The 56,556-nt window shown below is 65.5% G+C and carries 50 protein-coding genes, 1 tRNA gene and 1 pseudogene (2 of these 52 running past the window's edge); 24 read left to right on the top strand and 28 right to left on the bottom strand.

Annotation, left to right across the window (positions count from 1 at the left end; translation table 11 throughout):
- On the bottom strand, positions 1–62 hold the start of the coding sequence (locus tag AC066S_RS30420; protein WP_478271371.1) for a DMT family transporter. It extends 799 nt beyond the left edge of the window; the window shows 62 of its 861 coding nt (coding positions 1–62); its start codon is at positions 60–62; its stop codon lies beyond the left edge, outside the window.
- 162 nt (positions 63–224) lie between these two features.
- Here AC066S_RS30420 and AC066S_RS30415 point away from each other — a divergent pair.
- A pseudogene (locus AC066S_RS30415) lies at positions 225–1,590 on the top strand (aminotransferase-like domain-containing protein).
- Between the two features lie 293 nt (positions 1,591–1,883).
- Here the strand turns inward: AC066S_RS30415 and AC066S_RS30410 are convergent.
- From AC066S_RS30410 to AC066S_RS30395, 4 genes are all read right to left on the bottom strand, one after another.
- On the bottom strand, positions 1,884–2,489 hold the full coding sequence (locus tag AC066S_RS30410; RefSeq protein ID WP_478271370.1) for a GDYXXLXY domain-containing protein: 606 nt from the start codon (positions 2,487–2,489) through the stop codon (positions 1,884–1,886).
- The gene (locus AC066S_RS30405) at positions 2,486–3,760 is read right to left on the bottom strand and encodes a DUF2157 domain-containing protein (RefSeq protein WP_478271369.1); all 1,275 of its coding nucleotides are present in this window, start codon (positions 3,758–3,760) and stop codon (positions 2,486–2,488) included. The genes AC066S_RS30410 and AC066S_RS30405 overlap by 4 nt, the downstream gene beginning before the upstream one ends.
- A gap of 156 nt (positions 3,761–3,916) precedes the next feature.
- Positions 3,917–4,897, bottom strand: a complete 981-nt coding sequence (locus AC066S_RS30400; protein ID WP_478271368.1) for a Bug family tripartite tricarboxylate transporter substrate binding protein — start codon at positions 4,895–4,897, stop codon at positions 3,917–3,919.
- A 62-nt stretch (positions 4,898–4,959) separates the two neighbouring features.
- Positions 4,960–6,600, bottom strand: a complete 1,641-nt coding sequence (locus AC066S_RS30395; protein ID WP_478271367.1) for an FAD-dependent oxidoreductase — start codon at positions 6,598–6,600, stop codon at positions 4,960–4,962.
- Positions 6,601–6,714: 114 nt separating this feature from the next.
- Between AC066S_RS30395 and AC066S_RS30390 the strand changes: the two genes are divergently transcribed.
- Positions 6,715–7,614 (top strand): LysR family transcriptional regulator, encoded by a 900-nt coding sequence (locus AC066S_RS30390; protein ID WP_478271366.1) that lies wholly within the window; start codon positions 6,715–6,717, stop codon positions 7,612–7,614.
- A 56-nt stretch (positions 7,615–7,670) separates the two neighbouring features.
- Here AC066S_RS30390 and AC066S_RS30385 read toward each other — a convergent pair.
- Positions 7,671–7,760, bottom strand: a tRNA-Ser gene (locus tag AC066S_RS30385).
- A gap of 135 nt (positions 7,761–7,895) precedes the next feature.
- Here AC066S_RS30385 and AC066S_RS30380 point away from each other — a divergent pair.
- Positions 7,896–8,759 (top strand): alpha/beta fold hydrolase, encoded by an 864-nt coding sequence (locus AC066S_RS30380; protein ID WP_478271365.1) that lies wholly within the window; start codon positions 7,896–7,898, stop codon positions 8,757–8,759.
- A 299-nt stretch (positions 8,760–9,058) separates the two neighbouring features.
- Here AC066S_RS30380 and AC066S_RS30375 read toward each other — a convergent pair whose 3' ends face one another.
- Positions 9,059–10,183, bottom strand: a complete 1,125-nt coding sequence (locus AC066S_RS30375) for an ROK family protein (RefSeq protein ID WP_478271364.1) — start codon at positions 10,181–10,183, stop codon at positions 9,059–9,061.
- 330 nt (positions 10,184–10,513) lie between these two features.
- On the opposite strand from AC066S_RS30375, the gene rplU reads away from it, so the two are divergent.
- The 3 genes from rplU (at position 10,514) to AC066S_RS30360 (ending at position 12,014) form a co-directional block, all read left to right on the top strand.
- Positions 10,514–10,900 (top strand): 50S ribosomal protein L21, encoded by a 387-nt coding sequence (rplU, locus tag AC066S_RS30370; protein ID WP_126261262.1) that lies wholly within the window; start codon positions 10,514–10,516, stop codon positions 10,898–10,900.
- 102 nt (positions 10,901–11,002) lie between these two features.
- Positions 11,003–11,272, top strand: a complete 270-nt coding sequence (gene rpmA, locus AC066S_RS30365) for a 50S ribosomal protein L27 (protein ID WP_024338898.1) — start codon at positions 11,003–11,005, stop codon at positions 11,270–11,272.
- A 148-nt stretch (positions 11,273–11,420) separates the two neighbouring features.
- The gene (locus AC066S_RS30360; protein ID WP_478271363.1) at positions 11,421–12,014 is read left to right on the top strand and encodes a GNAT family N-acetyltransferase; all 594 of its coding nucleotides are present in this window, start codon (positions 11,421–11,423) and stop codon (positions 12,012–12,014) included.
- A 184-nt stretch (positions 12,015–12,198) separates the two neighbouring features.
- Here AC066S_RS30360 and AC066S_RS30355 read toward each other — a convergent pair whose 3' ends face one another.
- Positions 12,199–13,113, bottom strand: coding sequence for a DMT family transporter (locus AC066S_RS30355; protein ID WP_478271362.1), 915 nt, complete (start codon positions 13,111–13,113; stop codon positions 12,199–12,201).
- 264 nt (positions 13,114–13,377) lie between these two features.
- Between AC066S_RS30355 and AC066S_RS30350 the strand changes: the two genes are divergently transcribed.
- The 3 genes from AC066S_RS30350 to AC066S_RS30340 all read left to right on the top strand — a co-directional run bounded on the left by AC066S_RS30350 (position 13,378) and on the right by AC066S_RS30340 (position 16,838).
- Entirely contained in the window at positions 13,378–13,860 is a 483-nt protein-coding gene (locus AC066S_RS30350; protein ID WP_478271361.1) for a MaoC family dehydratase, read from the top strand.
- An 84-nt stretch (positions 13,861–13,944) separates the two neighbouring features.
- Complete coding sequence (gene obgE, locus AC066S_RS30345) at positions 13,945–14,985, top strand: GTPase ObgE (RefSeq protein ID WP_126261268.1); 1,041 nt, start codon at positions 13,945–13,947, stop codon at positions 14,983–14,985.
- A gap of 218 nt (positions 14,986–15,203) precedes the next feature.
- A complete protein-coding gene (locus AC066S_RS30340) occupies positions 15,204–16,838 on the top strand; it encodes an alkaline phosphatase family protein (RefSeq protein WP_478271360.1) in 1,635 nt (544 codons plus the stop codon).
- Positions 16,839–17,016: 178 nt separating this feature from the next.
- Here AC066S_RS30340 and AC066S_RS30335 read toward each other — a convergent pair whose 3' ends face one another.
- Both AC066S_RS30335 and AC066S_RS30330 read right to left on the bottom strand, forming a co-directional pair.
- Positions 17,017–17,520, bottom strand: coding sequence for a hypothetical protein (locus tag AC066S_RS30335; protein ID WP_478271359.1), 504 nt, complete (start codon positions 17,518–17,520; stop codon positions 17,017–17,019).
- Between the two features lie 16 nt (positions 17,521–17,536).
- Complete coding sequence (locus tag AC066S_RS30330; protein WP_167767789.1) at positions 17,537–18,502, bottom strand: Bug family tripartite tricarboxylate transporter substrate binding protein; 966 nt, start codon at positions 18,500–18,502, stop codon at positions 17,537–17,539.
- 191 nt (positions 18,503–18,693) lie between these two features.
- Between AC066S_RS30330 and proB the strand changes: the two genes are divergently transcribed.
- From proB to AC066S_RS30280, 10 genes are all read left to right on the top strand, one after another.
- Positions 18,694–19,815, top strand: coding sequence for a glutamate 5-kinase (proB, locus tag AC066S_RS30325; RefSeq protein WP_126261272.1), 1,122 nt, complete (start codon positions 18,694–18,696; stop codon positions 19,813–19,815).
- Positions 19,816–19,997: 182 nt separating this feature from the next.
- Positions 19,998–21,293 (top strand): glutamate-5-semialdehyde dehydrogenase, encoded by a 1,296-nt coding sequence (locus AC066S_RS30320; protein ID WP_478271358.1) that lies wholly within the window; start codon positions 19,998–20,000, stop codon positions 21,291–21,293.
- Between the two features lie 19 nt (positions 21,294–21,312).
- Positions 21,313–21,957 carry a nicotinate-nucleotide adenylyltransferase gene (locus tag AC066S_RS30315; protein ID WP_167772365.1) on the top strand — a complete coding sequence of 215 codons (645 nt, stop codon included), beginning with the start codon at positions 21,313–21,315 and terminating at the stop codon, positions 21,955–21,957.
- A 222-nt stretch (positions 21,958–22,179) separates the two neighbouring features.
- Entirely contained in the window at positions 22,180–22,536 is a 357-nt protein-coding gene (rsfS, locus tag AC066S_RS30310; protein WP_024338888.1) for a ribosome silencing factor, read from the top strand.
- A 95-nt stretch (positions 22,537–22,631) separates the two neighbouring features.
- On the top strand, positions 22,632–23,114 hold the full coding sequence (gene rlmH, locus AC066S_RS30305) for a 23S rRNA (pseudouridine(1915)-N(3))-methyltransferase RlmH (protein WP_126261274.1): 483 nt from the start codon (positions 22,632–22,634) through the stop codon (positions 23,112–23,114).
- Positions 23,115–23,147: 33 nt separating this feature from the next.
- Complete coding sequence (locus tag AC066S_RS30300; protein ID WP_126261275.1) at positions 23,148–24,509, top strand: murein hydrolase activator EnvC family protein; 1,362 nt, start codon at positions 23,148–23,150, stop codon at positions 24,507–24,509.
- Positions 24,506–25,867 (top strand): S41 family peptidase, encoded by a 1,362-nt coding sequence (locus AC066S_RS30295; protein ID WP_126261276.1) that lies wholly within the window; start codon positions 24,506–24,508, stop codon positions 25,865–25,867. Before AC066S_RS30300 ends, AC066S_RS30295 begins: the two co-directional genes overlap by 4 nt.
- Before the next feature lie 153 nt (positions 25,868–26,020).
- Complete coding sequence (locus tag AC066S_RS30290; RefSeq protein WP_478271357.1) at positions 26,021–27,244, top strand: divergent polysaccharide deacetylase family protein; 1,224 nt, start codon at positions 26,021–26,023, stop codon at positions 27,242–27,244.
- Positions 27,245–27,322: 78 nt separating this feature from the next.
- A complete protein-coding gene (locus tag AC066S_RS30285) occupies positions 27,323–27,829 on the top strand; it encodes an RNA pyrophosphohydrolase (RefSeq protein WP_135171539.1) in 507 nt (168 codons plus the stop codon).
- Positions 27,830–28,028: 199 nt separating this feature from the next.
- Entirely contained in the window at positions 28,029–28,529 is a 501-nt protein-coding gene (locus AC066S_RS30280) for an RNA pyrophosphohydrolase (RefSeq protein WP_126261279.1), read from the top strand.
- A 195-nt stretch (positions 28,530–28,724) separates the two neighbouring features.
- Here the strand turns inward: AC066S_RS30280 and AC066S_RS30275 are convergent, their stop codons facing one another.
- The 5 genes from AC066S_RS30275 to AC066S_RS30255 all read right to left on the bottom strand — a co-directional run bounded on the left by AC066S_RS30275 (position 28,725) and on the right by AC066S_RS30255 (position 33,890).
- Positions 28,725–29,132: a F0F1 ATP synthase subunit epsilon gene (locus AC066S_RS30275; RefSeq protein WP_478271356.1), complete on the bottom strand. Its 408-nt coding sequence runs from the start codon at positions 29,130–29,132 to the stop codon at positions 28,725–28,727.
- A gap of 104 nt (positions 29,133–29,236) precedes the next feature.
- The gene (gene atpD, locus AC066S_RS30270) at positions 29,237–30,670 is read right to left on the bottom strand and encodes a F0F1 ATP synthase subunit beta (protein ID WP_025032831.1); all 1,434 of its coding nucleotides are present in this window, start codon (positions 30,668–30,670) and stop codon (positions 29,237–29,239) included.
- An 81-nt stretch (positions 30,671–30,751) separates the two neighbouring features.
- A complete protein-coding gene (locus AC066S_RS30265) occupies positions 30,752–31,624 on the bottom strand; it encodes a F0F1 ATP synthase subunit gamma (protein WP_135171538.1) in 873 nt (290 codons plus the stop codon).
- Between the two features lie 176 nt (positions 31,625–31,800).
- Positions 31,801–33,330 carry a F0F1 ATP synthase subunit alpha gene (atpA, locus tag AC066S_RS30260; RefSeq protein ID WP_126261282.1) on the bottom strand — a complete coding sequence of 510 codons (1,530 nt, stop codon included), beginning with the start codon at positions 33,328–33,330 and terminating at the stop codon, positions 31,801–31,803.
- Positions 33,330–33,890 carry a F0F1 ATP synthase subunit delta gene (locus tag AC066S_RS30255; protein WP_126261283.1) on the bottom strand — a complete coding sequence of 187 codons (561 nt, stop codon included), beginning with the start codon at positions 33,888–33,890 and terminating at the stop codon, positions 33,330–33,332. Before AC066S_RS30255 ends, atpA begins: the two co-directional genes overlap by 1 nt.
- A gap of 682 nt (positions 33,891–34,572) precedes the next feature.
- On the opposite strand from AC066S_RS30255, the gene AC066S_RS30250 reads away from it, so the two are divergent.
- Entirely contained in the window at positions 34,573–35,070 is a 498-nt protein-coding gene (locus tag AC066S_RS30250; protein WP_478271355.1) for a septal ring lytic transglycosylase RlpA family protein, read from the top strand.
- A 231-nt stretch (positions 35,071–35,301) separates the two neighbouring features.
- On the opposite strand, the gene AC066S_RS30245 is transcribed toward AC066S_RS30250, so the two are convergent.
- A complete protein-coding gene (locus tag AC066S_RS30245) occupies positions 35,302–37,512 on the bottom strand; it encodes a primosomal protein N' (RefSeq protein WP_478271354.1) in 2,211 nt (736 codons plus the stop codon).
- Positions 37,513–37,633: 121 nt separating this feature from the next.
- Between AC066S_RS30245 and AC066S_RS30240 the strand changes: the two genes are divergently transcribed.
- The gene (locus tag AC066S_RS30240; RefSeq protein WP_126261286.1) at positions 37,634–38,599 is read left to right on the top strand and encodes a tyrosine recombinase XerC; all 966 of its coding nucleotides are present in this window, start codon (positions 37,634–37,636) and stop codon (positions 38,597–38,599) included.
- 249 nt (positions 38,600–38,848) lie between these two features.
- Complete coding sequence (locus tag AC066S_RS30235) at positions 38,849–39,436, top strand: DUF4337 domain-containing protein (protein ID WP_126261287.1); 588 nt, start codon at positions 38,849–38,851, stop codon at positions 39,434–39,436.
- 136 nt (positions 39,437–39,572) lie between these two features.
- Here the strand turns inward: AC066S_RS30235 and AC066S_RS30230 are convergent, their stop codons facing one another.
- The 12 genes from AC066S_RS30230 to AC066S_RS30175 form a co-directional block, all read right to left on the bottom strand.
- Positions 39,573–40,103 carry a hypothetical protein gene (locus tag AC066S_RS30230; RefSeq protein ID WP_126261289.1) on the bottom strand — a complete coding sequence of 177 codons (531 nt, stop codon included), beginning with the start codon at positions 40,101–40,103 and terminating at the stop codon, positions 39,573–39,575.
- Positions 40,104–40,137: 34 nt separating this feature from the next.
- Entirely contained in the window at positions 40,138–41,538 is a 1,401-nt protein-coding gene (gene lpdA, locus AC066S_RS30225; protein ID WP_478271353.1) for a dihydrolipoyl dehydrogenase, read from the bottom strand.
- A gap of 57 nt (positions 41,539–41,595) precedes the next feature.
- Positions 41,596–42,357, bottom strand: coding sequence for an SDR family oxidoreductase (locus AC066S_RS30220; RefSeq protein WP_478271352.1), 762 nt, complete (start codon positions 42,355–42,357; stop codon positions 41,596–41,598).
- A 52-nt stretch (positions 42,358–42,409) separates the two neighbouring features.
- On the bottom strand, positions 42,410–43,645 hold the full coding sequence (gene odhB, locus AC066S_RS30215) for a 2-oxoglutarate dehydrogenase complex dihydrolipoyllysine-residue succinyltransferase (protein WP_478271351.1): 1,236 nt from the start codon (positions 43,643–43,645) through the stop codon (positions 42,410–42,412).
- Between the two features lie 160 nt (positions 43,646–43,805).
- Entirely contained in the window at positions 43,806–46,775 is a 2,970-nt protein-coding gene (locus AC066S_RS30210; protein ID WP_126261292.1) for a 2-oxoglutarate dehydrogenase E1 component, read from the bottom strand.
- A gap of 137 nt (positions 46,776–46,912) precedes the next feature.
- Positions 46,913–47,797, bottom strand: a complete 885-nt coding sequence (gene sucD, locus AC066S_RS30205; protein WP_126261293.1) for a succinate--CoA ligase subunit alpha — start codon at positions 47,795–47,797, stop codon at positions 46,913–46,915.
- Between the two features lie 33 nt (positions 47,798–47,830).
- Positions 47,831–48,310, bottom strand: coding sequence for a DUF1579 family protein (locus tag AC066S_RS30200; RefSeq protein WP_478271350.1), 480 nt, complete (start codon positions 48,308–48,310; stop codon positions 47,831–47,833).
- 4 nt (positions 48,311–48,314) lie between these two features.
- On the bottom strand, positions 48,315–49,511 hold the full coding sequence (sucC, locus tag AC066S_RS30195) for an ADP-forming succinate--CoA ligase subunit beta (protein ID WP_478271349.1): 1,197 nt from the start codon (positions 49,509–49,511) through the stop codon (positions 48,315–48,317).
- A gap of 204 nt (positions 49,512–49,715) precedes the next feature.
- Positions 49,716–50,684 (bottom strand): malate dehydrogenase, encoded by a 969-nt coding sequence (gene mdh, locus AC066S_RS30190; RefSeq protein WP_028133274.1) that lies wholly within the window; start codon positions 50,682–50,684, stop codon positions 49,716–49,718.
- Between the two features lie 251 nt (positions 50,685–50,935).
- Positions 50,936–52,120 carry a cell division protein ZapE gene (zapE, locus tag AC066S_RS30185; protein ID WP_478271348.1) on the bottom strand — a complete coding sequence of 395 codons (1,185 nt, stop codon included), beginning with the start codon at positions 52,118–52,120 and terminating at the stop codon, positions 50,936–50,938.
- A gap of 207 nt (positions 52,121–52,327) precedes the next feature.
- On the bottom strand, positions 52,328–52,864 hold the full coding sequence (gene thpR, locus AC066S_RS30180; protein WP_126261297.1) for an RNA 2',3'-cyclic phosphodiesterase: 537 nt from the start codon (positions 52,862–52,864) through the stop codon (positions 52,328–52,330).
- Positions 52,865–53,035: 171 nt separating this feature from the next.
- Positions 53,036–53,671: an arylesterase gene (locus tag AC066S_RS30175; RefSeq protein ID WP_478271347.1), complete on the bottom strand. Its 636-nt coding sequence runs from the start codon at positions 53,669–53,671 to the stop codon at positions 53,036–53,038.
- A gap of 55 nt (positions 53,672–53,726) precedes the next feature.
- On the opposite strand from AC066S_RS30175, the gene AC066S_RS30170 reads away from it, so the two are divergent.
- Positions 53,727–54,449: an ABC transporter ATP-binding protein gene (locus tag AC066S_RS30170; RefSeq protein ID WP_126261299.1), complete on the top strand. Its 723-nt coding sequence runs from the start codon at positions 53,727–53,729 to the stop codon at positions 54,447–54,449.
- On the top strand, positions 54,446–56,556 hold the 5' portion of the coding sequence (locus tag AC066S_RS30165) for an ABC transporter permease (RefSeq protein ID WP_478271346.1). Its footprint extends 460 nt past the window's final position; the window shows 2,111 of its 2,571 coding nt (coding positions 1–2,111); it begins with the start codon at positions 54,446–54,448; its stop codon lies off the right edge, out of view. Before AC066S_RS30170 ends, AC066S_RS30165 begins: the two co-directional genes overlap by 4 nt.

Raw genomic sequence — 56,556 nt, 5'->3', positions numbered from 1 at the left:
GAGCCGCTGAAGATGACGACGCCGAGAAGTCCGTTGCCCCAGGCGCTGCCCGCAGATTGCATGTCCGTCCCATTCTCTGGAGGCGCGACTCTCGGCCTTCGGCGGTGGCGGGACCAGTGACAATCCAGTACAATCTCGCAGAACTGTGTGGGTATGGAAGGTCATACACTTTGGCCAGCGAGGCGCAAACCAGAGGCCGCAGCGGCACGCGGACCATCGACGTGATGAGCGCGATCCGGGCCAAGGTCGCGGGCCGCGCGCTCGGTGCCGGCGACCGCCTGCCCTCGATCCGCAGCCTCGCCGCGGCGATGGACGTCTCGCCCTCCACGGTGGTGGAAGCTTATGACCGCCTCGCAGCCGAGGGCCTGATCCGCGCCCGCCGCGGCTCGGGCTTCTATGTCGCGCCGACGATGATGCCGCCGCTTGCGCTGGCCGAAGCCGGGCCGCGGCGCGACCGGGAGGTCGATCCGTTCTGGGTCTCCAGGCAATCGCTCGACGCCGACGCCGCCGTGTCAAAGCCCGGCTGCGGCTGGCTGCCGCCGGGCTGGATGCCCGAGGCCGGCTTGCGCCGCGCCGTCCGTGCGCTGGCGCGGACCGAAACGCATCTGCTCACGGATTATGGCAGCACGCGCGGCGGACCTGTGCTGCGCCGGCTGCTGCTCGCACGCCTTGCCGAGGATGCGGTTCCCGCCTCCGTCGATCAGCTCATGCTGACGGGCTCGGGCACGCAAAGCGCCGATCTCGTCTGCCGCTTCCTGCTCCGTCCCGGCGACACCGTGCTGGTCGACGATCCCTGCTACTTCAATTTTCGCGCGCTGCTGCGGGCGCATCAGGCCAGGATCGTCGGCGTGCCCTATACATTGGCGGGCCCCGACGTCGCGCGCTTCGAAGAGATCCTCGGCACCGAGCGTCCCAGGCTCTACATCACCAATTCGGCCCTGCACAACCCGACCGGTGCGACGCTGTCGCTTCAGACGGCGCACCGGCTGCTGACGGCGGCCGCCGCGCACGACCTCACCATCATCGAGGACGACATTTTCGGCGACCTCGAGCCGGAGCGCTCGCCGCGGCTTGCCGCGCTCGACGGGCTCAATCGCGTGATCCGCATCGGCAGCTTCTCCAAGACGCTGTCGGCCTCGGTACGCTGCGGCTACATCGCCGCGCGGGCCGACTGGATCGAGCATCTCGTCGACCTCCAGGTCGCAACCAGCTTTGGCGGCCCGAGCCCGGTCGCGACCGAGATCATCGCCAACGTGCTGGCCGGCGGCGGCTATCGCAAGCACATGGACGAGCTCCGGCAAAAGCTCGCGAGCGCCCGCCGGAATGTCGCGCGAAAGCTTGGGGCAATCGGCATCGAACCCTGGCTGATGCCGCGTGGCGGATTCTTCCTGTGGTGCCGCCTTGCGGGCGGCCAGGACGCCGCCCAAGGTCGCGCGCGCGGCGCTCGAGGACAATTTGGTGCTGGCGCCCGGCAACGTGTTCAGCGTGTCGCAGACCGCCTCGCACTTCATGCGCTTCAACGTGGCGCAGATGAACGATCCCCTTGTGTGGGACGTGCTGCGGCGGGCGCTGAAGGCAGCCGCGAAATGACGGGGCCTAAAGCATGATGTGGGATGAAGCTCGATTGCCGCGATGACGGAGGTGCACTCCCTCTCCCGCTTGCGGGAGGGCAATCGCATATGAGGGCACCGACAGTACCCACAGCGTCATGGCCGGGCTTGTCCCGGCCATCCGCCTTTCCACGCAGCAAAAAGAACGTGGATGCCCGGGACAAGCCCGGGCATGACGACTTCTGCTGAATGTTCAAACGCGATTGCCCTCTCCCGCATGCGGGAGAGGTGAACGTCCCTGCGGCAATCGGTTCAACCGTAAGCCACGGCGCTCTAATACAGCGGCTCCTCGTACACCGGTGCGCCGTCGAGCAGCAGCCGCTTGATGGCGGCGCGGCCTGAGGGCAGCACGGCGGCGACGATACGCAGCTTCTGCTGGTTGCGGGCCTGCTCGAGCTTGCCGCCCTCGCCTTCCGGCACGAAATAGCTTTCGAGACCGTATTTGATCGTCAGCTTGTCGCAGAAGGCGCGGAGGTTCGATCCGCAGGAATAGCTGACGCGGCCGCGGATCAGCACCTCGCGCGCGCTGACCGGCACCGGCTCGGCATGCGCGGAAACGGCCGTGTAAAGGCCCTCGGCATTGGGCGCGAGCTTGACGAACACGATCGGATTGCGGGCGTCAGCCGGCTTGCCGGCGAGCGCGCCGGCCGGCACTTCCGAGATGTCGTAGCGGAGCACGACATAGTCGCCGCGCAGGAGATCGCGCGGATCGACCGGCTGCGTCTGCAAGGTCACCTCGACCCCTTCGCGCAGGATCTGCACGCGGTCGGCGACCATCAGCATCAGCAGCAGGCATTGCACCAGGACGGCGACACCGAACAGCACGGCTTTCGGGATACGCTGCCAGAGCGCCGAGACGGACGTGATCAGCTGGCTCATCGTGCACTCCTCGGCAGCGCGCGGTTGAGCGCCGTTGCGAACGCGACGGCGACGACACCGGCCGCCGCCAGGAACGCCGAGCGGGCGAGCAGCGAGCCCTTCACCGCCCAGGTGATGCCGGCAATCACGCCGGCGATGCCGAGCCAGCCGGCGACGATGCGCGGACGGACGTCATCGAGCACGCCGGAGACGACGAGGCACAGCATGGCGCAAAGCAGCGCGGCATAAGCCAGCCACGGCTCGCCGGCCGGGGCGACCGGCCAGACCGGCGCGGCGAGCAGCACCAGCCCGATCGCGCAGGCGGCAAGGATTTCACCTTTGCGCTTGGTGAGCGTGGCGGAGACGAGGGCGAGGATCACTCCCGATGCTCCGCACAGGATCGCCCACAGCGGCTGGCCGGACGCTACGCGCGTCGCCCGCAAGTGAATGATGTCGTCGACCGTCGTCACCTCCAGGAAAGCGACAGCGGCCAGCGCGAACGCACCGTAGATCGACAGCACGCTGCCAAGCCGCTGCGCCCGCGGCGAGGACATCGCGGCGATCGCGAGCCCGGCGCCGAACAGCAGGGCAGCGCCGTTGGCGAGCACGAAGGACGGCTGGGCGCCGTCGAGCTCGAAGCGCAGCGAGGTCGCGATCCACCACGGCAGCACCGCGAGCGCGACGAGATGGGCCGCGACGCGGGAATTCCACGCAAAGGCAAGGCTTGTTGCGAGCAGCCAGACCGGCACGAACGAAAGATGCAGGACGTCTGGCGAATCGTAGCTCCGCATGCAGGTCCAGATGCTGGCGGCGACAAGGCCGACCGTGAGCGCCCCGCGCGAGCCGGTCAGCAGCGCGGCGGCGAAGGCACCGATCGACCACAGCAGCATGCCGCCGGCAAAATCCTCGCCGAGATGATACATCTGGCCGACCAGGGCGATGCCCGCGCCGAAGATGATGGCGCCGATGCTGGCGCAGAGATCGGCAAGAACGTCGCGGCCCTTTGCGGCGAACCAGGCGCCGAGGGCACCTGTTACGACCATGCCCGCGATGAGGATCGCAAACCGCAGCAGCCGTGCGATCTCGGTCCAGTGCGCGGCGACGAAGGCCAGGAACGCGGCCGCGATCAACAGGCCGCCGACGATGCCGACGACAACGGCGATGTTGATGCCCGCAGGCAGCGGCGGCAGCGCAGTGCGGATGGCAGCGGCCGACGCCGGCGCAATCACGCCCTCGGCCTCCCATCGCGCCAGATCGGCTTCGAGGCGGTCGCGGTAGGTCTTGTCGAACATTGGGGTGTGGTTACCTCGGTCCCGCCGGAGGGCGGGGTAGTGCTGGGTCGAATCCCGCCGGTGGCAGGTTCAATCTATCATCGTCCCGGCTGTGGGGTAACGAGTTGTCGGTTGCCGTGCAGCGCCTCCGCTCACGAGGCTGCGGTCGCATGACGACTAGTTCGCCTTGATACCGGCCTCGCTGATGAGCTTGCCCCATTTCGCGCTTTCGTCCTGAATGAACCGGGCGAACTGTTCGGGCGACATCGGCGCAGGCTCCGCGCCGAGCGTCCTGATCTTCTCGGCCACCGACGGGTCCTTCAGCGCCTTCGTGAAGGCCTCGTTCAGCCGGCCGATGATATCGGCAGGCGTGCCGGCGGGAGCAACGAGCCCGAACCAACCAACAGATTCGAAGCCCGCAATGCCGCTCTCCGCGAGGGTCGGCACATCGGGCAAGGACGAAAGGCGGCGCGCTGAGGAAACACCGATCGCGTTAAGCTTGCGCTCCAGGATCAATTGCCGCGATGCCGGGATATCGAGCACCGCGAACGGAATATGGCCCGCAAGAACGTCGACCGTCGCCGGTGCGGTGCCGCGATAAGGGACCAGCTCCATCGCGATTCCGGTCCTGTGCGTGAACAGTGCGGCTGTCAAATGCATCGCAGTCGAATTGCCGCCATGTCCAATCGACAGTGCGCCCGGCTTGGCCTTGGCCAGCGCGACCATTTCGGCCATGTTGTGCGCGGGAATATTGGCGGCGGCGACGAGCACGAAAGGGATTTCGGCGAGCAGGGTGATGGGCGCGAGATCTTTCAGCTCGAACGGCATCGACGAATTAAGATACGGGTTGACCGTCAGCGCACCCGCCGGCGCCACGCCGAGCGTGTAGCCGTCCGGCTTTGCCTGCGCGACCGCGGCCATGCCGATGTTGCCCCCTGCCCCGGCGCGGTTCTCGATCACCAGTCCCTGCTTGAGCTCGGCGGCGACCAAAGGTTCGAGCGCGCGGATGACGGTGTCGGCGCTGCCGCCGGGCGGAAAGGTCACGATGATCTTGATCAATTGCTCCGGATAGGCTGCCTCCACGGCCCCCAGCGGTAGCCCGACGAAAGTCGCGGCCGTCAGCACGGCCAGGATGCGGCGCCTTGCAATGCGAAACACGTTCTCCTCCTCGATGCGTTTTGTGCGCCACCTGGCGTTGTCGTCAGGCAGCTTAATATTCTTTACGCTGCCGCGCCGGTGAGTCGCGCCAACAAGCCCAGCGCATCTTCGGGCGCCGCCTGCCCACGCCAGGCGATGTGCTGGTCGGGCCGCACCAGCACCAGCTTTTCGGCATAAGCCCCGTTTGCCTCATCCGGCGCGACGTCGACCAACGCCAACGGCATTCCACGTGTCTCCGCTGCGGATCTCAGCGCTGCCACTCCGATCGCCGGGTCGAACCGCAACAAGGTGTAGCCGATCCCGAAGGCGTCGTAGAGCGATCGTCCGTCGCGCAGGAACAGATGCGGCGCGCGGGCGCCCGGCACGGTGGAAGGCGTGAAGCTTCCCATCGTGTAGGCCGGAGGCGTCTCGCCGTCATAGGCGATGATCGGCGAGGCATCGTAGTAGTAGCCAAAATTCAATCCCGCGCAGCAATATTGCTGGACGTTGAGATCGTAGGCCGCCCTTGCCAGCGCGGCGCGTGCTGCTTGGCCGCGGGGCGTGTCGTCCTCGATCTCCGCCGAGACGCCGCCGCGCTGCGCCATCATCTTCATTGCGTGGTCCATCGCAAAGCGCGACACCTGCTCGGTGATGGGCTGCCGCTCCGCTTCATAAGCATCGAGGATCGATGCCGGCGCCCAGCCGTTCAGATGCGCCGCCAATTGCCAGCAGAGGTCGACGGCGTCGGCGATGCCCGCATTCATGCCATAGCCCGCATAGGGCATCCATAGATGCGCGGCGTCGCCGCAGATGAAGACCCTGCGATCGCGGAAGCGATCGGCCACCAGGCGCCGCCCGACCCAGTCCTCCTTGCTGAGCACACGATATTCGAAGCGCTCGTCAACGCCGAGGATGGCGCGAATGGACCAGTCGCGATCCACCGAGTCGAATTCGGGCTCGTCGGGCTTGAGGTGGTTGTGGATCAGCCAGCGATCGTGACCGTCGATGGCAACGGTGGTGCCGGAGCGCCGCGGGTTGAGCGAAAGCACCATCCAGGCTGGCTTGTGCGCGCCCATCAGCTCCTTGAGCTGCGGCGCCTCGATAAAGGTCGATTGCACGCGCTGGATCACGGGCGTGCCGGACAGGCTGGCGCCGATCGATTTGCGAACCAGCGAGCGGCTGCCATCGCACCCGATCACGAAGCTGGCGTCGATGCGCAGCAAGCTTCCGCTGTCGAGGTCGCGCGCCAGCGCGACCACGTGATCGTCATGCTGCTCGATCGACACGACTTCCGTGCGCGCGAGAATGGTGATGCGCGGCTGCGCGGCGGCATGGTCGAACAGGATCGGCTCGAGATAGACCTGGTTGATCCGGTGCGGCGGCTCGGGCGTCGGCCACCAGGTATCGGGGCCGCCGGTCGCGCTGTAGCGTCGCGCGCGCGAGGGAATATCGATGCGGCAGAGCTCGATGCCGGTCGCTGTGGTCCGATAGGAGCAGTCGTTGGGAAAGTCCGCCGGGAGTCCCGCCTCGCGCAGCCTGGCGGCGACGCCGAGCCTTCGGAAGATCTCCATCGAGCGCGCCGAGACGTGGTTGCATTTGACGCTAGGTGGATCGCCGGCATGGCGGATCTCGGCGATCACGACGTCGATCCCGCGCGAAGCCAGATCCATGGCCGCGGTCAAACCCACGGGCCCGCCGCCCACGACCAGCACCTGTGTCCTCATGCTCGTTTCATCCCCTAGGCAGCCGCGGATTCGTCATCCACGCAGCATGCATTTTATTGCAGGATCGTTTATGAGGTAAGACAGAAAGAACTCATCAATTCATGAGTTTTGGCTATGAATGTCACCTTGCGGCAGCTACGGACCTTCACCGGCGTGTACCGCACGCGCAGCATCACGCGGGCGGCGCGCGAGCTCGGCATCACGCAATCGGCGGCGAGCCTATTGATCCAACAGCTCGAGAGCCAGCTCGGCGTTAAACTGTTCGACCGCTCGACGCGGTCGGTGCAACCGACGCTGGCCGCCCATGAAGCATTTCTCGCCGCCGAACGGATGCTGAGCGATGCGCTGAGCCTGTCGCGGCGCATGCGCGACCTCGCGCATGCGCGCGCCGGTCGCGTCGCGTTCGTCGCCTCAGCCGGCGCCGCATCGGCGCTGCTGCCCCTGGTGCTCGCGAGATTCCGCACGACCCATCCCGACATCGAGATCGACATGCGCGATGTCGCTGCCGACGATCTCGTGCCGCGCCTGATCGCAACCGACGCGGAATTCGCAATCGGCAGCGTGGAAGGCGAGGTCGCGGAGATGACGATCGAGACGCTGACGCGCGGGCGCTTGAGCGCAATCGGCCGCCGCACCACCGAATTCGCCTCGCGGCGTTCGCTCACATGGGACGAGCTGGCGCAGCTGCCTACGATCGCAATGCGGCGCGAGACACGGATCCGGATGCAGATTGATCAGGCGCTGGGCGCGCAGGGCAAGCGCCTCTCGCCAACCTATGAAGTGATGCTGATCAACACCGCGCTCGCCATGACGGCCCAAGGCCTGGGCCTCGCCATCCTACCCGCGACGATGCTGCCGGCCGACCAGTTTCCGACCCTGATCGCAAAGCCGCTGGTGCGCCCGGCCATTACTCGACCGGTGTCCCTGCTGCAGCGGCAGGGCCGAACGCTGTCGCCGGCGGCGCAGGCGTTCGTGGCGACGGCGCGAGCGGTGCTCACGGAGCGATCGGGGTGAGTTTCGCCGATATCAGGCTGATCCTGACGGGATCTTGTTCGGCACAGTCTGATCAATGGCGGAGAGGGAGGGATTCGAACCCCCGATAGGCTTGCACCTATGCCGCATTTCGAGTGCGGTGCATTCAACCACTCTGCCACCTCTCCTGAAGGCGCCATATAGAGGCAGGGCCCCTGTGGTTGGGGGCGTTAATAGGCGAGGACGGCGGGCCAGACAAGGCGCGAAAGGGGAAAATCCGCTGCCTCTTTTCGCCCCTCGCCCCGGCCTCGGGAGGAACTGCAATGGAGCACCTGACGATCCCGGCCAATGGCGCCGATTTCCACCTGGTTCGCGCTGGAAGGGGCAAACCGCTGCTTTTGCTGCATGGTTGGCCGGAATTCTGGCTGACCTGGGCGCCGGTGATGGCGCGCCTCGCCGACCGCTTCAGCCTGATCGCGCCGGACCTGCGCGGCTTCGGCGACAGCGACAAGCCTGACGGACCTTACGGGCCGGACGGCCATGCCGCCGACATGCTGGCGCTGATGGACGCCCTCGGCATCGAGCGATTCGGCGTGGTCGGCCATGACGTCGGCGGCGCCGTGATGCAGCCCTTGGCCCGGCAGGCGCCTCAGCGGCTCGCCGGGCTGTTCTTGTTCGATTTCGTCTATCCCGGGATCGGGCCGCGCATGGCGGCGCCCGATCGGCTCAATCACATCTGGTACCAGTCCTTCCACCAGATGGAGATGGCGCCGGCGCTCATCGGTGCGAGCCGGGAGAGCTGCCGGCTCTATATCAGCCATTTCCTGAAGGGCTGGGCGCACCGGAAAGACGCTTTCGACGACGTGCTCGACGCCTTCGCCGACAATTTCTTTAGAGACGGCAACCTCGCCGGCGGCTTTGCGCATTACCGGGCCTCGCATGCCGGACGGGTCGCGATGATGAAGGGCGAAGCGCCCAAGCTGCCGCCGATCGCGGTGCCGACCTGCGTGCGCTGGGCCGAGCACGATCCGCTGTTTCCCTATGCGTGGACCGACCGGCTTGGGGAGACGTTCAGCGCGCTCGATCTCAAGATGTTTCCCGGCGTCGGCCACTTCCCGCATCGGGAGGATCCGGATCGCGCCGCCGCGGAGATCGCGGGGTTCTTTCGGCGGGTGGGGTGGAGTTGAGGTCTGTCCGAGCGGGCACTCGATCAGCACCGTTTGCTGGGCTACCCCTCTCCCTGGCCCTCCCCCGCAAGGGGGGAGGGAACGCATCTTTCGTGGAGCGGGAGTCTTGGCTCAAATCATCATGCTTCGAAAAACGGGGTGGGACCGCCAGACGCGGTAAACACTGGCGGTCCCGGTGCCGCTCATTGAAATTCTGGCCAGGAAGGGCGGCTTCGCCGGCCAGGCGAGGCGACGATTCGACCCTAGCGTGCGGCGGCAGGTGCGCAACGCAATCCGGTCCTTAACCTAACCGGTCAAGGTTACTCCTTGTCCGCCTTGCTCTTTTTCTTCCCATTCTCCGTGGAATCCCGGTCCTTGCCGTTCTCCTTGCGGCGGTTGGTGAAGCGGGCATTGCCGAGGCCGGTGCCGATGGTGAGCACGCCCCAGCGCTCGATGTCCTGCATGAACGGCACCTCGGAGAGGCCCTGCACCACGCCGTCATTGTGCATCAGGATCGCGGTGTCGTGCTCGCCGATCTGCGGGATGCCCTCGAGCAGGCTCGCCGGCAGGTTGAACTTGCTGCTCTCCCAATTGCCGGGAAGATTCTGCGCGCCCTTCTCGATCGAGCCGTCGGCGTTGATCACCCCGGGGCAGGCGATGCCGATGAAAGGCGCGAGCTTGAAGCCGTCGGTCTCGGCTGCGGTGATCAGCCCCTTCAGCATCTTGGTCAGCCGCTTCACCGCGCCCTCGCGCGTCGGCTCGTCATCGGCATGACGCCACAGCTCGGATTTCACGACCCTCGCCTTCGACAGGTCCTTGGCCTTTTTCCAAGCCGTTTCCACCAGGCCGCAGCGGATGTTGGTGCCGCCGATGTCGACGGCGAGGATGCTGTCATGGGCCTCGAAGATCCACGACGGCGCCAGATGCAGCGCGCCGACCAGGCCGGCTTCGTCGGGGTGATGGCGGATCGGCATCATGTCGATCTTGAAGTCCTCGGATTTGAGGATGATCTCGGCGCGGGCGATCGCGAGCTCGCCGAGCCGGGAATCGCGGAAGCCGCCGCCGACCACGATGCGCTCGGTCTTGGCCCAGGCCTTGGTCTTGAGGAAACGGCGGGTGACGTAAGCGAGCTCCTGGGCGAAATCCTCGATCGCGCTGTGCACCAGCGCGGAGGCCTCGGTGTCGTCGCCGACCAGAATGGCGTCCAGCGTCTTCTTGCTGATCTCGTCCGAGGGCTCCTTGCCGAACGGGTCCTCCCCGGTCTTGCGCAGCGGCTTGCGCCAGCGGTCGAGGATGTCGCGGAACGCGCCCTTGCTGGCGCGGTCGCCGAGGAAGCCGTCCTCGTCTTTCATCTCGATGTTGAAGCTGTCGATGTCCACCGACGGCAGCCGCTCGGCGCCGTGATGGGCGATGCCCGTCGTCTTGACCAGTTCGTCCGTTGCCATGGGAGCCCTTGCCCGCTTACCTGTTCCGGCCGGGACAACGGCGGGGGAACCGGTTTGTTGCAAAGCCGATCGAGATTCGGCTGAAGGCCGGCAGCACGGCCAAATCCTTCAAATCCGGGCGCTTTTCGCCCGCTTTTCCTTGACTCCTGGCATTTGGCGGCTATAAGACCCACAGCCGGCGCGGGGCGTTTCTCGCGCCGCTTGTTTTTGCGTGGGTTTTCAAGGGGATAAGCCCCACCCGCACAAAACGCAGATAAACCCGTAGCGACTGACAAAAAGCCGGCCCGGACAATCCGTCGCGAGGCCGGGATTGAACACGGAGAAAGAACGATGTTCGCAGTCATCAAAACCGGCGGCAAGCAATACCGCGTCGTGCCGGATGATGTTCTCGAAGTAGGCAAGATCGAAGGTGAAGTCGGCTCGATCGTGCAGTTGAATGAAGTTCTGGTGGTCGGCGGCGACACGCCGGTGCTGGGCGTTCCGACGGTCGCAGGCGCGTCCGTTGCGGTCGAGGTGCTCGACCACAAGCGCGGCCCCAAGGTCATCGCGTTCAAGAAGCGCCGCCGCAAGAACTCGCGCCGCAAGCGCGGCTATCGCGACGAGATCACGGTTCTCCGCGTCAGCGAGATCCTGACCGACGGCGCCAAGCCCACCAAGGGCCCGCGTCCGAAGAAGGAAAAGGTCGCGAAGGAGCCGGCAGCGGAAGCCGCCGAATAAATAAAATCGATCACGCCAGTTCACGAATTGATGCGTGAGAGATTTTGAAATGATTCCGTCAAGGAATTGACCTAGACATACGCAGGATTTCGGAGACGAGCCATGGCTCACAAAAAAGCAGGCGGTTCATCGCGTAACGGACGCGATTCCAAGGGCAAGCGCCTCGGTATCAAGGCGTTCGGCGGGGAGGTTGTCACTCCCGGCAACATCATTGCGCGTCAGCGCGGCACCACCTGGCACCCCGGCCTTAATGTCGGCATGGGCACGGACCATACTCTGTTCGCCAAGATCGAGGGTCGTGTTGCGTTCCAGGCCAAAGCCAACGGCCGCACCTTCGTATCGGTACTCCCGATCGCAGAGGCTGCTGAATAGACGGTGGATCAAATGGAGTCCGCCGGTCCCGACTGAACCGGCGGAGTCCAGATCATCGCGATCGAAGGCTCCAGGGGAGGCGGGAAACCGGCCTCCCCTTTTCTTTTGACTTGCTCACTTTGACTTAGTGACTTTCACGGAGCCGGACATGTTGCAGGATTTCTCGAGCGTGACCTTGGCTGAGGCGAGACCCAGCGTCGTCGCCACCGAGCGGCTGACCTTGCGGCGGCCGACGCTGGCCGACGTCAGGACCATCGCCCGGCTCGCCAACGACCGCCGCGTCGCGGAAAACACCCGCCGCCTGCCGCATCCCTATTCGCAGGACGACGCCGTCGAGTTCATCCGCGCCACCGCCGCGCTCGGCAGCGAGACCGTGTTCCTGATCGAGCACGATACCGTGCCGGTCGGCATGGTCGGCATCGACTGCTCCACATCAGGCAATGCCGAGCTCGGCTATTGGCTCGGCGTCGAGCATTGGGGCCAGGGCTTTGCCACCGAGGCGGCGCGCGGCGCGATCGACTTCTTCTTCGAGGAGTTCGAGGACGAGCATCTCCATGCCGGCGCCCGCGTCACCAACCCCGCCTCGCGCAACGTGCTGGAGAAGTGCGGCTTCCAGTGGAGCGGCGTGCAGCTGCATCGATTCCTGGCGCTGGGCTCCTCGACGCCGGTCGATTGCTTCCGCCTGTCGCGCGGCGTGTGGGCCTCGCTGAAGAGCTGGAGCAGCGCAAGACGGGCGAGGTAGGGCAAAGGCAAGAGCTGCTTACCCTCCCCTGGAGGGGGAGGGTCGATGCGCATGCAGCGAAGCGGAATGCGCAGCGGGGTGGGGTGACAGTCTCTCCGCACGAAACACGACCCGAGTTGAGAGATCACCCCACCCCGCTCGCGCTTCGCGCGCGCGACCCTCCCCCTCCAGGGGAGGGTAAGCCTCACGCCGGCGGGTTCACGTCGGCGCTCTCGCGCCCCAGATCCCGCTCGCGCAGATAGATGTAGAACCCGGCGCCGATGATGATCGCCGCGCCGACGAGCGTGGCCATCGACGGCACGTCGCCGAACACGACGAAGCCGAAGATCACCGCCCACACGATCATCGAATATTGGTACGGCACCACGACGCTGGCCGGCGCCAGCTTGAGCGAGCGGTTGACGCAGAACAGCGCGGTGACCGAAATGACGCCGGCCAGCGCGAAAAATACGAGGCTGCCAGGTGTCGGCGGCACCCAGTTGAAGGCCGACAGCACGGCGCCCAGCGAGAACGTGCCGACGAATTGCGAGGACGCCATCACGATGTCGGGCGTCTTGCGCAGGCTGCGCGTGATCAGCATCAGGGTCGCAAACGACAGGCTGCCGCCGAGCGCGATCAGCGCCGGCAGGCTGACGGTCTGGGCCGACGGCCGCAGCGCGATCAGGACGCCGCTGAATCCGATCAGGATCGCGGTCCAGCGCCGCCAGCCGACCTTCTCCCCTAGGAAGATTGCCGACATCGCGGTGACGAAGATGGGGCCGGCGAGATAATAGGTGATGACGTCGGCGAGCGGCAGATAGACGGTCGCGAGGAAGAAGGCGGCGACCTCCAGCGTCGACAGCACGACGCGGAACAGCTGCAGGCCCGGCCGCTCCAGACGCAGGAACTGGTGACGCTGCTTCCAGATCAGCGGCGACAGCAACAGCAGCGCCGCGCAGGCGCGCAGGAACAAGAGCTGCCCCACCGAATAAGTCCCGACCAGGAACTTGCCCATGGCGTCGCCGAACGAGAACATGAAGATCGACAGCACCATGAGCGCAATGCCGGCAAGGCGCGCCGAACGGTCGTCATAGGCGGAGAGATTCTTGAAGAGGGGCATTGCAACGAGTTTCGAATGTGGGACTCGTCATTGCGAGCGCAGCGAAGCAATCCAGACTGTCTCAGCGGCGGCAGTCTGGATTGCTTCGTCGCTTCGCTCCTCGCAATGACGGGGAGAGAGCGTCAGGAATCGGCCGATAGGGTCGCTTGCGGTCGTTTTAATGACGTGGCCGCGCCGGACAAGCCCGCCACGCCGAATTGAACGGATTGTCGCACTCTTCGCGCCGCGGTAGCGATAAGCCGATCCCTAGCAGAGAGCACTGGCATGGCCGATTTCGATCCCTCGCAGCATCGCATGATCCCCACGCAACGCTGGTTTGAGGATTTCGTCGTCGGCGAACGCTTCGTGCTGCCGAGCCGCACCCAGACGCCGGCGATCTTCGCGGCGTTCCAGACCGCGAGCGGCGACACCCATCCCGTGCACTACGACGTGGAATATTGCCGCAGCCGCGGCATGCCGCATCTGCTCGCCCACGGTTTCCAGACCCTGATCCACACCGCGCCCGGCGCCGGGCTGTTTCCGTTCATGGTCGAGGACTCCCTGGTCGGCTTCCTCGAGCAGTCGAGCCGGTTTCTCAAACCGGTGTTCGCGGACGACACGATCTATCCGGCGCTCGAGGTCACCGAGCTGGTGCCGGGCCGCACGACCGGCGCGGTGACGCTTCGCAGCACCGTGTTCAACCAGCGCAAGGAGCTGGTGCTGGAGGGGATGCAGAAATTCCTGATCCGGAAGCGGCCGACAGGTTAATCACGGGACCAGAATCGCCGGGATTCGGCCGATTTACGGACTGTCCGGGTTGCCGCGGGAGACCGGCTGGCCTACCTATGGCCCATGAAATTCCTCGACGAAGCAAAGGTCTATATCCGCTCCGGTGACGGCGGGAACGGCTGCGTGGCGTTCCGCCGCGAGAAGTTCATCGAATTCGGCGGCCCCTCCGGCGGCAATGGCGGCCGCGGCGGCAACGTCATCATCGAGGTCGCCGACGGCCTCAACACGCTGATCGACTACCGCTACCAGCAGCACTTCAAGGCCCAGAAGGGCGAGAACGGCTCAGGCTCGGACCGTCACGGCGCCAACGGCAAGAACATCGTGCTGAAGGTGCCGATGGGCACCCAGATCTTCGACGAGGATCGCGAGACGCTGATCCACGACTTCACCAAAGTCGGCGAGAAGTTCGTGCTGGCCGAGGGCGGCAATGGCGGCTTCGGCAATGCGCATTTCAAGTCATCGACCAACCGCGCGCCGCGCAACGCCAATCCCGGCCAGCCGGGCGAGGAACGCTGGATCTGGCTGCGTCTGAAACTCATTGCCGATGCCGGCCTCGTCGGCCTGCCCAATGCCGGCAAGTCGACCTTCCTGTCCAAGGTCAGCGCGGCAAAGCCGAAGATCGCCGACTATCCCTTCACCACGCTGCATCCGCAGCTCGGCGTCGTGAATGCCGACGGCCGCGAATTCGTGCTGGCCGACATTCCCGGCCTGATCGAGGGCGCGCATGAAGGCGCCGGCCTCGGCGACCGCTTCCTCGGCCATGTCGAGCGCTGCCGCGTGCTGCTGCATCTGGTCGACGCAACCTGCGAGCATGCCGGCAAGGCCTACAAGACGGTGCGCAAGGAGCTCGACGCCTATGGCGGCCAGCTCACCGACAAGATCGAGATCGTCGCGCTGAACAAGATCGACGCGGTCGATCCGGACGAATTGAAGAAGCAGAAGGAACGCCTGAAGCGCGCCGCCAAGAAGACGCCGCTGTTGCTGTCCGGCGTGACCGGCCAGGGCGTCAAGGAAGCCTTGCGCGCGCTGGCCGAGGTGATCGGCGAGGCCCCGGTGTCGGCCAAGGCCAAGAGCGCGGCGGAAGCCGAGCCGTGGTCGGCTTGAGCGATCCAACTTAGAGACCCTCATGGTGAGGAGCGCGGAACGCGCGTCTCGAACCATGAAGGCCCGGCTCTCGCCTGTAGCCATCCTTCGAGACGCCCGCTGTGCGGGCTCCTCAGGATGAGGTTCAGTGGTCTTGACGGGGTCAAATTGAGCACCGGCTTGTCTTCGCCGCTCCAATATCGCAGCATCACACAATCAAGAAACGGCAGGGATGACGCATGGCGCGCGCGAAGAACGTTCTCTGGATCATGTGCGACCAGCTTCGCTATGACTATCTCGGCTGCACCGGCCATCCCACGCTGAAGACACCGAACATCGACGCCATGGCCAGGCGCGGCGTGCTGTTCAGCAAGGCCTATGTGCAATCGCCGATCTGCGGCCCGTCGCGGATGTCGTTCTACACCGGCCGCTACATGCGCTCGCACGGCTCGCACTGGAACGGCTGGCCGCTGCGCGTCGGCGAGCCCACGCTCGGCGATCACCTCAAGAAGATCGGCGTGCGCAACGTGCTGGTCGGCAAGACCCACATGGCACCCGATCTCGAAGGCATGAAGGCGCTCGGCATTCCCCCGGAATCGATCATCGGCGTGCATGTCGCCGAATGCGGCTTCGAGCCTTACGAGCGCGACGACGGCCTGCATCCGACGGGGCGGCCGCGTCCGAAATACGACGAATATCTGCGCAAGCAGGGTTTTGAAGCCACCAATCCCTGGGAGCACTGGGCCAATTCCGGCGCAGCCGACGACGGCAGCTTGCAGAACGGCTGGCTGCTGGTGCACGCCGACAAGGCCGCGCGCGTGCCGGAGGAACATTCCGAGACGCCCTACATGACGCGGCGCGCGATGGACTTCATCACCGAAGCCGAGACCGACGGCAAGCCGTGGTGCCTGCATCTGTCCTACATCAAGCCGCACTGGCCCTATATCGCGCCCGAGCCTTACGCCAGCATGTATTCGACCGACGACATGATCCCGGTGATCCGCTCCGAGCGCGAGCGGCAGAATCCGCATCCCGTGTTCGGCGCCTACATGGACATGCGCTACTCCCGCAACATGGCGCGCGACGATGCCCGCGAAAAGGTGATCCCGACCTATATGGGCCTGATCACGCAGATCGACGACCAGATGGGCGTGCTGATGAAATTTCTGGAGGAACGCGATCTGCTGGAGACGACCATGATCGTGTTCACGTCGGATCACGGCGATTATCTCGGCGATCACTGGATGGGCGAGAAGGACCTGTTCCACGAACAATCGGCGAAAATTCCCCTGATCATCATCGATCCTTCGAAGGAGGCCGACGCCACGCGCGGCACACGCAGCGACGCGCTGGTCGAGGCCATCGACCTTGCCCCCACCTTCGTCGATTATTTCGGCGGCAAGGTGCCGGGTCACATCCTCGAAGGACGCTCGCTGCTGCCGCTGCTGCGTGGGCCGAGCCCGCCGGACTGGCGCAAGGTGGCGTTCTCCGAGTACGACTACGCCATGCAGGACGTCAGGCTGAAGCTGAACCAGCCGATCGAACGCTGCCGCCTGTTCATGGTGTTCGACGGCCGCTGGAAATACATCCACGCCTCCGGCTTCCGCCCGATGCTGTACGACCTCGATACCGATCCGGAAGAGTATCTGGATCGCGGCGACGACCCCGAATGCGCCGGCATCATCGCACGTCTCCAGGCCGAGCTGTTCGACTGGGCACTGCATCCGAGCGGCCACATCACCACCCCGCGCGAGAAGATCGCGGCCTATGCCGACAATCAGCTCCAGGTGAAGAATGGCGTCCTGATCGGCATCTGGGATGAGAAAGAGCTCGCGGCGATCAAGGACGGCATGGCGCAACGCGGGAAACTATAAGATCCTCATAGTGAGGAGGCGCGAAGCGCCGTCTCGAACCATGCAGGCCCCGCACGCAGCCGGGCCTTTCATCCTTCGAGACGCGCGCAAAAGCGCGCTCCTCAGGATGAGGGGATAGAGAGAGCGCGGCGCTCTCTCTAGGCATCAAGCCCAGCGACGACCGCGCAAATGCCGCCGACTAACGGTCGACCAAACGGCCTTCAAATTTCGGCTTACCTGGCACCAGAAAGAGCCGGTACCACTCCATATCCTTTCGCTCGGCGATTTCAGCGTCCGAGAGTCTGGCCGTCTCACCGAGGCTCGACTGGTCAACTCCGAGATTTTGCCCAGCCACGTAGACTGCGTAGTCACCCTGCTCGATATCCGCAGAAATTGGAGGGTCGGTGTCGATCACCGACATGACGTGAATATGCCCGCTCCCGCAACTGAAATGCACGCACGTGATCCGCTGCCACTCATCCGATGAAGGCGGCCCGTCACTCAACACCAGCTCAACCCAATGGTCGTTGAGATCGGCTTCGGTGCCAATCATTCGAAACGCCGGCACGCCGGCAAAACCTTGCCTGGTTTTCTCCGCGTCCCAGTTCTCCTCGCTCTCAAGGGACCTGAATGGATCGTCGCACACGACGATCTGATAATTGCTCGCAAACACGCGCGCCGCGCCGAGTAACCGCTCTGTCATTGTCGACCAAACAGCTTCAATTCTCGATTTTGTAGCCCGTCGCCTTCACGATCGGCTGCCACAGCGCGGTGTTGGCGGCGAGCTCCTTGGTCAATCCGTCCGGGGTCGAGCCGACCGGAATGAGCCCGATCGCGGTGAGCTTCTCCTTGACCTCCGGCTTGGCCAGCGCAGCGCTCGCGGCCGCACTGAGCTTGCCGGCGAAGTCCGGCGGGCTGCCGGCGGGGAGCCACATGCCGTACCAGGCGTCCGCGACGAGATCGATGCCGCTCTCCTTCAGCGTCGGGACTTCAGGCGCGAACGGCGAACGCTCGGCGCTCGACACGGCGATGATCTTCACACCCTTGGCGCGATGCTGCGGCAGTGCATCCGCCAGCGTCGTGATGCCGAACGAGATGTGACCGCCGACGAGATCGTTGAGGATCGGCGCGCTGCCGCGATAGGGCACGCGGGTCAGGGGAATGCCGAGATCCTTCTCCAGCTTCGAGCCGGTGAAATGCGGAATGGTGCCATTGCTGGGGACGCCGAACGAGCTTTTGTCCGGATGCGCCTTCAGCCAGGCGACAAAGCTCTTGAAGTCCGGGGCATCGACGCCCGGGCCGATCACGACGGCGAATTCGAACCGCGCCAATAGCGACACCGGCATGAAATCCTTGGCGGTGTCGAAGCTCGGTGTTTTCTCCACCATCGGCAGCAGGTACATGGTCGGCCCCGTCGTCACCAGCACCATGCTGCCGTCGGGGCTTGCGCCCTTCACCGCCTTGATGCCGATCAGGCCGTCGCCGCCGGTGCGGTTCTCGACCACCATGGTCCGTTGCAGCACCGGCGCCATCTCCTGCGCCATCAGGCGGCACAGCGTGTCGCCGCCGGCCCCCGCCGCAAACGGGAAGATGATCTTGGTCAGCCCGGCCTGCGCCTGCGCTCCACCCGCCTGCGCCAGCAGCGGCAGAGCGATACATCCGGCCATGAATTCGCGGCGATCCATGCGTTTCCCCTTTGACCCCATTTTGGTTGGTATCAATTAGAACCAGAGCGGCGTCCCGGACAAGGCCGACCTTGGCCGTTTACCATGCCCGGCGCCTTGCGCCGGCCATCGTCCTGCTGCAAAAGCGGGCCTATCGGCGCTGCTCTTTCGCTCCGCCGTTTCCAACGCAGAGCAGATCGTCCAGGCGCATGATGGCCAGCCCCGAACTCAGTCAATTCCGCCGCATCGTCGTCAAGGTCGGCTCCGCACTGCTGGTGGATTCCGACAAGGGCGAGGTGCGGGCGTCCTGGCTGGCCGCGCTTGCCGACGACATGGCCAAGCTGCACAAGGAAGGACGCGACGTCCTCGTCGTCTCCTCCGGCTCGATCGCGCTCGGCCGCAGCCGCCTCAAGCTGCCGCGCGGCCCGCTGAAGCTGGAAGAGAGCCAGGCCGCGGCCGCGGTCGGCCAGATCGCGCTGGCGCGGATCTGGTCCGAGGTGCTCGGGGCGCACGGCATCGGCGCCGGCCAGATCCTGGTGACGCTGCAGGACACCGAGGAGCGCCGCCGCTACCTCAACGCGCGCTCCACCATCGGCAAGCTTTTGGAATGGCGCGCCATCCCGGTGATCAACGAGAACGACACGGTCGCCACCAACGAGATCCGCTACGGCGACAATGACCGCCTCGCCGCGCGCGTCGCCACCATGGCGAGCGCCGACCTGCTCGTGCTGCTGTCCGACATCGACGGGCTCTACGACGCCCCGCCGAAGAACAACCCGAACGCCAAGCTGATTCCGGTGGTCGAGAGCATCTCCTCGGAGATCGAGGCGGTGGCGGGCGATGCCGAATCCGAGCTGTCGCGCGGCGGCATGCGCACCAAGGTCGAAGCGGCCAAGATCGCCACGACCGGCGGCACGCATATGCTGATCGCCTCCGGCAAGATCGAGCATCCCCTGCAGGCGATCGCCGATGGCGGCCGCTGCACCTGGTTCCTGACGCCCGCCAACCCCATCACCTCGCGCAAACGCTGGATCGCGGGCACGCTGGAGCCGAAGGGCACGCTGACGATCGATGCCGGCGCGGTGACGGCGCTACGCGCCGGCGCCAGCCTGCTGCCGGCCGGCGTGATCAAGGTCGAGGGCCAGTTCGCCCGCGGCGATGCCGTGATCGTGCGCGGCCCCGACACCAGCGAGGTCGGCCGCGGCCTGATCGCCTATGACGCCGAGGTCGCCGAGCGGATCAAGGGACGCTCCTCGCCGGATGTGATGGCCATCCTCGGCATCAGCGGGCGCTCGGAGATGATCCACCGGGATGATCTGGTGGTGGGCGGGTAGGCCCCTTTGCGCCGTCATTCCGGGATGGTCCGAAGGACCAGACCCGGAATCTCGAGATTCCGGGCTCGGTGCTCTCGCACCGCCCCGGAATGACGTCGGGAGACCTGCCATTCCCTGCCCGCCCTTCGCAAAAGCGGGATTTCCGTGCTAGGACACCGCCTTAGCAGAAGGTTGAGACTCCAATGGCCGCCCCCCTCAAAGCCGTCGACGGCAATGCCGATCTCCAGGCGCTGATGTCCGATCTCGGGACCCGTGCCCGCGCTGCCGCGCGCGTGCTGGCGCTGGCGCCGCCGGAGCAGAAGAACCGGGCGCTGGAGGCTATGGAGCGGGCGATCCGCGCCAACGCGGCCGCCATTCTTGCCGCCAATGCCGAGGACGTCGCCGAGGCCCGCGCCTCCGGCAACGCCACCTCCGCCTTCATCGACCGCCTGACGCTGACACCGGCGCGGGTCGAGGGCATGGCCGAGGGCATCGCTATCGTGCGCGGCATCGCCGACCCCGTCGGCACCGTCACCGAGAGCTGGCAGCGGCCGAACGGCATGACCATCGAGCGCGTGCGCGTGCCGCTCGGCGTCGTCGGCGTGATCTTCGAGAGCCGGCCGAACGTGGCGGCAGACGCCGGCGTGCTCTGCCTGAAATCCGGCAATGCCGTGATCCTGCGCGGCGGCTCCGACAGTTTTCGCTCGTGCCGTGCCATCCATGACTGCCTGGTGCAGGGCCTGCGCGAAGCCGGCCTGCCCGAGGCTGCGATCACGCTGGTGCCGACGCGCGACCGCGCCGCGGTCGGCATGATGCTGTCAGGGTTGAACGGCGCGATCGACGTGATCGTGCCTCGCGGGGGCAAGAGCCTCGTCGCCCGCGTCGAGCAGGAAGCGCGCGTGCCTGTCTTCGCGCATCTCGAAGGCGTCAACCACGTCTATGTCGATGCCAGCGCCGATCTCGCCATGGCGAAGTCGATCGTGCTCAACGCAAAGATGCGCCGCACCGGCGTCTGCGGCGCGGCCGAGACGCTGCTGGTCGACCGCGCGGCTGCCGGCAAAAATCTGAAGCCGCTGGTCGAGATGCTGCTCGATGCGGGCTGCGAAGTGCGTGGCGACGACGCGGTGCAGAAAGCGGACGCGCGCGTCAAGCCCGCCAGCGAGGACGATTGGGACACCGAATATCTCGACGCGATCATCGCGGCGAAGGTGGTGGACGGCGTCGACGGCGCGATCGCGCACATCCAGACCCACGGCTCGCATCACACCGATGCGATCGTGAGCGCCGATGAGGCTGCGGCGAGGAAATTCCTCGGCGAGGTCGATTCGGCAATCGTGCTGCACAACGCCTCGACGCAGTTCGCCGATGGCGGCGAGTTCGGCTTCGGCGCCGAGATCGGCATCGCCACCGGCCGCTTCCACGCCCGCGGCCCTGTCGGCGCCGAGCAATTGACGAGCTTCAAGTATCGCGTCCACGGCACCGGGCAGACACGGCCGTAAACGTCGCGAGGCGCGGGCATTGACCAACAATTTCGTCTTGCCGCGTTTCCTGGCGCAAGCGGTCCCGCCCTATACGGAGGGCATGCGCATCGGCCTGCTCGGCGGCTCGTTCAATCCGCCGCATCAGGCGCATCGTGCCATCAGCCAGTTCGCGCTGAAGCGATTGCAACTCGATCGCGTCTGGTGGCTGGTGACCCCCGGCAATCCGCTGAAGGAGAACGGCACGCTGCATGAGCTCGGCGAGCGCATGCAGGCCGCGCGCGACGTCGCCGACGATCCCAGGATCGAGGTCAGCTGTCTCGAATCCGTCATTCGCACCCGTTATACTATCGACACGATCAACACCTTGCGCCGCCGCCTCTCGGGCCTGCGCTTTGTCTGGATCATGGGCGCCGACAACCTCGCTCAATTCCATCGTTGGCAGCACTGGCGGCGCATAGCCGACCAGGTGCCGATCGCGGTGGTCGATCGTCCGCCGCAGAGTTTTCGCGCCCTCGCCTCTCCCGCCGCCAAGGCGCTGGCGCGCTACCGCCTGCCTGAGAAAAAGGCGGCACTCCTCGCGGATCAGCCGGCGCCGGCCTGGGTCTTCCTGACCGGAATGAAGCTGAATCTGTCCTCGACGCGCCTGCGGAACCCGGACGGGAGCTGGAAAGGTACGAAGTGAGTCAGACTATGGGGGGCGTGGGGGCTCCGGGCCTCTCTGGCATATTGAAACCCTTAACCCCACATGATGTAGTGTAACCGGTGGGCGCCGGATTCGGCGTTCGCGATACAGTGAAAGGAATGGTCCCTGACCGCATCTGTATTGTCCAAGTCAGCTTCGACAAAGTCTGTTTTACCCAAGGTTGCCAAGCCGGCGCGTAAAACATCGACCAAAGCTGCGGCCTTGAAGGCGCAACCCGACGCCGACAAGACGCTGAGCCTGATCCTCTCCCGCCTCGAGGACATGAAGGCGGAAGAGACGGTCACCATCGACCTTCGCGGCAAATCGGCGTACTCCGACTACATGATCGTCACCACCGGCCGGGTCAACCGGCACGTCGGCGCGATCGCGGAAAACGTCACCAAGAGCCTGAAGGAAAACGGCATCAAGAACATCCATGTCGAGGGCTTGCCCAATTGCGACTGGGTGCTGATCGATTCCGGCGACGTGATCGTGCACGTGTTCAGACCCGAGGTCCGCGAGTTCTACAATCTCGAGCGATTGTACACGCAGGGCCCAGGGGCGGCGAAGGCGATCTAGGCTCATCGGGCCGACTTCGAATCGGCTGACGCGCATGCTAGCGTCGTGCGCGCGCATCATGCGCGCGGTGCTGAAAACGCGACCCTGAAGAGATCATGCGTGTTGCCGTCATTGCGGTGGGCCGGCTGAAGCAGGGCCCCGAGCGGGAGCTTGCCGACCGCTATTTCGAGCGGTTCGAGGAGGCCGGCCGCAAGCTCGGATTCCGCGAGCTCATGGTCCACGAAATCCCCGAGAGCCGCGCGCGCGACACCGCGACGCGGATGAGCGAGGAGGCCGCGGCGATCTCGGCCCATATTCCGGAAAAGTCCATCCTGGTGGCGCTGGACGAGCGCGGCCAGAATCTCGATTCCACCGTATTCGCACGGCATCTGGCGCGCTGGCGGGACGAAGGCGCCGGACATACTATCTTCGTGATCGGAGGGGCGGACGGACTTTCGCCCGAATTGCGCCGTAAGGCAAAGCTCGCGATCGCGTTCGGCTCTGCGACCTGGCCGCACCAAATGGTCCGCGTCATGCTTCTGGAACAGCTTTACCGGGCCGCCACCATTCTGGCCGGCCATCCCTATCACCGCGCGTGATGCGCGCCACAACGAGCATCTTTGCCTGAAGCGATGCGAGCGCCTGTCCTCAACCTGCTGCTGATCGCGAGCGTCTTGGACACAGGCGTCTTGAACACAGGCGTTTTCGGCGCAAGCCGCGCGCAGGCTCAGACGGCGCCGCCGCAGACCGCAGCTGTCTCGCCCGAAGCCATCAAGCAGCGTGAGCAGGAGCTGGAAGCCGCCCGCGCCAGGCAGAAGAGCGCGGAAGAGGCACAGGCCAAGCTCAAGGCGGAGATCACCTCGCTCGGGAAGGACCGCACCCAGCTCAATCAGCAGCTGATCGACACCGCGGCCAATGTGCGCACGGTCGAAACCAAGATCGACGATACCGAAGCGCGTTTGCGAAGCCTGAACGGCCGCGAGCAGGAGATGCGCGCGTCGCTGGATTCGCGCCGCGGCGACATCGTCGAGGTGCTGGCGGCGTTGCAGCGGGCCGGGCGGCGGACGCCGCCGGCGCTGCTGGTGCGGCCCGAAGACGCGCTGCAATCCTTGCGCACGGCGATGCTGCTCGGCGCCGTGGTGCCGGAATTGCGCGGCCGCGCCGAAAAGATCGCAAGCGAACTCGGCGAGCTCGTGGCCTTGCGCAAGACGATCGCCACCGAGCGCGACCAGCTCGCCTCCGACCGCGACCGGGTCCGCAGCGACCAGACCCGGCTCACCGCCCTGGTCGAGGAGCGGCAGCGCCAGCAGGCGGCGCGCGAAAAGGATCTCGACGCCGAGAACTCGCGCGCGATCATGCTTTCGAAGCAGGTCGGCGATCTCCAGGGGCTGATCACCAAGATGGAGCAGGACCTGCAAAGCGCAGCCAAGGCCGCCGAGAAAGCAGCCGAGGCCGCAAAGCAGGCCGAGGCCAAGGAAGCCAAGCTGGCGGCCGCCAGCGCCAAGTCGGGCCCGGGCGCATTCAAGGACCGGTCCCGGACCGCCCCCGCGATCGCATTCGCCTCAGCCAAGGGTCTGCTGCCTCTTCCGGTTAACGGTAACAAGATCAGGGATTTCGGCGGTTCCGACGGGATCGGCGGGGTCCAGAAGGGCATTTCGCTGGCAACCAAGCCCGGCTCCCAGGTCACAACGCCGTGTGACGGCTGGGTGGTCTATTCCGGCCCGTTCCGCAGCTATGGACAACTCTTGATCCTCAATGCCGGTGGCGGGTATCATGTCCTGATCGCCGGGATGGAGCGTATTTCGGTCAACATCGGACAGTTCGTGCTCACGGGGGAGCCGGTCGCGACGATGGGGTCGACATCTCAAGTCGCCTCCATTCTCGCGACGAACGCGAGTCAACCTGTGCTGTATGTCGAGTTCCGTAAGGACGGCACTCCAATCGATCCAGGCCCATGGTGGGCCGCAAATGAAGGCGAGAAGGTTCGCGGATGATGCGCAAGACTTCAGTAATCCTCCTCAGCGCGGCCACCGGTGCTGCGCTGACGCTGTTCGTGACCCAGCCCCGCGCGGTCTTCATGGGCTCCAGCGCGCGAGCCGCCACCGCGGACACCTATCGCCAGCTCAATCTGTTCGGCGACGTCTTCGAGCGCGTGCGCTCCGACTATGTCGAGAAGCCCGACGACACCAAGCTGATCGAATCGGCCATCAGCGGCATGCTCACCGGCCTCGATCCGCATTCCAGCTACATGGACGCCAAGAGCTTCCGCGACATGCAGGTGCAGACGCGCGGTGAGTTCGGCGGCCTCGGCATCGAGGTCACGATGGAAGACGGCCTCATCAAGGTGGTCTCGCCGATCGACGACACGCCGGCCTCGCGCGCTGGCGTCATGGCCAACGACATCATCACCAATCTCGACGACGAGGCGGTGCAGGGCCTGACCCTGAACCAGGCGGTCGAGAAGATGCGCGGCCCGGTCAACACCAAGATCAAGCTCAAGATCATCCGCAAGGGCCAGGACAATCCGATCGACGTCACCCTGGTGCGCGACAACATCCGCGTCCGCTCGGTGCGCGCACGTGTCGAGCAGGACGACATCGGCTATATCCGCATCACCACCTTCAACGAGCAGACCACCGAAGGCCTGAAGCGCGAGGTCGGTAGCCTCACGAACCAGATCGGTAGCGACAAGCTCAAGGGCTTCATCATCGACCTGCGCAACAACCCGGGCGGCCTGCTTGAGGAAGCGGTCACCGTCTCCGACTCCTTCCTGGAGAAGGGCGAGATCGTCTCGACCCGCGGCCGCAATGCCGAGGAGACCCAGCGCCGCACCGCGCATTCGGGCGACCTCACCAAGGGCAAGCCGGTCATCGTGCTGGTCAATGGCGGCTCGGCCTCGGCGTCGGAGATCGTCGCCGGCGCGCTGCAGGACCACAAGCGCGCGACCATCGTCGGCACGCGCTCGTTCGGCAAGGGCTCGGTGCAGACCATCATTCCGCTCGGAAGCGGCAACGGCGCGCTGCGCCTGACCACGGCGCGCTATTACACGCCGTCGGGCAAGTCGATCCAGGCCAAGGGCATCGTGCCCGATATCGAAGTGCTGCAGGACGTGCCGGACGAGCTGAAGGCGCGTACCGACACCAAGGGCGAGGCTTCGCTGCGCGGCCATCTCAAGAACGACGGCGACGAGAAGACCGGCTCGCAATCCTACGTCCCGCCGGACGCCAAGGACGACAAGGCGCTCAAGCTCGCCGGCGACCTGCTCCACGGCATCAAGAACAGCGCCTCGGCCGCGCCCGCTCCCGGCGGCGACACCAAGGCCACCACCGACAAGCCCAAGGCGGCGAACTAGGTCGGCGAACCAACGCGCGTATCACGCGATACCTCAAGGGCGGCTCCAGTGAGCCGCCCTTTTTGCTTGGGAGCTGGCATCCCCGGCCTCTCCCGGCCTGCCGCCGCTTGACCTCGGCGTGGTATCGTCATTTGCAGTGATTCGGGATCGCGCATGACTGAAACGGCCGATGATCTGAGCGCCCCGCTCGGACAGGATAAGCCGCGCCGGCAAGGCCGGCTGCGGCTGCCGTTCACGGCCATGCAGCTGCTCGCCGTTCTGCTCAGCCTGTTCCTGATCACCTTTGCCGGCTTCGCCATCTTCAACAAGGACCCGCTCGGCGGCGAGCCGATGACGCGGATCGCGATCAAGCCGGCGGACAAGGCAGCGGACGAGAAGCCCGCGGCCACAGACCATGGCCCCGAGACCAAGCAAGCGGGCAACCACGAGACCAGAGGTGCCCCGAAGCAGGTGGGTGAGCCGAAGACCGTCACGATGATCGACGGCTCCACCGGCGCCCGCCACGACGTGGTCATCGGTGCCGGCGATGCCGCCGACAAGGGCGATGCCGCAGCGTCAGCCCCGCCGCCCGTCATGGCCGGGATCAATCCAAAACTGCTGGAGAAATCGCGCTACGGCATGATCCCGGTCGCGACCGAAGGGCTGAAGCCGTTCAGCGTCTATGCCGCGGATGCCGATCGCGCCAAGGCCGCCAAGATGCCGGTGGTCGCCATCGTGATCGGCGGCCTCGGCGTCGGCGCCGCCAAGACCACCGACGCCATCATGAAGCTGCCGGGCGCGGTGACGCTGGCCTTCACGCCCTATGGCGCCGATCCCGGCAAGCTCGCCGAGCGGGCCCGTGCGCAGCGCCACGAGATCTTCCTGCAGATCCCGATGGAGCCCTACGATTTTCCCGACAACGACCCGGGACCGCAGACGCTGCTGACCTCGCTCAGCGCCGACCAGAACATGGACCGCCTGTACTGGCATCTGAGCCGGATGCAGGGCTATGCCGGCATCGCCAATTTCATGGGCGCCCGCTTCATCGCGACCGAGCCGGCGATGCAGCCGATCATCCGCGAGGCGGCCAAGCGCGGCCTCGGCTTCTTCGACGACGGCTCCTCGCCCCGCAGCATCGCAGCCCAGGCTGCGGTGAGCCAGGCCATGCCGTTCGGCAAGGGCGACATCGCGATCGACGTGGTGCCGACGGCGACCGAGATCGACCGCGCGCTCAACAAGCTCGAAACGACGGCGCGCGAGCGCGGCATCGCCGTCGGCACGGCCTCCGCTCTGCCCGTCTCGATCGACCGCATCGCTGCCTGGACCAGGACATTGGGCGACCGGGGTATTCTCCTGGTGCCATTGACAACCGCGATGCTGAAATCAAAATCCAGCTAAATCAACGAATTGGTACGGCACTTGTCCTGGCGGGAGGCCGGTTAGGCCGTACCGGCAGCATGCGAGAGGTCTGGCGGAATGGCGCGTTACGAGGATCTGCCCTACCGCACCTGTGTCGGTGTGATGCTGCTCAACAAAGAGGGACGCGTGTTCATCGGCCGCCGCGCCGGCGGCATCGAGCATGTCGACGACACCCATGTCTGGCAGATGCCGCAAGGCGGCGTCGATCCCGGCGAGGACACCTGGGAGGCCGCCAAGCGCGAGCTATATGAGGAGACCAGCGTGCGCTCGGTCGAGCGGCTCGGCGAGGTCCCGGACTGGCTCACTTACGACATTCCGCGCACGGTCGCCGGGCGCGCCTGGAAAGGCCGCTACCGCGGCCAGCGCCAGAAATGGTATGCGGTGCGCTTCACCGGCAAGGACAGCGAGATCGACGTCGAAAAGCCCGGCGGCGGCGGCCACAAGGCCGAGTTTGTCAGCTGGCGCTGGGAGCCGATGAAGAATCTGACCGGACTGATCATTCCGTTCAAGCGCCCGGTCTATGAACGCGTGGTGCAGGAATTTTCTGCGCTGGCGGATGAATGATCCACTGTCGCTCCACCCTCGCTCGTCATCCCCGCCTAGTGCGCAATTGCGCACGGGGGCGGGGATCCATAACCCCAGGCGGTAATGGTGGGCCGAATATCACCACGAGCTTCCAACCGTCGACTGCCTGTGGTTATGGATTCTCAGATGCGCAATGGCGCATCAGAGCTCGCGCTCCGCGCGCCCCGGAATGACAAAGATGACCAATGAAAAGCCCTACCGCCCCAACGTGGGCATCGCCCTGTTCAATGCCGATGGCCGCGTGCTGGTCGGCCACCGCTTCAAGGGCGACGGGCCCGAGGTCATCCTGCCCGGGCTCGACTGGCAGATGCCGCAGGGCGGCGTCGACGAGGGCGAAAACTTGCGCGACGCGGCGATGCGCGAGCTCTGGGAGGAGACCAGCGTCGTCAGCGCAGACTATCTCGGCGAGACCGACTGGTTGACCTACGAATTCCCGCCTTACGACGGCCCGCAGACGCATCGGCTGGCGAAATTCCGCGGCCAGCGCCAGAAATGGTTCGCGCTGCGCTTCACCGGCAAGGATGACGAGATCGACCCGCTGACGCCGCGCAACGGCCAGCCCGCCGAGTTCGACGCCTGGCGCTGGGAGCGCCTCGACCGCGTCGCCGACATCGTGGTGCCGTTCCGGCGCGAGGTCTATCGCGCAGTGGCCGAGCAGTTTGCGCCCTTCGCAAACTGAAACCGCGAAAACAACCCCATGCACAGTAGAATGGGGTTTGAAATCATTGAGGATTTCGGTCGGCCATTTGCGGGTGCGCGTGTGAGAGACCACCATCTCTCGTGCAACAAAAGTTCAACGCCCGCCACGGTCGGTGGCGAGCGCTGAACCTGTTCAGGAATTTCAGACTTGAGCCCCGGAGCGGTGCCCCGGGGCTTAGTGCATAGCCGTCGCGTTGAGCTGGTGCTGAATGCTCTTGAAGTGGTCGAGTCGCTCGATGGCCTGATCGAGCTCGCTGCCTTCGTGCTCCTTCAGGCTCTCTTCCATCTCCGCGATCGTCTCGGCGAACTGGGCACGATCGAGCTCGGCCAGCGACGTCGCGACGTCGGCGAGCACGGTCAGGCCCTTTTCGGAGACCTCGGCGATACCGCCGAGCACGATGACCTTCTCGTGCTTGCCGGCGGTAGTGACGGTGAGGATGCCGGGGCGGATCGCCGCCACGACCGGCGCATGCCCTGCCAGCACGCCGAAGTCACCCTCGACGCCGGGGATGTCGACCTGGTCGACCTCGCCCGAGAAGGCGAGCTTTTCCGGGGAGACGAGATCGAAGTGGAAGGTGGCCATGGGAAACCTGCGGATAGCGAGTGGCGAATGGCGAGTGGCGAATGGCGAGTAGCGAACCGGGGAGCAGCGCCTCTACTCGCTACTCCCTATTCGCCATTCGCCCCTTAGGCCGCCTCGGCAGCGAGCTTTTTGCCCTTCTCGACGGCTTCTTCGATGGTGCCGACCATGTAGAAGGCGGCTTCCGGCAGGTGGTCGTACTTGCCTTCCACGAGGCCCTTGAAGCCCTTGATGGTGTCGGCGAGGTCGACGAACTTGCCCGGCGAGCCCGTGAAGATTTCGGCGACGTGGAACGGCTGCGACATGAAGCGCTCGACCTTGCGGGCGCGGGCCACGGTCAGCTTGTCCTCTTCCGAAAGCTCGTCCATGCCGAGAATGGCGATGATGTCCTGCAGCGCCTTGTAGCGTTGCAGCACCTGCTGGACCTGACGGGCGACCGCGTAATGCTCCTCGCCGACGACCAGCGGGGACAGCATGCGCGAGGTCGAGTCGAGCGGGTCCACCGCGGGGTAGATGCCCTTTTCGGCGATCGAGCGCGACAGCGTGGTGGTCGCGTCAAGATGCGCGAACGAGGTCGCGGGCGCCGGGTCGGTCAAGTCGTCGGCCGGAACGTAGATGGCCTGCACCGAGGTGATCGAGCCCTTCTGCGTGGTGGTGATGCGCTCCTGCAGCGCGCCCATGTCGGTGGCGAGCGTCGGCTGATAACCCACCGCAGAGGGAATACGGCCGAGCAGCGCCGACACTTCCGAGCCGGCCTGGGTGAAGCGGAAGATGTTGTCGACGAAGAACAGCACGTCCTGGCCCTTGTCGCGGAAGTCTTCCGCGATGGTCAGACCGGTGAGCGCGACGCGGGCGCGGGCGCCCGGCGGCTCGTTCATCTGGCCGAACACCAGCGCGCATTTCGACTTCACGCTCGGATCGGGATTCTTCGGATCGGCGTTGACCTTGGACTCGATGAACTCGTGATAGAGGTCGTTGCCTTCGCGGGTGCGCTCGCCGACGCCGGCGAACACGGAGTAACCGCCGTGCGCCTTCGCGACGTTGTTGATCAGCTCCTGAATCAGCACGGTCTTGCCGACGCCGGCGCCGCCGAACAGGCCGATCTTGCCGCCCTTCGCATAGGGAGCCAGGAGATCGACGACCTTGATGCCGGTGACGAGAATTTCGGCTTCGGTCGACTGGTCGGTGTAGGTCGGCGCTTCCTGATGGATGGCGCGCAGGCCTTCGGTCTTGACCGGACCGGCTTCGTCGATCGGCTCACCGATGACGTTGATGATGCGGCCGAGCGTGCCCTCGCCGACGGGAACGCGGATCGGAGCGCCGGTGTCGGTCACTTCCTGGCCGCGGACCAGACCCTCGGTGGTGTCCATCGCGATGGTGCGGACCGTGGACTCGCCGAGATGCTGGGCGACTTCGAGCACCAGGCGGTTGCCGCCGTTCTTGGTCTCGAGCGAATTGAGAATGGCCGGGAGGTGGCCTTCGAACTGCACGTCGACGACGGCGCCGATGACCTGGGTGACGCGACCGACCTGGGCTGCCATTGAATGTCTCCTTCGATCCGAACTTCTAAGCCACGGTCTACGACCGGGATGTTGGGTTGAGTGGGTACTGAAGCGTCTTGATCAGACGGCCTCGGCGCCCGAGATGATTTCGATCAGTTCCTTGGTGATCTGCGCCTGACGCGTGCGGTTGTAGACCAGCGTCTGCTTGCGGATCATCTCACCGGCGTTGCGCGTCGCGTTGTCCATCGCGCTCATCTGCGCGCCGTAGAACGAGGCGTTGTTCTCGAGCAGCGCGCGGAAGATCTGGACCGCGAGGTTGCGCGGCAGAAGGCGGGTGAGGATCTCGTCCTCTTCCGGCTCGTATTCGTAAGACGTCGTGTTGGCGGCACCGCCCTCCTCGACCACCAGCGGAATGATCTGCTGGGCGGTCGGGATCTGCGCGATCACCGAGCGAAAGCGCGAATAGAACAGCGTGCAGACGTCGAATTCACCGTTGTCGAAACGCGCCAGCACCTTCTTGGCGATGTCCTCGGCATTGACGAAGCCGAGCTGGCGCACGCTGCGCAGGTCGAGATGCTCGACGATCTGCTTGTCGAACTGGCGGCGCAGCTGCTCGTAGCCCTTGCGGCCGACGCAGAAGAACTTCACGTCCTTGCCCTGCGCCATCAGCGCCAGGGCGCGCTCGCGCGCCAGGCGCACGATCGAGGAGTTGAAGGCGCCGGACAGGCCGCGCTCGCCGGTGCAGACCAGCAGCAGGTGGACCTGGTCCTTGCCGGTGCCGGCCAGCAGCGCCGGTGCGCCGGGCGAGCCCGCCGCGGCGCCGGCGATGTTGGAGATCACCGCGCTCATCTTGTCGGCATAGGGACGCGCCGCTTCCGCGGCGGTCTGCGCGCGGCGCAGCTTGGAGGCTGCGACCATCTGCATGGCCTTGGTGATCTTCTGCGTCGCCTTGGTGGAGGCGATGCGGACGCGCATGTCTTTAAGTGACGCCATTCTTCGTTCACCCCGGCGGTTCGACCCTTATGATCGAGCCGCTGCCTATCCCAGTCGTCATGCCCGGGCTCGTCCCGGGCATCCACGTCTTCTGCCCACGCGGTGACGCGTGGATGGCCGGGAGCTCAATTGCGAAGACGCGCTTCGCGCTCTTGCCCGGCCATGACGCCTTTTAGTTACGCGAAGCTCTTCGCAAAACCTTCGACCACCGACTTCAGCTTGGCAGCGGTGTCGTCGGAGAGGTCGCGGCTGTCGCGGATCGAAGTGAGGATGTCGACGTGCTTGCCGCGCAGCAGCGAGAGCAGGCCGTCCTCGAACGCGCGCACCTTGTTGAGCGGCAGCGGATCGAGATAGCCGTTGGTGCCGGCCCAGATCACGCAGACCTGCTCTTCCATCTTCAGCGGCGAGAATTGCGGCTGCTTCAGGAGCTCGGTGAGGCGCGAGCCGCGATTGAGCAGACGCTGGGTCGAGGCGTCGAGGTCGGAACCGAACTGCGCGAACGCCGCCATTTCGCGGTACTGCGCGAGCTCGCCCTTGATCTTGCCGGCGACCTTCTTGGTGGCCTTGGTCTGCGCCGAGGAGCCGACGCGCGACACCGACAGACCGACGTTCACCGCGGGACGGATGCCCTGGAAGAACAGGTCGGTTTCCAGGAAGATCTGGCCGTCGGTGATCGAAATGACGTTGGTCGGAATGTAGGCCGACACGTCGTTGGCCTGGGTTTCGATGACAGGCAGCGCCGTCAGCGAGCCCGAACCCTGGTCCTTGTTCAGCTTCGCCGCGCGCTCGAGCAGGCGGGAGTGCAGGTAGAATACGTCGCCGGGATAGGCTTCGCGGCCCGGCGGGCGGCGCAGCAGCAGCGACATCTGGCGATAGGCGACGGCCTGCTTCGAAAGGTCGTCATAGATGATGACGGCGTGCATGCCGTTGTCGCGGAAGTACTCGCCCATGGTGCAGCCGGTGAACGGCGCGATGTACTGCATCGGCGCCGGATCCGAGGCGGTGGCGGCGACGATGATCGAGTATTCGAGCGCGCCCTGCTCTTCCAGCACCTTGACGAACTGGGCAACCGTCGAGCGCTTCTGGCCGACCGCGACGTAGACACAGTACAGCTTGATGTTCTCGTCGGGCTGCGCGTTGAGCGGCTTCTGGTTCAGGATGGTGTCGAGCGCGATCGCGGTCTTGCCGGTCTGACGGTCGCCGATGATCAGCTCGCGCTGGCCGCGGCCGATCGGGATCAGGGCGTCGATCGCCTTGAGGCCGGTCGCCATCGGCTCGCTCACCGACTTGCGCGGAATGATGCCGGGCGCCTTGACGTCGACGCGCATGCGCTTGTCGGCCTGGATCGGGCCCTTGCCGTCGATCGGGTTGCCGAGCGCGTCGACGACGCGGCCGAGCAGGCCCTTGCCGACCGGCGCGTCCACGATGGCGCGGGTGCGCTTGACGGTCTGGCCTTCCTTGATCTCACGGTCGGCACCGAAAATAACGACGCCGACGTTGTCGGTTTCGAGGTTCAGCGCCATGCCGCGGGTGCCGTTCTCGAACTCGACCATTTCACCGGCCTGGACGTTGTCCAGACCGTAGACGCGGGCGATACCGTCGCCGACGGACAGCACCTGTCCGACTTCGGAGACTTCAGCTTCCTGGCCGAAATTCTTGATCTGGTCCTTGAGGATCGCGGAAATTTCCGCGGCGCGGATGTCCATCAGCCTGCCTCTTTCATCGCGTGCTTGATCGAATTGAGTTTGGTGCGAAGCGAACCATCGACCATGCGGCTGCCCAGCTTGACGACGAGGCCACCGATGATCGCGGGATCGACTTTCACGTTCAGCGCGACGTCCTTGCCGGTCACCGACTTCAGGGCAACCTTGAGGGCGTCGAGATTCTTGTCCGAGAGCGCTTCCGCCACCGTGACGTCGGCCGTCGTCTCGCCTTTGAACTTGGCGACGAGGGCGCGATAGCCGCGAATGACGTCCGCCACCACGAACAGGCGGCGGTTGGCGGTCAGCACTTTGAGGAAATTGGCGGAGATGCCGGCGATGCCGGCCTTGGCCAGCACGGCCGACAGGGCCCTGGACTGGGCGTCGGCGGCGAACACCGGGCTGCGGACGAGGCGCTTCAGATCGGCGCTTTCGTTCAGCAAGGCCTCGAATTTCTCGAGATCGGCCTTGACCTCATCGACCACTTTCTGGTCGCGGGCCAGTTCGAACAAGGCCGTTGCATAACGGCCGGACACACCGGAAACGGACGTATCTTCTGCAGCCACAGACGCGCTCTTTTTGCTGTCAAACTCGCAAGGGAAAAACCGTCGCCACGAAGCGGCGCCTAGCGATCCAAGCCCTTGGAATTCAAGCGGGACTTCGATTTTCGACCAGCACGGGACGTGCCGGGCTCGTTAAAATCGCGGCTTTGCTAACATAGCAGGCGCGCAGGTGCAACATGACGCCAAATTAAAGGCACGAGGTTCTGTCGCCAGTTCGTCGCACGCTGCGACATCGATGTCTGCCGGGTCTCGCGATCGGACCAGACTCGATCAAGGACTTGGGATGGTGACCTGACCGGTCGCGGAATTGGCGCGGGCTCGCGGATCCTTCCCCGGCTTTGGTTCCTGCCTCCAGCGCATAGCGGCCATGAACACGGATCGCTGAGGCGTGACTGCGGTCCCCGCAGCTCCACTCGCCGAATACTTACCCAATTCTAAACAATTAAAGGTATGACTTCGTTTTACAGTATTCGTAAGTATTCAATAGGTTAATATATCGTTAAATGCGAAGATTAAGGATATGAGGCTGAATATCTGGTTCGAGTAACAAGATGTTTCATGACGACACAGAACCGATTTACTGCCCAATTCACGCCGCATTGGGGATCGAAACGCCAGACCGCTCACAAACTGATGGGGGCTCCACTTGCCACACATGTGGCAATACTAGCTTAGGGACCAATAAATGTTGTCTTTGAAGACGCTGGGCTTTGTGACCCGGCCGCGTACGGCGATCGCTTTCGTTGCCGCAACTCTCCTGATCGGTGGAACAGCCACCGAAGCTTCCGCCAAATCCCGCCACCACAAGCATCATCACCGTCACCACGCCCAGGCCGACGCCAACGCGAGCTCCGATTGGCGCAATGCCAATGCGGCGATGAATCCGACCTCGGGCACCGGCCGCAGCTTCTCCGGCATCGCCTCCTATTACGGCAACGAGTCCGGCAACCGCACCGCCTCGGGCCAGCGCTTCAACCAGAACGCCCTGACCGCTGCGCACCGCTCGCTGCCGTTCGGCACCAAGCTGCGCGTCACCCACCGCGGCTCCAGCGTCATCGTCACCATCAATGACCGCGGCCCGTTCATTCGCGGCCGGGTGCTCGACCTCTCCACGGGCGCCGCCCGCGCCATCGGCCTCACCGGTGCCGGCGTTGGCCGTGTCACCGCGGAAGTCGTTTCCTAAGGCGCCAGCCGCGCCTCACATCACGCGCGCAGTTTTCATCAGTTTGATGCGCGCCTGAAACAAGCCCGCGGTCTTGGGGGACCGCGGGCTTTTTTACGTTCTGTCATTCCGGGGCGCGCGAAGCGCGAGCCCGGAATCCATTTCACCGCACGTCATGCCGTCCGATGGATTCCGGGCTCGCGACTTCGTCGCGCCCGGGAATGACGGCGGAGGATGTGGCGGCGGCAGCGCTTACAAAAAACTCTGCGGGTCGACGTCGACTTCGAGCTTCTGATTGCCCGTCGGCTTCGGGCAGACCGCGAGCCAGTTGCGCAAATAATCCGACAGATCGAAACCGCGCGCCGATTTCACCAGGATGCGGAAGCGGTAGCGGCCCTTGATCACGGCGAGCGGCGCTTCCGCCGGCCCGAGCACGACGACGCGCTCGTCGCGCGGCGCGAGCGCGACGAGACGGCGGCCGAGACCTTCGGCGCTCGGGCGGTCGCCGGCGGAGATGATCAGGCTGGCGAGCCGGCCGAACGGCGGATAGAGCGTCTTCTCGCGCAGCTCGATCTCGCTGTCGTAGAAGGCCTCGCGGTCGCAGGCGATCAGCGCCTTCATCACGGGATGATCGGGCTGGTGGGTCTGCAAGTACCCGATGCCGCGACCCTGCTCGCGACCGGCGCGGCCGATCACCTGGTTGAGCAATTGCCAGGTGCGCTCCGCCGCACGCGGATCGCCATTGGACAGGCCGAGATCGGCATCGACCACGCCGACGAGATTGAGCCGCGGAAAATTGTGGCCCTTGGCCACGAGCTGGGTGCCGATGATGATGTCGACGCGGCCCTCCGCGATCTCGGCAAGCTCGGAGCGCATCGTCTCGATCGAGGTGACGAGATCGCTCGACAGCACCATGGTGCGCGCCTGCGGGAACAGCGCCGCCGCCTCCTCCTGCAGGCGCTCGACGCCGGGACCGACCGCGACCAGCGATTCCTCAGCCGAACAGTTCGGACAGATGTGCGGGCGCGGCATCGAGAAGCCGCAATGGTGGCAGACCAGGCGCTGGCGGAAGCGGTGATCGACCAGCCAGGCATCGCAGATGGTGCAGGCGAAGCGATGGCCGCAGGCCCGGCACAGCGTCAGCGGCGCATAGCCGCGGCGATTGAGGAACAGCAGCGCCTGCTCGCGCTTCTCGATTGCGGTCCTGATCTCGCCGGCCAGCCGCGGCGAGATGAAGCGGCCGCGCGCGGGCGGCTCGCGGCGCATGTCGATGGCCTCGATATGCGGCATGTGCTGGCCGCCGAAGCGCGAGGGCAGCGCGATGCGCTGATAGCGGCTCTTGCGCGCATTGACCTCGGACTCGACCGACGGCGTCGCCGAGGCCAGCACCACCGGGATCCTGGCGATATGCGCGCGCACCACCGCCATGTCGCGGGCGTGATAATGCACGCCCTCGTCCTGCTTGTAGGCCTGGTCGTGCTCTTCATCGACGACGATCAGGCCGAGATCGGCGTAAGGCAGAAACAGCGCCGAGCGCGCGCCGACCACGACCGGCGCGGTGCCTGAGGAGATCGCCGCCCAATTGCGCGCGCGCGTGCGCGGCGTCAATTCAGAATGCCACTCGATCGGACGCACGCCAAAGCGCTGCGCGAACCGATCGAGGAACTGGCCGGTGAGCGCGATCTCCGGCATCAGGATCAGCGACTGTTTCCCGCGGCGGATGGTTTCGGCGACGGCCTCGAAATAGACCTCGGTCTTGCCCGAGCCGGTGACGCCGTCGAGCAATGCGACGTGGAAGGTGCCGTTGGCGGCAAGCGCGCGCATGGCATCCACGCCGGCCCGCTGCAGCGGCGAAAAATCCGGCCGGCCGAAATCCGGATCGGGCGCCGGGGGCGGCGCCGGCGGCGGCATCGGCTCGACCGTGAGCGTGCCTTCATCGACGAGGCCGTCGATCACGCCTGAGGAAACGCCGGCTTCCTTGGCGGCTTCCGACTTGCCGTGCAGCAGCCGGTCCGACAGCAGCTCGATCACGCGCTGGCGTGCCGGCGTCAGCCGCTTCGGCGGATCGCCGGTCAGGCGCACGCCGGGACGCACCCGCTCGGGACCGAGATTTTCGCCCATCCGCAGGCACATGCGCAGCACCATGCCGCGCGGGCTCAGCGTGTAATTGGCGACCCAGTCGACCACCTGGCGCAGCTCGGGCTTGAGCGGCGGGATGTCGAGCTTCTCGCTGACCTCCTTGAGACGGTTGTGCAGGCGCGGATCCGGATTGGCGTTCTCGCCCCAGACCACGGCGAGCACCTCGCGCGGCCCGAGCGGCACACCGACGAGATCGCCCGCCTTCAGCTCCATCCCGCGCGGCACCTTGTAGGAATAGGTCTGGTCGAGCGCGACCGGCACCAGCACGTCGACCATGCCGGTCGCGTTGGTGGGGGCGGTCGTGCTGCGCGACGAATGATCCATCAACGGTCTTTGCAGGGAGAATCGGAACCCGGGGCCGAAGGCTAGCGTCCGGGGGCGACCTTAGCGAACGATAAACGAGTGTGATGCGATATACTGTGCGGAATCATTACGTCCAGAGCGCATGAGCAAAGCGGCCGCCCCACAAATCGAGCTCGCCAGCGCCGATCCCTCGATCGCGCAGGAGATGACGCGCTGGCTGTCGCATCTCGGGGCCGAGCGGCGGCTGTCGCCGAAGACGCTGGAGGCCTACGGCCGCGACCTGCGGCAATGCCTGGATTTCCTCTGTGCCCATTGGGGCGAGCGGGTCACGCTCAAGCGTTTCGCCGCGCTGGAAGCCACCGACGTGCGTGCCTTCATGGCAATGCGCAGGGCCGATGACATCGCCGGCCGCAGCCTGATGCGCGCGCTCGCGGGGCTGCGCTCGTTCGGGCGCTTCCTCGAGCGCGAAGGCAAGGGCAAGGTCGGCGCACTCTCCGCCATTCGCGCGCCGAAGGTGGCGAAGAGCCTGCCGAAGCCGCTGCCGATGGCCTCCGCAAAGCGTCTTGCCGATGCCGACGAGCGCGCCGGCGAGGACCGCGAGACCTGGATTTTGGCGCGCGATGCTGCGGTGATGGCGCTGCTGTACGGCTCGGGCCTGCGCATCTCCGAAGCGCTGGGGTTGAAGCGCCGCGAGGTGCCGCGGCCCGGCGAAGGCGACGTGCTGATCGTGACCGGCAAGGGCAACAAGACCCGCATGGTGCCGGTGCTCCAGAACGTGCTCGAGCTGGTGCAGGACTACGTTGCGATGTGCCCATATCCGCTGCCGGCGGAAGGCCCGATCTTCGTCGGCGCGCGCGGCGGGCCCTTGAGCCCGCGCATCATCCAGCTCGCGATGGAGCGGCTGCGCGGCGCGCTCGGCCTGCCCGACAGCGCCACCCCGCACGCGCTGCGCCATTCCTTCGCCACGCACCTGCTCTCGCGCGGCGGCGACTTGCGCGCCATCCAGGAATTGCTCGGCCATTCCTCGCTGTCGACCACCCAGGTCTATACCGGCATCGATTCCGAGCGGCTGCTCGAGGTCTATGCCAGCGCGCATCCGCGGCGCTGACGCCTTTGCAGCTCTCGTGCCCCGGACGCGGCGCAGCGCTGCTTCAGCGGTGCGCTGCAGAGCCGGGGCCCATCCCGCCGCGCGATCATCTGAAGCTTCTGGGTCCCGGCTCGGCGTCGCAGCGCTGCACGCTGCGCCGCGTCCGGGACACGTGCCAATAGACTGACACACTCTCGTCATAGCTCGCGTGCCTCTTGCGCTGGCCGCGCGGTTCGGTCAATCGTTGCGGAACCGACCAAGAGGGGAATCATGGGCGCACACGAAAGCATGGAGCACGCCGAGCACGCCGAACACGCGTCCGGCTCGAACAAGAAGATCGCGCTCCTGATCGCGGTGCTGGCGCTGTTCCTGGCGATCTCAGAGACGCTCGGCAAGGGTGCCCAGACCGAATCGATCAGCAAGAACGTCGAGGCCGCCAATCTCTGGGCGTTCTTCCAGGCCAAGAGCATCCGCCGCACCGTGGTGGTGACCGCGGCCGAGCAGGGCAAGCTCGCGCTCGCCGCCGCGGACGAGGCGCAGAAGCCCGCCGTGCAGAAGCAAATCGACGACTGGACCAAGACGGCGGCGCGCTACCGCTCCGAACCCGAGACCGGCGAAGGCACCGAGCAGCTCGCCGAGAAGGCCAAGCATGCCGAGCACGATCGCGACGAGGCGACCGCGAAATACCATCACTTCGAGCTGGCCTCGGCCGCCTTCCAGATCGGCATCGTGCTGGCCTCGGCCACCATCATCACGGGCATGATGGCGCTGGCTTACGTCAGCGGCGTGCTGACGATCGCCGGCCTGTTCATGACCGCGCTCGGCCTGTGGTGGCCGCATTTGTTGCATTTGCATTGAGGGCTGCGGCGGGGCTCTCGCCGCGTCATTGCGAGGAGCGAAGCGACGAAGCAATCCAGACTGCCTCCAAGGAAAGACTCTGGATTGCTTCGCTGCGCTCGCAATGACGAAGGATAAAGCCGCGCCCCTCCGGCGCTCACCGCGCCTCGTGCACGCTCTTCCTGAAACGCTGGATCAGGCGAAGCGTGCGAACGGACCACCCCTGCCCGTTGCCGGCGATCAGCTCGCGGATGCGCTGCTTGACCGGGTTGACCAGCTCGGCGGCCTTGGCACGGATCTTCAGCACGAGCTCGTAGATCCGCTCGAACCAGTGCATCTCCAGCAGCTTGTGGCGCGTCACGTCGAACACGAAGGCGGTGACACCGACGCCGACCAGCTTTGCGAACACGATCATGAAGACCGCGCTGGTCCAGTATTCGTGCGCGAGCAGCCAGAGGCCCACGAGCTTGAGCGGAAACAGCGGCACGACGGGGACGGCGAACACGATCAGCGTCATGGCCGGCGACAGAGCGTCGACGCGCTCCGTCAGCCATTGCTTGAAGCGCGCCAAGGGGATGGCTGCGACGACCCGGGCAACGATCGGTTCGAGATGGTCCCACAGCCAGGCTTCGATCAGGAAGATGATCGCAAGCAGGACCCAGAGCGGTTGAAGAACGCGGCGCAGCATGTGTTTCCCGCCCTATTCGGCGCTGGGCGCGTGGCTACATATGGATGGCCCGCTTGCCGACTGCAAGCGCGGCCTCCTTGATGGCCTCCGAGCGGGTCGGATGCGCGTGGCAGGTGCGCGCGAGATCTTCCGCGCTGCCGCCAAACTCCATGAGAACGGCCGCCTCATGGATCATTTCGCCGGCTTCGCGGCCGATAATGTGCACGCCGAGCACGCGATCGGTCTTCGCGTCTGCGAGAATCTTCACAAAGCCGTCAGTGGTCTGATTGACCTTGGAGCGGCCATTGGCGGTAAAGGGAAACTTTCCGACGGTGTAGGCGATGCCCGCCTGCTTCAGCTCCTCCTCGGTCTTGCCGACGGAGGACACTTCCGGCGTGGTATACACGACGCCCGGGATCACATCGTAATTCACATGGCCGGCCTGGCCGGCGATGATCTCGGCCACCGCAACACCTTCGTCCTCGGCCTTGTGCGCGAGCATCGGGCCCGCGACGACGTCGCCGATGGCATAGACGCCCTTGAGGCTGGTGGCGAAATGCGGATCGATCTGCACGCGGCCGCGCGCGTCGAGCGCGACGCCGGCTTCCTTCAGGCCCAGCCCGTCGGTGTACGGCACGCGGCCGATGCAGACGAGAACGACATCGGCCTCGATGGTCTCGGCCGCGCCACCCGCAGCCGGCTCGATTTTCGCGAGCAGTGCCTTGCTGTTCACTTCGACGCCAGTGACCTTCGAACCGAGCTTGAATGCAAATCCCTGCTTTTCCAGGATGCGCTGGAATTGCTTGGCGATCTCGCCGTCCATGCCGGGCAGGATGCGATCGAGGAATTCGACGACCATGACTTCGGACCCTAGTCGGCGCCACACCGAGCCGAGCTCGAGCCCGATCACACCGGCGCCGATGACCAGTATTCTGCCCGGCACCTTCTCCAGCGACAGCGCGCCGGTCGAGGACACGATGCGCTTCTCGTCGATCTCGATGCCCTTGAGGCGTGCGATATCCGAGCCGGTGGCGATGACGATGTTCTTGGTCTCGACGACCTGCGACTTGCCGTCGGCGGAGACCTCGACCTTGCCGGTCCCCAAGATCTTGCCGGTGCCCTTGAGCACGTCGATCTTGTTCTTCTTCATCAGGAATTCGACGCCCTTGACGTTGCCGTCGATGCCCTGCTGCTTGAAGTTCATCATCGCGGGCAGATCGAGCTTCGGCGACGAGACCGACACGCCCATCTTGGCGAACGAGTGCGCGGCCTCCTCGAACATCTCGGAGGCGTGCAGCAGCGCCTTCGACGGCATGCAGCCGACATTGAGGCAGGTGCCGCCGAGGTTGGCGTTCTTTTCGACCACGGCGACCTTCATGCCGAGCTGGCTGGCGCGCACCGCGCAGACATAACCGCCCGGTCCGGTGCCGATGACGACGAGATCGTAGGTAGCCATGAGAGAAAGTCCCGTAAGGTTTGCCGTGATGAGGGTGTGTCAGCGTCCGCCGGCGCGTCAGCGCCCGCCGGACACATCGAGAATGGCTGAGGTGACGTAAGACGCCTCGTCCGACATCAGCCAGATGATGGCATTGGCGATTTCGTCGGCGGTGCCGACGCGCTTCATCGGCACCATGTGGGCCAGACGATGGGCGCGATCGGGCTCGCCGCCGGCGGCGTGGATTTCGGTATCGATCAGGCCGGGACGGATCGCGGCGACGCGGATGCCCTCGGCCGCGACCTCGTAGCCGAGACCGATGGTGAAGGAATCCACCGCGCCCTTGGAGGCGGCGTAGTCGACATAGGTGTTGGGGGCGCCGAGCCTGGCCGCGACCGACGACAGATTGACGATGACGCCGCCCTGGCCGCCGTGCCTGGTCGACATCCGCTTCACCGCCTCGCGCGCGCAGAGGATGGAGCCGGTGACGTTGACCGCCAGCACGCGCTGGATGCGCTCGGCCGACATCTCGTCGACGCGCACGCCGCTCTGGCCGACGATGCCGCCGTTGTTGACGAGCGCCCCGAGCGTGCCGAACTTGTCGGCGGCCTTGAACAATTCGAGGATGTCGCTTTCCTCGGCGACATCGCATTTCACCGCGATGGCCTTGCCGTTGCTGGCCTCGATCTGCGCGACCACCTCGTCGGCGGCCTGCTTGTTGCTGGCGTACCCGACCACCACGCGGAAACCGCGCGCGGCCGCCGCGATCGCGGTTGCCCGCCCGATGCCGCGGCTGCCGCCGGTGATGACAACGACCTTATCCGTCACGCGCGCCTCCATGGTTCGACACGCGCCGCCGCGCATGGCGACGGCGCTCGCAGAGCATCAGGGATCAGAGATCGAGCACCAGGCGCGCCGGGTCTTCCAGGCTCTCCTTGACGCGAACCAGGAAGGTGACGGCTTCCTTGCCGTCGATGACGCGGTGATCGTAGGACAGCGCCAGATACATCATCGGGCGGACCTCGATCTTGCCGCCGACGACCATCGGCCGCTCCTGGATCTTGTGCATGCCGAGGATGCCGGACTGCGGCGCGTTCAGGATCGGGGTCGACATCAGCGAGCCGTAGATGCCGCCGTTGGTGATGGTGAAGGTGCCGCCCTGCATCTCGTCGATCTTGAGCTGGCCGTCGCGGGCGCGGCGGCCGTAATCGGCGATGCTCTTCTCGATGTCGGAGATCGACTTGTGGTCGCAGTCGCGCACCACGGGGACGACGAGGCCCTTGTCGGTGCCGACGGCGACGCCGATGTGGTAGTAGTTCTTGTAGATCAGGTCGGTGCCGTCGATCTCGGCGTTGACCGCCGGAATGTCCTTCAGCGCCTGCACGACGGCCTTGGTGAAGAAGCCCATGAAGCCGAGCTTGGCGCCGTGCTTCTTCTCGAACGCATCCTTGTAGTGCGCGCGCAACGCCATGACGTTGGTCATGTCGACCTCGTTGAAGGTCGTCAGCATGGCCGCGGTGTTCTGCACGTCCTTGAGGCGGCGCGCGATGGTCTGGCGCAGCCGGGTCATCTTGACGCGCTCTTCGCGGGCGGCGTCATCGGCCGGCGACGGCGCACGAACCTGCACGGCGGCGGCGGGCTGGTTGACCGGGGTCGGCGCCGAGGCCGCGCGCTCGATCGCCGCCAACATGTCGCCCTTGGTGACGCGGCCGTCCTTGCCGGAGCCCGGAACGGTGGAGGCGTCGATGCCGGTCTCGGCGGAGAGCTTGCGCACGGACGGTGCGAGCGGGGCATCGGCCGGGGCCGCCTTCGCGGCCGGAGCCGGTGCAGCAGCGGCGGGCGCCGCAGCAGCGGCAGGCTTGGCGGGCGCGGCAGTGGGCTTGGCAGCACCGGCACCATCGGTGATCTGGCCAAGCAGCGCGCCGACGGCAACCGTCGCGCCATCAGCGGCGATGATCTCGCTCAGCGTGCCGGCGGAGGGCGCGGGCACTTCGATGGTGACCTTGTCGGTCTCGAGCTCCACCAAGGGCTCGTCGACGGCGACGGGATCGCCGGCCTTCTTGAACCAGCGGCCGATGGTGGCCTCGGTGACGGATTCGCCGAGCGTCGGCACACGAATTTCAGTCATGGTCTTTTCCTTAAGGAGATCGCCAATGCGGTCATCAATTCATACGTCATGCCCCGCGAAGGCGGGGCATCCAGTACTCCGCGGCGTTCGTCATGATCACGAAAGTCACGGCATACTGGATTGCCCGCCTTCGCGGGCAATGACAGCATTCTAAAACTTTTCAGCTCAGTGCTTCGTCCAGGAACGCCTTCAGCTGCGCCTGATGCTTGGACATCAGACCCGTGGCAGTCGCGGCGGAAGCGGCGCGGCCGACATAACGCGGACGCCGGCTCGCGCCGTTCACCTGGTTCAGCACCCATTCCAGATAGGGCTCGATGAAGTGCCAGGCACCCATGTTGCGGGGCTCTTCCTGGCACCACACCACTTCGGCCTTCTTGAAGCGCGACAGCTCGGCCACCAGCGCCTTCAGCGGCACCGGATAGAGCTGCTCGACGCGCATCAGATAGATGTCGTCGATGCCGCGCTTCTCGCGCTCCTCGTAGAGGTCGTAATAGACCTTGCCGGAGCAGAGCACGATGCGGCGGATCTTCTCGTCCGGAACGAGCTTGATCGCCTCGCTCGGCAGCATCTGGGCGTCATCATAGAGGATGCGGTGGAAGGTCGTCCCCTTGGCCAGCTCCTCGAGACGCGACACCGCCCGCTTGTGACGCAGCAGCGACTTGGGCGTCATCATGATCAGCGGCTTGCGGATCTCGCGGTGCAGCTGGCGGCGCAGCGCGTGGAAGTAGTTCGCCGGCGTGGTCGGGTAGACCACCTGCATGTTGTCTTCGGCGCACATCTGCAGGAAACGCTCGAGGCGCGCCGAGGAGTGCTCCGGTCCCTGGCCCTCATAGCCGTGCGGCAGAAGGCAGACGAGGCCGGACATGCGCAGCCATTTGCGCTCGCCCGAGGAGATGAACTGGTCGAACACGACCTGCGCACCGTTGGCGAAGTCGCCGAACTGGGCTTCCCACAGCGTCAGCGTGTTCGGCTCGGCGAGCGAATAGCCGTATTCGAAGCCGAGCACGGCCTCTTCCGACAGCAGCGAGTTGATGACCTCGTAATGGCCCTGCTCGCTGCCGAGATGATTGAACGGCGTGTAGCGGCTCTCGTCCTCCTGGTCGATCAGGACCGAGTGGCGCTGCGAGAAGGTGCCGCGCTCGGAATCCTGTCCGGACAGACGGACATGGTGGTTTTCCTGGAGCAGCGTGCAGAACGCCAGCGCTTCGCCGGTCGCCCAGTCGATGCCGGCACCGGTGTCGATCGCCTTGGCGCGGTTGTCGAGGAAGCGCTGGATGGTGCGGTGAACGCGAAAACCGTCCGGCACCTTGGTGATCTTGCGGCCGATGTCCTTCAGGATCGGAAGGTCGACGCCGGTGACGCCGCGACGGGCGTCCTCTTCCTGGTCGGCGATCTTGAAGCCGGACCACTTGCCGTCGAGCCAGTCGGCCTTGTTCGGCTTGTAGGAGGTGCCGGCCTCGAACTCGGCATCGAGCCGGGCGCGCCAGTCGGCCTTCAGCTTGTCGACCTCGCCCTCGGTGACCACGCCTTCGGCGATCAGGCGCTTGGAGTAGAGCGTGAGGGTCGAGGGATGGGCCGCGATCCGCTTGTACATCACCGGCTGGGTGAAGGCCGGCTCGTCGCCCTCATTGTGGCCGTAGCGGCGATAGCACCACATGTCGATGACGACGGGCTTGTGGAATTTCTGCCGGAACTCGGTCGCGACCTTGGCCGCGAACACCACCGCTTCCGGATCGTCGCCGTTGACGTGGAAGATCGGCGCGTCGATCATCTTCGCCACGTCCGACGGATAGGGCGAAGAGCGCGAGTAGCGCGGATAGGTGGTGAAGCCGATCTGGTTGTTGACGATGAAGTGCACGGAGCCGCCGGTGCGGTAGCCCTTCAGGTCGGACAGGCCGAAGCACTCGGCGACCACGCCCTGGCCGGCGAACGCGGCGTCGCCGTGCATCAGCAGCGGCATCACGGAGATGCGCATGTCCGGCGGATCGCCGTGCTGGTCCTGCTTCGCGCGCACCTTGCCGAGCACCACGGGATCGACGATCTCGAGATGCGAGGGGTTTGCGGTCAGCGACAGATGGATGCGGTTGCCGTCGAACTCGCGGTCCGAGGAGGCGCCGAGGTGATACTTGACGTCGCCGGAGCCTTCGACCGCGTCGGGGTTGGCCGAGCCGCCCTTGAACTCGTGGAACAGGGCGCGGTGCGCCTTGGCCATCACCTGCGTCAGCACATTGAGACGGCCGCGATGCGGCATGCCCAGCACGATCTCCTTCACGCCGAGATTGCCGCCGCGCTTGATGATCTGCTCGAGCGCCGGGATCAGCGCTTCACCGCCGTCGAGGCCGAAGCGCTTGGTGCCGGTGAACTTGGTGTCGCAGAACTTCTCGAAGCCTTCGGCTTCGACCAGCTTCATCAGGATGGCCCTGCGGCCTTCGCGGGTGAACGAGATCTCCTTGTCGGGTCCCTCGATGCGCTCCTGAATCCAGGCCTTCTGCGCGGCGTTGCTGATGTGCATGAACTCGACGCCGAGCGTCTGGCAATAGGTGCGCTCGCAGATCGCGGTGATCTCGCGCAGCGTGCCGTATTCGAGGCCGAGCACGTGATCGAGGAAGATCTTGCGGTCGAAATCGGCTTCGCTGAAGCCGTAGGTGCGCGGATCGAGCTCTTCGCGGTTGCGCTGGGCTTCGATGCCGAGCGGATCGAGCTTGGCGTGGAAATGACCGCGCATGCGGTAGGAGCGGATCAGCATCAGGGCGCGGACGGAATCGCGCGTCGCCTGGAGCAGGTCGGCGGAGGAGAGGGCGGCGCCCTTGTCACCGCCCTTGGCCTGCGCCTTGGCGGCGATCTTGGCACCGACCGCCTTCTCGACTTCCGCCCAGTTGCCGTCGAGCGCGGAGGTGAGATCGTCCTGCGGCGTCAGCGGCCAGTTGTCGCGCTCCCAGGACGGGCCTTCCGCGTTCTTCCGGACGTCAGCCGGCTGGTCGTTGAGGCTCTTGAAGAACTCCTGCCACTCGGCGTCGACCGAGGACGGGTCCTTCTCGTAGCGGGCGTAGATTTCGTCGATGTAGGTGGCGTTGGTGCCCTGCAAAAAGGAAGACAAGGCAAAGGCTGCGTTCGCGTCCTGGCGAGACATACTGGAGTTCCTGGCGATTTTGGTTCGCGCATAACAAACGGCGCTGGCACCGAGCTCCCCGGCAGAGGCTCGGCGCGACAGGCACCCTTTACCCTATTTGCTGCGAAACTTCGCCCGGAAAAGCACGAAGAAGTGAATTAGCCCTTCAACTTTTCGGCAAGCGTGTGGCCGAGGCGGGCGGGCGACGGAGACACTGTAATCCCTGCCGATTTCATCGCCTCGGTCTTGGAACCGGCGTCGCCCTTGCCGCCCGAAATGATCGCGCCGGCATGGCCCATGCGGCGGCCCGGAGGGGCGGTGACGCCGGCGATGAAGCCGACCATCGGCTTCTTGCGGCCGCGCTTGGCCTCGTCCTTGAGGAACTGGGCGGCGTCCTCCTCGGCGGAGCCGCCGATCTCGCCGATCATGATGATCGATTCGGTCTTGGGGTCGGCCAGCAGCATCTCCAGCACGTCGATGAACTCGGTACCCTTGACCGGGTCGCCGCCGATGCCGACCGCGGTGGTCTGGCCGAGGCCCTCCTGGGAGGTCTGGAACACGGCTTCATAGGTCAGCGTGCCGGACCGGGAGACGATGCCGACCGAGCCGGTCTTGAAGATGTTGGCGGGCATGATGCCGATCTTGCACTCGCCTGCGGTCATGACACCCGGGCAGTTCGGCCCGATCAGGCGCGACTTGGAGCCGAGCAGCGAGCGCTTCACCCGCACCATGTCGAGGACAGGAATGCCCTCGGTGATGCAGACGATCAGCGGGATTTCGGCGTCGATGGCTTCGCAGATCGCATCCGCCGCGCCCGGCGGCGGCACGTAGATCACCGAGGCGTCGGCGCCGGTCTTCTCACGCGCCTCGCGCACGGTGTCGAACACCGGCAGGCCGAGATGCGTGGCGCCGCCTTTGCCGGGCGAGGTGCCGCCGACCATCTTGGTGCCGTAGGCGATCGCGGCCTCGGAATGGAAGGTGCCGTTCTTGCCGGTAAAGCCCTGGCAGATGACCTTGGTGTTCTTGTCGATCAGGATGGACATGAGGTCTGCTTTCGCGAACTAACGAGTGAGAGGTCAGTGGATGCGGCGGTAGACGCCGGTGAGGACGTCGGCCCAGCCTTCCGCGTCCGGCGAGAACTGGATCTTCAACGAATAGGAATTGTCGTCGATGATCTCGTAGACATGGCGCGCATTGCCGCGGAGCGAGCCGCGCACCAGTGTCAGGGTCTTGCCGACCCAGCCGCCGGAGGCGGGCGAGGGCGGCGTGTAACCGAGCGAGTCGTACCAGAACAATTTGTAGGTCCGGTCGTCGCGGTCGTAGCTGAAGATGCCGTGGGTGGCGAAGATCTGCTTGCCTTCGCGCATCTGGACGCTGTCCTGGATCAGGTAGAATCCGTTGAGGTCCATGCGCGCGACGGTGCGCGATGTGGCCGGCCCGCCCGCGGTCCAGCGCGACGGGAAGACCATCTCTTCGCCATCCCATTCGCCGGCGAACGCGGCGAGGCGCGCGTGCTCGGGAAGCGGAGATGATGCGGCGAGATGGTCCTGGGCCATGGCCTTAGCCTCCCTTGACGGCCTTCACGATCTTCTGCGCGGAATCGTCGAGATTGTCGCCCGCGACGACGTTCAGTCCGGATTCATCGATGATCTTCTTGCCGAGCTCGACATTGGTGCCTTCGAGGCGAACCACCAGCGGCACGTTGAGGCCGACCTCGCGAACCGCCGCCGTGACGCCCTCGGCGATCACGTCGCACTTCATGATGCCGCCGAAGATATTGACCAGGATGCCCTTCACGTTGGGATCGGCGGTGATGATCTTGAAGGCGGCGGCGACCTTCTCCTTGCTGGCGCTGCCGCCGACATCGAGGAAGTTGGCGGGCGACATGCCGTAGAGCTTGATGATGTCCATCGTCGCCATGGCGAGACCGGCGCCGTTGACCATGCAGCCGATATTGCCGTCGAGGGTGACGTAGTTGAGGTCGTGCTTCGACGCCTCGATTTCCTTGGCGTCTTCCTCGGTCTCGTCGCGCAGCGCGAGCACCTCGGGGTGACGGAACAGCGCGTTGTCGTCGAACGACACTTTGGCGTCGAGCACGCGGAGCTGGCCCTGCTTGGTTACCACCAGCGGGTTGATCTCCAGCATCGCCATGTCCTTGGCGACGAAGGCCGCATAGAGCTGCGCGGTGAGCTTTTCGGCCTGCTTGGCGAGATCGCCGGAGAGCTTCAGCGCCTTCGCGACGGTGCGGCCGTGATGACCCATGATGCCGGTGGCGGGATCGACCGAGAAGGTCACGATCTTCTCAGGTGTATTGTGCGCGACGTCCTCGATGTTGACGCCGCCTTCGGTCGACACCACGAACGAGACGCGCGAGGTCTCGCGGTCGACCAGGAGCGAAAGATAGAACTCTTTGTCGATGTCGGAGCCGTCCTCGATGTAGAGGCGGTTGACCTGCTTGCCGGCGGGGCCGGTCTGGATCGTCACCAGCGTCGCGCCCAGCATCTGCTTGGCGAATTCGGAGACCTCTGCGGCCGACTTGGCGATGCGGACGCCGCCCTTGTCCCCGGCACTGGCTTCCTTGAACTTGCCCTTGCCGCGGCCGCCGGCATGGATCTGGCTCTTCACCACATAGACCGGGCCCGGCAGGGCCTTGGCGGCGGCTTCCGCATCCGCCGGCTTGAGGACCGGGACGCCCTTGGAGATCGGCACGCCGAACTCACTCAGCAGCGCTTTGGCCTGATATTCATGGATATTCATATGGTCGCTCCCTGAACCCGCGGGCGGTGACCTCTAGGGCCCACCTCAGTCTTGTGGCTGGCATACCATATACCACAGGAACTGCAACCCGGATTCTCTGACATCGATCTGGACTGCCGAACCGGGGCCCGCCCGGACATGGGCCCCGGAAATGAAACCGCCGAAGACCGGGTTTTCGGTCTTCGGCGGGAAGTGTTTTGCGCCTTAGCGGCCGAGAAGATCGGGGGCGATCTTCTTGCAGGCATCGACCAGGCCCTGGACGGCACCGACCGACTTGTCGAAGGCCTCGCGATCCTTGCCGGCAAGCTCGATCTCGACGACGCGCTCGACGCCCTTGGCGCCGATTACGACGGGCACGCCGACATACATGTCCTTCACGCTGTATTCGCCGTTCAGGTAGGCGGCGCAGGGCAAAACGCGCTTCTTGTCACGCAGATAGCTCTCGGCCATCGCGATGGCCGAGGCAGCCGGCGCGTAGAAGGCCGAGCCGGTCTTGAGCAGGTTGACGATCTCGGCGCCGCCGTTGCGGGTGCGGTCGACGATCTCGTCGAGGCGCGCCTGCGAGGTCCAGCCCATCTTGACGAGGTCGGGCAGCGGAATGCCGGCGACGGTGGAATACTTCACCAGCGGCACCATGGTGTCGCCATGGCCGCCGAGCACGAAGGCGGTGACGTCCTCGACCGAGACGTTGAACTCGTCGGCCAGGAAGTAGCGGAAGCGGGCCGAATCCAGCACGCCGGCCATGCCGACGACCTTCTTGTGCGGCAGGCCTGAAGCCTTCTGCAGCGCCCAGACCATGGCGTCGAGCGGGTTGGTGATGCAGATGACGAAGGCGTCGGGCGCGTATTTCTTGATGCCGGCACCGACCTGCTCCATGACCTTGAGGTTGATGGAGAGCAGGTCGTCGCGGCTCATGCCGGGCTTGCGCGGCACGCCGGCGGTGACGATGCAGACCTTGGCATTGTCGAGCGCCTCGTAGGAATTGGCGCCGGTGTAATGCGCGTCAAAACCGTCGACCGGCGAGGACTGCGCGATGTCGAGCGCCTTGCCCTGCGGCACGCCCTCGGCGATGTCGAACATCACGACGTCGCCCAGTTCTTTCAGGCCGATGAGGTGAGCCAGCGTTCCGCCGATCTGACCGGAGCCAATCAAAGCAATCTTGTCGCGCGCCATGTGAGCCTGTCCTTTAGACACGTAAGGAGGGGAAACTGAGACGGGTGGTTATCCCTTTCGCCTCCCCCGTTCAAGTCGCCCAATGCCCAATTGTCGGGCTTGCCGCGATAGCAGCCAGCCACATCCTCGTCATTCCGGGGCGTGCGAAGCACGAACCCGGAATCCATCGGGCGACAGAGCGCGCCGATGGATGGATTCCGGGCTCGCCGCTTCGCGACGCCCCGGAATGACAGCGCTGGCACAAATAGGACTTAAGTCTCCACCAGGCCCTTGGTGGAGCCGCTGGCGGTGGAATCCTTGCGGCCGTGAGCCAGCGCCAGATAGGATTCCGAGCTCATCTCGATCAGGCGCGAGGCGGTCCGCTTGAACTCCATGGCCTCAACGCCCTCATGGGCGAGGTACAGCGAAATTGGGTTGGCGTCGGCCGAGGCCATCAGCTTCACCGCATTGTCATAGAGCGTGTCGATCAGCGTGATGAAGCGCTTGGCGGCGTTGCGCTGGGAGAAGTCCATCACTGGAATATGGTCGACCAGGATGGTGTGATAGTCGTGCGCCAGCCTGAGGTAATCCGATGCGCCGAGCGGCTTCTCGCAGAGGTCGGCGAACGAAAACCGCGCGACGCCGTGAGCAGAGCACGGCACGTGCAGGATGCGGCCCTTGATCGAGATGTCGCGCGACCGGCATTTGGCGCCACCGGACATCCGCAACCAGGCGCGATCGAGCGCTGCGTCCGCATCGCCATCCGCCGGCGTCAGCCACATCGGCACGCCCTGCAGCTTCTCCAGCCGGAAGTCGGTGCGCGCATCGAGCCGCGCGACGTCCATGTGGTCGGTGATCTGCTTGATGAAGGGCAGGAACAGCGACCGGTTCAGGCCGCCTTTGTAGAGATCGTCAGGCGCCACGTTGGAGGTCGCGACCACGACGGTGCCGAGCTCGAACAATTTGGCGAACAGGCGTCCCAGGATCATCGCGTCCGCGATGTCGGTGACGTGGAATTCGTCGAAGCAGAGCAGCCAGCTCTCCTCGAAGATCGCATTCGCCGTCAGCGCGATGACGTCGCCGTCGGCGATCTCGCCGCGCGCGATGCTCTGGCGATAGTCGTAGATGCGCTCATGCACGTCGGCCATGAATTCGTGGAAATGCGCGCGGCGCTTGTGCTCCACCGTGGCGTGCTGGAAGAACAGATCCATCAGCATGGTCTTGCCGCGGCCGACCTCGCCATGGACGTAGAGCCCGCGCGGCGCCTCGTCCTTGTCGCTGCTGAACAGGCGGCTGAGCAGGCCCTGCTTGCGCTGCGGCTTGTAGGTCGAAAGCCGCATGTCGAGCGCCGCATAGGCCCCGGCGACCTCGGCCTGCGCGGCATCGGGCTCGATCGCACCGGAGGCGATCTCGGCCTGATAGGCGTCACTGAAGGGGGAACTGGGGGTCGAGAGCATGGCCCTTTACCGCCAGAGACCGGCGGAAATTGCAAGCCGTCAATTGGTGCGGGGCGCTATGCGTTCCGTGTCCCGGACGCGCTTCGGCACGAAGTGACGCTGCGCAGAGCCGGGACCCACTGTTTCGTACATCGGTCGTGGAGCTGGGCCCCGGCTCAGCAGTGCACCGCTGCGTGGCGCACTGCGTCCGGCGCACGAGAGCGGTAGCTACGCACACAACTCGTAGGCGTCCTCCACGACATACGGGCCGCCGCCGGTTGAGGCGCGCGAGGAGAACAGCACGAACCGCTCGGCCATGAACGCCTTGCTCGGGAAATAGCCGCGCAGCGAGAGATAGTCGGCGACGTCGCGGTCGGTGGCATCGTACAGCCGGGCCAGCGTCACATGAGGTATGTATTTGCGACCTTCGGGATTGAGGCCGATCCGCTGCATCATGCGTTCGAGCTCGGCCTGCAATTCCATCAGCGGCTTGCTGGGCGCGATGGTCGCAACGACGGCGCGCGGTTTGCGGCCGCCGAAACTGGTCAAACCCTGCACCTTGACCTCGAAGGGCTTGCGGTCGACGCGAAACAGCATCGAGGCGATCTCGTTGGCGGAGACGCCGTCGATATCGCCGATGAAGCGCAAGGTGACGTGATAATTTTCGGGATCGATCCAGCGGGCGCCGGGAAGGCCTCCTCTCAAGTTGGAAAGCGCCTGGCCGATCTCGGCCGGAATTTCCAGACCCGTGAACAAACGCGGCATCGTTTCGCACTCCCGATGCTTGGGTACGATCCCTGAGCAGGATCATATCCAAATCAGAGCCGGCGACGAATCACCGGTACCTTGATTCCTATCGCAGTTGTGTGACTCTGCGAAGCATGCCGCGCCTCACCCCGGTAAAACCCTGGGAATTACGGCGAGCGCTGCCTGCTTTCAACGCCGTTGCTCAGCGATCGTGCCAAGGAATGCCTGCACCGCGGGCATGATGTTGCCGACGATGATGTCGACGCCGGCCGCGGTCGGATGAATGCCGTCGGCCTGGTTGAGCTTGGCGTCGGCGGCAACGCCCTCGAGAAAGAATGGATAGAGCGGCACGTCGAATTTTTTCGCCAGATCCGGATAAATCGAATTGAATCGCGCGGCATAATCGGCGCCGTAATTCGGCGGCGCCAGCATGCCGCACAGCATCACCGCGATCTTGCGCGCCTTGAGCCGCTGGACGATGTCGGTGAGCGCGGCACGCGCCAGATCGGGATCGAGGCCGCGCAAGGCGTCGTTGGCGCCGAGCTCGACGATGACCCCGTCGGTTCCCTCGGGGACCGACCAGTCGAGCCGGTCGCGGCCGCCCGAGGTGGTGTCGCCGGACACCCCGGCATTGGTCATCTCGACCGCTATGCCCTTGGCCTGCAAAGCCTTTTTTAGCTTCTGTGGGAACGCGTCCTGAGCCGGCAGGCCGAGACCGGCGCTCAGGGAATCGCCGAGAACGACGAGCTTGATCGGTCTTGTCGCCTCCGCCCAAGCCGGGTTCGCCATTGTCATGAAGGCGAGCATCAACACGGCTATGTGCATGAACAATCCGTAACGCCTCTCGACCGCGCTATCGGAGTTGCCATATGACCGGACCATGGACACTCGCATCGATACCTCTTCGCTCGCCGTCGCTTCGGCGGACACCATCGCCATCTCCAACGTCAATCTCTCATTGGGCACGGGCGCGGCACGCGTTCACATCCTCAAGGATATCAGCTTGCGAGTCGGCCGGAGCGAGACGGTCGGCCTGATCGGCCCGTCAGGCTCGGGCAAATCCACGCTGCTGATGGTGATGGCGGGGCTGGAGCGTCCTGATAGCGGAGAGGTGGTGGTCTCAGGCACGCCTTTCAATGCCCTCGACGAGGACGCGCTGGCGCGCTTCCGCGGCCGCCAGGTCGGCATCGTCTTCCAGTCCTTTCATTTGATCCCGACCATGACCGCGCTGGAGAATGTCGCGGTGCCGCTCGAGCTTGCCGGCAATCCCGATGCCGCCAAGCGCGCGGCAGAGGAGCTGCAATCCGTCGGGCTCGGCGACCGCCTGCATCATTATCCGACGCAGCTCTCGGGCGGCGAGCAGCAGCGCGTCGCGCTGGCCCGCGCGCTGGCGCCCGATCCCGCCATCCTCGTCGCCGACGAGCCGACCGGCAATCTCGACGAGGCCACCGGACAACAGATCGTCGATCTCCTGTTCAGCAAGCACGCCGAGCGCGGCATGACCTTGGTGCTGGTGACGCACGATTCCTCGCTGGCGCATCGCTGCGATCGCGTGATCCGCCTGCGTTCGGGCCGCATCGACACGCAGTCTGCACCGGCATGAGCGCGGCGGCCGAACCCTTCGCCAAGCCGGGCGGCGTCGCGCTGTCGCTGCGCTACGCGCTGCGCGAATTGCGCGGCGGCCTGCGCGGCTTCTACGTCTTCATCGCCTGTATCGCGCTCGGCGTCATGGCGATCGCCGGCGTCGGCTCGGTATCGGCGAGCCTCTCCGACGGCCTTGCCCGCGAGGGCCGGACGCTGCTCGGCGGCGACGTCTCCTTCGTGCTGTTCCAGCGCGAAGCGAAACCCGAGGAGGTCGCCTTCCTGCGCTCGCGCGGCACGGTGTCGACCGCCACCACCTTGCGCGGCATGGCGCGCGCGGCCGACGGCCAGCTCGCACTGGTCGAGATGAAGGCGGTCGACGACACCTATCCGATGCTGGGCCAGCTGACGCTGGCGCCACAACTGCCCATGTCCGACCTGCTCGCGGAGCGCGACGGCGCGTTCGGCGCGGCCGCCGACCCGACGCTGCTGGCGCGGCTGTCGCTGAAGACCGGCGACCGTGTCACGATCGGCTCGGCGACCTTCCAGATCCGCTCGACGGTCGAAGCCGAGCCCGACAAGCTCGCCGGCGGCATCGGTTTCGGCCCGCGCTTCCTGATCAGCGAGGCCGCGCTGCGCGCCACCGGCCTGATCCAGCCCGGCAGCCTGGTGCGCTGGGTCTACCGGGTGAAGCTGCCTGACACCGCCAACAACGAGCGCGCCACCGAAGCCTTCATCGCGGATGCGCGCAACGCCGCGCCGCAGGCCGGCTGGGAGATCCGCAGCCGCTCCAACGCTTCGCCGCAGCTCGAACGCAACATCAACCGCTTCACCCAGTTCCTGACCCTGGTCGGCCTCGCGGCGCTGCTGGTCGGCGGTGTCGGCGTCGCCAATGCCGTGAAGAGCCATATCGACCGCCGGCTCGAGGTGATCGCGACCCTCAAGGCCGTCGGCGCCACCGGTCGCGACGTGTTCGGCATCTATCTGGCGCAGGTTCTCGTGCTCGCGGGCGTGGGCTCGGCGACCGGCCTTGCGCTCGGCGCCGCCATGCCGTTCGCCATCGTCGGCCTGTTCGGCAAGCTGCTGCCGCTGCCGGTGGTGCCGGCCGTGCATGCCGACGAACTCGCGCTGTCGTTCGTCTACGGCCTCCTGACCGCGCTGGCCTTCGGCCTGTGGCCGCTCGGACGCGTCCACGACGTGCCAGTGGCGGCGCTGTTCCGCGACACCATCAGCTCGGAATGGCACCGGCCGCGCGCGGGCTATGTCGTGTTCATGGGCGTGGTGATCGCGCTGCTGATCACCGTGGTGATCGGGCTCTCCTTCGACAAGCGGATCGCCGCGGTGTTCGTGGCCTCCTCCGTCGTCGTGTTCGCGCTGCTGCGCGGCATCGCCGCCCTGCTGATGGCGATCGCGCGGCGGCTGCCGCGGACGCGGCTGCCGATGCTGCGGCTCGCGATCGCCAACATCCACCGGCCGGGCGCGCTGACGCCCTCGGTGGTGCTGTCGCTGGGGCTCGGGCTCGCCGTGCTCGTCACCATCACCCAGATCGACGGCAATCTGCGGCGGCAGTTCCTGGCGGCCCTCCCCGATCAGGCGCCGTCGTTCTTCTTCATCGACATTCCGAGCGCCCAAGCCGCACCGTTCGACGACTATCTTCGCAAGATCGCGCCCGGCGCGAAGGTCGAGGACGTGCCGATGCTGCGCGGACGCATCGTCGCCGCGCGCGGGCTGCGCGCCGAGGAGCTCAAGCCGTCGACCGATTCCGAATGGGTGCTGCAGAGCGACCGCGGCCTGACCTATACCGCCGAGCTGCCCAAAGGCTCCAAGGTGGTCGAGGGCGAATGGTGGAGCGCCGATTATTCCGGCCCGACGCTGGTGTCGATGGAGAAGAAGATCGCCGACGGACTGGGCCTCAAGCTCGGCGACGAGATCGTGGTCAACGTGCTCGGCCGCGACATCCCGGCCAAAATCGGCAATCTGCGCACCATCGACTGGCAGGGACTCGGCATCAACTTCGTTCTGGTGTTCTCGCCGAACGCCTTCAAGGGCGCGCCGCACACCCATATCGCGACACTGACGGAACCGGGCGGGAATGCGACAGCCGACGGCAAGATCATCAAGCAGGTCGC

It is taken from the genome of Bradyrhizobium sp. CFUWI (assembly GCF_056429085.1).
This window is presented reverse-complemented; position numbering and strand designations above follow the sequence as displayed.

Excerpts from the sequence above, each read along its gene's own strand:
- AC066S_RS30410 (WP_478271370.1), bottom strand. The coding sequence starts at position 2,489 with ATGAGCCAGCTGATCACGTCCGTCTCGGCGCTCTGGCAGCGTATCCCG.
- AC066S_RS30405 (WP_478271369.1), bottom strand. The coding sequence starts at position 3,760 with ATGTTCGACAAGACCTACCGCGACCGCCTCGAAGCCGATCTGGCGCGA.
- AC066S_RS30395 (WP_478271367.1), bottom strand. The coding sequence starts at position 6,600 with ATGAGGACACAGGTGCTGGTCGTGGGCGGCGGGCCCGTGGGTTTGACC.
- AC066S_RS30390 (WP_478271366.1), top strand. The coding sequence starts at position 6,715 with ATGAATGTCACCTTGCGGCAGCTACGGACCTTCACCGGCGTGTACCGC.
- AC066S_RS30380 (WP_478271365.1), top strand. The coding sequence starts at position 7,896 with ATGGAGCACCTGACGATCCCGGCCAATGGCGCCGATTTCCACCTGGTT.
- AC066S_RS30375 (WP_478271364.1), bottom strand. The coding sequence starts at position 10,183 with ATGGCAACGGACGAACTGGTCAAGACGACGGGCATCGCCCATCACGGC.
- rplU (WP_126261262.1), top strand. The coding sequence starts at position 10,514 with ATGTTCGCAGTCATCAAAACCGGCGGCAAGCAATACCGCGTCGTGCCG.
- rpmA (WP_024338898.1), top strand. The coding sequence starts at position 11,003 with ATGGCTCACAAAAAAGCAGGCGGTTCATCGCGTAACGGACGCGATTCC.
- AC066S_RS30360 (WP_478271363.1), top strand. The coding sequence starts at position 11,421 with ATGTTGCAGGATTTCTCGAGCGTGACCTTGGCTGAGGCGAGACCCAGC.
- AC066S_RS30355 (WP_478271362.1), bottom strand. The coding sequence starts at position 13,113 with ATGCCCCTCTTCAAGAATCTCTCCGCCTATGACGACCGTTCGGCGCGC.
- AC066S_RS30350 (WP_478271361.1), top strand. The coding sequence starts at position 13,378 with ATGGCCGATTTCGATCCCTCGCAGCATCGCATGATCCCCACGCAACGC.
- obgE (WP_126261268.1), top strand. The coding sequence starts at position 13,945 with ATGAAATTCCTCGACGAAGCAAAGGTCTATATCCGCTCCGGTGACGGC.
- AC066S_RS30340 (WP_478271360.1), top strand. The coding sequence starts at position 15,204 with ATGGCGCGCGCGAAGAACGTTCTCTGGATCATGTGCGACCAGCTTCGC.
- AC066S_RS30335 (WP_478271359.1), bottom strand. The coding sequence starts at position 17,520 with ATGACAGAGCGGTTACTCGGCGCGGCGCGCGTGTTTGCGAGCAATTAT.
- AC066S_RS30330 (WP_167767789.1), bottom strand. The coding sequence starts at position 18,502 with ATGGATCGCCGCGAATTCATGGCCGGATGTATCGCTCTGCCGCTGCTG.
- proB (WP_126261272.1), top strand. The coding sequence starts at position 18,694 with ATGGCCAGCCCCGAACTCAGTCAATTCCGCCGCATCGTCGTCAAGGTC.
- AC066S_RS30320 (WP_478271358.1), top strand. The coding sequence starts at position 19,998 with ATGGCCGCCCCCCTCAAAGCCGTCGACGGCAATGCCGATCTCCAGGCG.
- rlmH (WP_126261274.1), top strand. The coding sequence starts at position 22,632 with ATGCGTGTTGCCGTCATTGCGGTGGGCCGGCTGAAGCAGGGCCCCGAG.
- AC066S_RS30300 (WP_126261275.1), top strand. The coding sequence starts at position 23,148 with ATGCGAGCGCCTGTCCTCAACCTGCTGCTGATCGCGAGCGTCTTGGAC.
- AC066S_RS30295 (WP_126261276.1), top strand. The coding sequence starts at position 24,506 with ATGATGCGCAAGACTTCAGTAATCCTCCTCAGCGCGGCCACCGGTGCT.
- AC066S_RS30290 (WP_478271357.1), top strand. The coding sequence starts at position 26,021 with ATGACTGAAACGGCCGATGATCTGAGCGCCCCGCTCGGACAGGATAAG.
- AC066S_RS30285 (WP_135171539.1), top strand. The coding sequence starts at position 27,323 with ATGGCGCGTTACGAGGATCTGCCCTACCGCACCTGTGTCGGTGTGATG.
- AC066S_RS30280 (WP_126261279.1), top strand. The coding sequence starts at position 28,029 with ATGACCAATGAAAAGCCCTACCGCCCCAACGTGGGCATCGCCCTGTTC.
- AC066S_RS30275 (WP_478271356.1), bottom strand. The coding sequence starts at position 29,132 with ATGGCCACCTTCCACTTCGATCTCGTCTCCCCGGAAAAGCTCGCCTTC.
- atpD (WP_025032831.1), bottom strand. The coding sequence starts at position 30,670 with ATGGCAGCCCAGGTCGGTCGCGTCACCCAGGTCATCGGCGCCGTCGTC.
- AC066S_RS30265 (WP_135171538.1), bottom strand. The coding sequence starts at position 31,624 with ATGGCGTCACTTAAAGACATGCGCGTCCGCATCGCCTCCACCAAGGCG.
- atpA (WP_126261282.1), bottom strand. The coding sequence starts at position 33,330 with ATGGACATCCGCGCCGCGGAAATTTCCGCGATCCTCAAGGACCAGATC.
- AC066S_RS30250 (WP_478271355.1), top strand. The coding sequence starts at position 34,573 with ATGTTGTCTTTGAAGACGCTGGGCTTTGTGACCCGGCCGCGTACGGCG.
- AC066S_RS30245 (WP_478271354.1), bottom strand. The coding sequence starts at position 37,512 with ATGGATCATTCGTCGCGCAGCACGACCGCCCCCACCAACGCGACCGGC.
- AC066S_RS30240 (WP_126261286.1), top strand. The coding sequence starts at position 37,634 with ATGAGCAAAGCGGCCGCCCCACAAATCGAGCTCGCCAGCGCCGATCCC.
- AC066S_RS30235 (WP_126261287.1), top strand. The coding sequence starts at position 38,849 with ATGGGCGCACACGAAAGCATGGAGCACGCCGAGCACGCCGAACACGCG.
- AC066S_RS30230 (WP_126261289.1), bottom strand. The coding sequence starts at position 40,103 with ATGCTGCGCCGCGTTCTTCAACCGCTCTGGGTCCTGCTTGCGATCATC.
- lpdA (WP_478271353.1), bottom strand. The coding sequence starts at position 41,538 with ATGGCTACCTACGATCTCGTCGTCATCGGCACCGGACCGGGCGGTTAT.
- AC066S_RS30220 (WP_478271352.1), bottom strand. The coding sequence starts at position 42,357 with ATGGAGGCGCGCGTGACGGATAAGGTCGTTGTCATCACCGGCGGCAGC.
- odhB (WP_478271351.1), bottom strand. The coding sequence starts at position 43,645 with ATGACTGAAATTCGTGTGCCGACGCTCGGCGAATCCGTCACCGAGGCC.
- AC066S_RS30210 (WP_126261292.1), bottom strand. The coding sequence starts at position 46,775 with ATGTCTCGCCAGGACGCGAACGCAGCCTTTGCCTTGTCTTCCTTTTTG.
- sucD (WP_126261293.1), bottom strand. The coding sequence starts at position 47,797 with ATGTCCATCCTGATCGACAAGAACACCAAGGTCATCTGCCAGGGCTTT.
- AC066S_RS30200 (WP_478271350.1), bottom strand. The coding sequence starts at position 48,310 with ATGGCCCAGGACCATCTCGCCGCATCATCTCCGCTTCCCGAGCACGCG.
- sucC (WP_478271349.1), bottom strand. The coding sequence starts at position 49,511 with ATGAATATCCATGAATATCAGGCCAAAGCGCTGCTGAGTGAGTTCGGC.
- mdh (WP_028133274.1), bottom strand. The coding sequence starts at position 50,684 with ATGGCGCGCGACAAGATTGCTTTGATTGGCTCCGGTCAGATCGGCGGA.
- zapE (WP_478271348.1), bottom strand. The coding sequence starts at position 52,120 with ATGCTCTCGACCCCCAGTTCCCCCTTCAGTGACGCCTATCAGGCCGAG.
- thpR (WP_126261297.1), bottom strand. The coding sequence starts at position 52,864 with ATGCCGCGTTTGTTCACGGGTCTGGAAATTCCGGCCGAGATCGGCCAG.
- AC066S_RS30175 (WP_478271347.1), bottom strand. The coding sequence starts at position 53,671 with ATGCACATAGCCGTGTTGATGCTCGCCTTCATGACAATGGCGAACCCG.
- AC066S_RS30170 (WP_126261299.1), top strand. The coding sequence starts at position 53,727 with ATGGACACTCGCATCGATACCTCTTCGCTCGCCGTCGCTTCGGCGGAC.